A 54,750-nucleotide genomic window follows, 5' to 3' on the forward strand; every position below is an offset into this window, starting at 1 on the left:
TTGTCGAGACGCTGGAGCTGGAAAACCTGATGGCCAACGCCATCACCACCGTCCACGGCGCGGCGGCGCGCAAGGAGAGCCGCGGCGCGCATGCGCGGGAAGACTTCTCGGCTCGCGACGACGCCAACTGGCGCAAGCACACGCTGGCCCGCGTCAGCGAGGACGGCAAGGTGACGCTCACTTACCGGCCGGTGCATACCGAGACGCTGCTGGCCGAAAAGGACGGCGGCATCAGCCTCGCCAAGATCGCGCCGAAGGCCAGGGTGTATTGACGCGGCAATGATAAAGCGGTCGAAATTACCCGACGGAACTTCAGTGTACGACTACACTGGTGTGAGAACGGAGTTTCGAGGTCCGAGAGATGTCGCCGTCTACTTGGTGGAAATCGAAGGATATCTGGAAGAGTTCCTGGGCGTCCAAGCAGGTGTTTTTCACGAAATCATCTCTGATAAAGTGCATCTTGATATACTAGTGTTTCCGCCAAACGAGGTGAGGAATAACTGGACTCTTGTAACGAGCGGGATGAGCGATCTCCCGATGAATGTTCCGGACAATCTCCACCCTCGTGAGGATTTTGAACGGGCCGAACTGGTTTTCACGCTGCCGGCGTCATGGTTTGCTGCTGGGGAAAACGGAATGATCCCCGAAAGCCAACTCGCTGATCCGAATAAATACTGGCCCATCCGCTTGATGAAGTCGCTCGCCCGGATGCCTCACGATTATGGAAGCTGGATCTGGAGTTCGCATACCGTTGCATCACAAGGCAGTCCGCCGGAGCCTTACGCCCAGAACACCAAAATGTCCGGCATAATTCTTCTCCGTCCACCGAGTTGGCCCGACAAGAAAGATATCCTCCGTGCAGCCGACGGCACTAAGGTTAACTTCTTCACCGTCGTCCCGTTACACGCGGATGAGATGACGTTGAAGCTGAATAAGGGTGTGGAGGCTCTGATTATCGCACTCGACACCGCGGGTGTTTCCGATGTGTTGGATGCAGGCAGACCAAGCGTCGTCAAGAAGAAGCGTTACCTAGGGCTTTTCTGATGACGATTGCGCTAATCTCTATGAGCAACCTTGTCGACGTCAAGGTCGCCGCCGTCAACGAAATCTGGTCCGGGCTGAAGCTCGTCATCCGAAAGGACCGCAGATAATGGTCGAACTCACGCTTCCCAAGAATTCCAAGGTCAAGCAGGGCAAGACCTGGCCGAAGCCGGAGGGTGCCACGAACCTGCGCGAGTACCGCATCTACCGCTGGTCGCCGGACGACGGCGGCAACCCGCGCATGGACACCTATTTCGTCGACATGGACGATTGCGGGCCGATGGTGCTCGACGCGCTGCTGTGGATCAAGAACAAGATCGACCCGACGCTGACGCTGCGCCGCTCCTGCCGCGAAGGCATCTGCGGCTCCTGCGCCATGAACATCGACGGCTCGAACACGCTGGCCTGCACCAAGGGCGCCGAGGACATTTCGGGCGCGGTGAAGATCTACCCGCTGCCGCATATGCCGGTGATCAAGGACCTGGTGCCCGACCTCACCAATTTCTATGCCCAGCACGCCTCGATCGAGCCGTGGCTGAAGACGGTCTCGCCGACGCCGGCCAAGGAATGGCTGCAGAGCCATGAGGACCGCGAGAAGCTCGACGGGCTTTACGAATGCATCCTGTGCGCCTGCTGCTCGACGTCGTGCCCGAGCTACTGGTGGAACGGCGATCGCTATCTCGGCCCGGCGACGCTGCTGCAGGCCTATCGCTGGCTAATCGACAGCCGCGACGAGGCGACAGGCGAGCGGCTCGACAATCTGGAAGACCCGTTCAGGCTCTATCGCTGCCACACCATCATGAACTGCGCGCAGACTTGTCCCAAGGGGCTCAACCCCGCGAAGGCGATCGCCGAGATCAAGAAGATGATGGTGGAACGCCGCGTCTAGGACTTGGCGGCTCAACTTCGTACGTAGCGATCCTTCGCGCGCCCCCCTCTGTCCTACCGGGCATCTCCCCCTCTAGGGGGGAGATTGGCTGTCATCGCGGCTTTCGCCAATCTCCAACGTTGAAGGACCAGTGCCGCCGGCGAAACTGCCGATCTCCTCCCTAGGGGGAGATGGCCGGCAGGCCAGAGGGGGGCGCTGTCCCGCCGACTTGTCTAAGGTTCTGCCTTGTCGCAGCGGTCCGATGTCTGTCAAAATCGATACCCAGAGAACCGACTTTATCGAAAAGCCAAGCCAATGACCGATCTCCCCATCCTCTCTCCCGCCGAAGCGCGCGTGCTCGGTTCCCTGATCGAGAAGAAGGAGCTGACGCCGGACGTCTATCCGCTGACGCTGAACGGCGCGCACCAGGCTGCCAACCAGAAGACGGCGCGCGAGCCGGTGATGGCGCTGGAGCTGACCGAGATCAGGCGGGCGCTGAGCTCGCTCGAGCAGAAAGGGCTGGTGCGCCAGGCCTTCGCTTCGCGCGTCGAGCGCTATGAGCATCTGATGGCGCAGCGCTTTTCGCTGACCACGCCGCAGATCGCCGTCATCGGTCTCCTGCTTCTGCGCGGCGCGCAGACCGCACATGAACTGCTTGCCCGTTCGGAGCGCATGGCGCGCTTTGCCTCGATCGAGGAGCTTCGCGACAATCTCGACCTGATGATCGGCCGCAGGCCGCCACTGATCCAACTGCTCGAGCGCGCGCCCGGGCAGCGCGAGGAGCGCTATGTCCATCTGCTGAGCGGGCCGGTCGAGGCGAGTGCGGTGGCGGCAACGCCTTGGCAGCCTGCGGCGTCGGAGGCCTCCGATCTCGAAGCGCGCGTCACGGCGCTGGAGGAAGAGGTTGCGGCGTTGCGAGCGAAGATCGAGGCGCTGGGCGGGTAGTTCCGTTGATGAGAAACGTTGGCGTGAGGCCCCCCTCTCTGTCCTGCCGGACATCTCCCCCTCAAGGGGGGAGATCAGATGTCACGCCGGCTTTCGCCAATTGCTAACGTCGCAGGATGGGCGAGGCGCGGAGGCTGCCAATCTCCCCCCTTGAGGGGGAGATGGCCGGCAGGCCAGAGGGGGGCGCGAAGGATCGCGACCCCGGCAAATGGAACGCCGCTCACCCCAGCTTTGCGTCGAGCGAAACCTTTATAGCCCCGAGCGCTTTCGAGACTGGGCATTCCGCCTTGGCCTTCTCGGCCAGTTCCTTGAACTTTGCGGCGTCGATGCCAGGCACCTTGCCGACCAGCGTGATGGCGCTGCCGGTAATGCCGGTGCCGGGGACCAGCGTCACCACCGCCTTGGCGTCCAGCTCGGCGGCGGGGGTGCCGTTCTCGGCCAGGAAGTGGGACAGCTGCATGGCGTAGCAGCCGGCATGGGCGGCCGCGATCAGCTCTTCCGGATTGGTGCCGGATTTGCCGCTCTCATCCTCGAAGCGAGCCTTGAAGGAATAGGGCGTGCCCTTCAACGTTCCGCTCTGCGTGTCCAGCGTGCCCTTGCCTTCCTTCAGATTGCCTGTCCAGACGGCGTTTGCGGTGCGGTCCATGAAGTCCTCCTGCCTTGTCGAGGTTTCTCGCCGGCGGGCGCCGACGTTCCACTGAACTATAGCGCGGGCGCAGCGGAAGGCTATCCATGCTCCGCCGCATCCGCCACGGCGGCTTTGAAAAATATTCTCAAAAATGCGGATGCAAAAATGTCGACCTCGCCGCGGCTCGTGCGTCCTGCGGGCGGCCAAGGATTTTCACGGCCGGATGGAGGTTCACATGGACAATCTGTTTTTCGCTTTTTGGGAGCGTCCGGGACGAACAGCCCGGCAGCGGCAGGATTTCTGGCTTGATCAGCCGGCATCCGGATTCGGCCGGCTGCTCGCGGCCGTCGCCGTCATCGGCATAGGCGCATGCATTCTCGACCGCGCCGCGAACCCGGCTGACACGCCCGTCATCGCCTCTTATGGTTCATCGCATGAAGGGAGCTCGAAATGAAATATGTGCTGCTGGTCTATGGCGAGGAGAAAGACCTCCTCGCGCTCACTCCCGAACGCGCGGCCAGGCTCGATGCCGATTCGCTCGCTTATGACCGGGAGCTCGACCGACAAGGCAAGCTGATCGTCGCGCAGGCGCTGCAGTCGGTGAAGACGTCGAAGTCGCTCAGGCGGCGCAAGGGCAAGGCGATGGTGACCGACGGGCCGTTCGCCGAGACCAAGGAGCAGTTGCTCGGCTTCGTCATGGTCGAGGCGGCGGACCTTGCCGAGGCGCTCGACATTGCCGCCAGGATCCCGCTTGCGGAGCTCGGCACGGTAGAGGTCAGGGCGATCTACGACGTACCTAGGTCATAACCGCCCCTCAGGGTGAATCGGAGCGGTCGACGTTTTCTCTGCAAAAATCTTCAGCGTTTCTCAGTCATGGCAACCGTCGCGCGTTGAAGCGGTGCGGCACTTCTCCTATCGTCGCCCGGATTTTCGGGGGAATTCGACATGCCTTTCCTGATTGCTATCCTCGGCGTGCTGGGAGCGGCGGCCATCTGGTGGTACCGGATGAAGGCGATGAACGAGGCCGCGCGTGACGTTGCCGATGTCATCGGTCGGGTCCAGGGTTCCGTGCGCCGCAAGAGGCTGCGCAAACAGGCGGCGCTTTCGCCGCTGACCGCGATCGACGACCCGGTTGTGGCGGCCGCGACGCTGATCACCGCGATCGTTTCGGAGCATGGTCCCGTGCTGCCGCAGCGCGAAGCGGTCATCCGCGATGTGATCTCGCAGATCGCGGAGAGCCCAAAGAAGGCCGACGAGGCCGTGGTCTACGCCAAATGGGCGGCCGCGCAGGTCGACGACACGACGATCGTCATCGACAAGCTGGCGCCGTTCCTGCGCGAGCGCCTCGATCCCCATGAGCGGGACGATCTGCTCAGGATGCTGAACCGTGTCGCGCAAGGCGGCGAGCAGAGCCTCAGGATCGCCGACCAGCGGATGCTGAGGCTTCGGCAGAAGCTGGGGTTTGAGGTGAATTAGAATTCAGGTGAGGCCGGCCTGACCTGAATTTTCGGCGCCACTGCAAATACAGTCTAGATCGCCTCGCCCTTCAACAGCCTTGGCGTGTCGCCGGACAGGCCCGAGGCCTGGCGGATGAAGAACTCTTTCAGCCTGGGCATGCGCTCGACGAGGCCGAGGCCGAGGTCGCGCGCGGCGCGCAGCGGACCGATGTCGTTGGAGAACAGCCGGTTCAGCACGTCGGTGGTGACGCCCATCTGCAGCGTGTCGAAACGGCGCCACTGCTGGTAGCGTTCGAGCACGTCGAGGGCGCCGATATCCTGGCCGAGCCGGTCGGCCTCGACCACGACTTCGGCCAATGCCGCGACATCCTTGAAGCCGAGATTGAGGCCCTGGCCGGCGATCGGGTGGATGCCGTGCGCGGCGTCGCCGGCGAGCGCGATGCGGGGCGCGACGAAGGCGCGCGCCAACGTCAGGCCAAGCGGCCAGGCACGTGGTTTGTCGGCCACGCGGATCTCGCCGAGTTTCAGGCCGAAGCGCTGCTCCAGATCGTGCTCGAAGACGAAATCGTCGCCCTCGACCAGCGCCTTGGCGTCTTCCGTGCGCTCCACCCAGACGATCGACGAGCGGTTGGTTCCATCCTTGTCCGGCTTCAGCGGCAGCGTCGCGAACGGGCCGGCCGGCAGGAAATGCTCCTCGGCGCGGCCGTTGTGCGGGCGCTCATGCGCCACCGTGCAGACGATGCCGGACTGGCCGTATTCCCATTTGACGGTCTTGATGCCGGCCATGTCGCGCAGCCTGGAGTTGACGCCGTCGGCGGCGACGAGCAGCCGCGACTTCAGCGTCGCGCCGTCGGCCAGGTGCACCGTGATGCCGGCGCCGTTCACGTCGAAGGCGCTGACCGCCATGCCTTCGATGATGTCGATGCCGAGCTTCGCCGCGCGCCGGCGCAGCGCGCCGTTGAGGTCGCGGTTGGCGACCATGTGGGCGAAAGGCTCGCCAGGCGCCACCTCGCCGTCGAAGGTCAAGAACACCGGGCGCACCGGGTCGGCGGCGCGCGAGTCGGTGATGATCATTTCGGTGATCGCCTGCGCTTCCGGCACGATCTCTTTCCAGACGCCGAGCTGTTCCAGCATGCGGCTGGCGGCCGCCGCGATGGCCGAGGCGCGGCCGTCGCGCTGCCAGACGCCGGCAGGAGCGGCATCGACGACGGCGACGGCGAGGCCCGGACGCGCCTGCTTCAGCGACACCGCGGCGGTGAGGCCGACATAGCCGGCGCCGGCGATGAGCACGTCGAGCGGCGCCTCGCGGTTTCCATTGGTCCCTGCTCTATCCGGCTTGCGGTCGACCATGGCATCATCCTTTCGCGGTTTCGGCCGGCTGCCGTTTGCGGCCTTGACTGCCTGCACGTCCTGTCCGAAACCGGCCATGGCACATCTTTGAAGGATTTCAAACATGACGGCGGCCATGGACGAGCTTCTCGACATTCTCGACCTCGAGCAGATCGAACACAATCTGTATCGTGGTCGCAGCCCCAAGGTCGACTGGCAGCGTGTCTTCGGCGGCCAGACCATCGCCCAGGCGCTGGTGGCTGCGCAGCGTACGGTCGAGCCGGAGCGGCACGTGCATTCGCTGCACGGCTATTTCATGCGGCCGGGCGACACCCAGCTGCCGATCGTCTACGAGGTCGACCGCATCCGCGACGGCGGCTCGTTCACCACGCGCCGGGTGGTGGCGATCCAGCATGGCCAGGCGATCTTCTCGCTGGAGGCTTCCTTCCAGCAGGACGAAGTGGGCCTCGAGCATCAGCTGCCGATGCCACGCGATGTGCCGGCGCCCGATACTTTGCTTTCGCAGCGCGAGCTTCTGGGAAAATTCGGCGAGGCGGTGCCGGAAGGCATCAGGCGCTACTGGGAGCGCGACCGGCCGATCGAGATGAAGCCGGTGATGCTGAAGCACTATACGAGCCGCGAGAAGCTGGAGCCGCAGCAGAACATCTGGATCCGCACCACCGGCCCGGTGCCGGAAAACCGCGCCATTCAGGCGGCCGTGCTCGCCTATCTCTCGGACATGACGCTTCTCGACACCTCGACCTTCGCGCATGGCCGCGCCATCTTCGACCGCGACATCCAGGCGGCCAGCCTCGACCACGCCATGTGGTTCCACCGCAGCCACTCGCTGGACGACTGGATCCTCTACAATCAGGACAGTCCCTCGACGCAAGGCTCGCGCGGCTTCACCCGTGGCTCGCTGTTCGCGCGCGACGGCATGCTCATCGCCTCGGTCGCCCAGGAAGGGCTTATCCGGCTGAAACGCTGAGCCGGCTTTCGGCTAGAGCCTGTTAAGTAGGCATTTCTGGAATTTTGCCTATTTTTTAAGCTGCTAGAGCGACGCGCCTGCGCACAAAGAATGTGCGCGGGCCGCCTGTTCCCTTTGTTTACAAGAGGTTAACACCCTGCCTCGGCAATTGGCACGGAGCTTGAATCCTGTCGGGCACTCTCCGGCTCTCCTCGGGATCGGTGAAGGTGTGCAAACGCGGGGGACCGCAACAGCAAAGGGTGAAACCTTATGAAAATCGTGATGGCAATCATCAAGCCGTTCAAGCTCGACGAGGTGCGCGAAGCGCTCACCGCCGTCGGCATCCAGGGCCTGACCGTCACCGAAGTCAAAGGCTACGGGCGTCAGAAAGGGCACACGGAAATCTATCGCGGCGCGGAATACGCGGTCAGCTTCCTGCCCAAGATCAAGATCGAGGTCGCGGTCGGTGCCGACATGGTCGACAAGGCCGTCGAAGCCATCACTTCGGCCGCCAAGACCGGCCAGATCGGCGACGGCAAGATCTTCGTCTTCGGCATCGACCAGGCGGTTCGCATCCGTACCGGCGAAACAGACACCGACGCGCTCTGAGCCGCGATCAGCCATTCCAACGGAGAGTTAAATGAATATTCCTTCCACCTTGAAGACCACGGGACGCGCGGCCGCTTCGCTCGCGCTCGTGGCGATGAGCACCGTCGCCGCTTTCGCGCAGGAAGCTGCCCCGGCAGCCACCGCCGCGGCGCCGGCGCCCGCGCTCGACACCGGCAACACCGCCTGGATGCTGACCTCGACGGCGTTGGTGCTGATGATGACCATTCCGGGCCTGGCGCTGTTCTATGGCGGCATGGTGCGCAAGAAGAACGTGCTCGCCACCATCATGCAGAGCTTCGCCATAACCTGCCTGGTGACGGTGCTGTGGTTCATGTTCGGCTATTCGCTCGCCTTCACCACCAATGAATCGGCGTCGATGAATGCCTATATCGGCGGCTTCTCGAGGTTCTTCCACCACGGCATCACCGTCTCGACGCTGTGGTTGCCGGGCGTGGCGAACATTCCCGAATTCGTCTTCTCGATGTTCCAGATGACCTTCGCCATCATCACGCCGGCGCTGATCGCCGGCGCCTTCGCCGAACGCATGAAATTCTCGGCGCTGCTCATCTTCATGGGCCTGTGGCTGGTCTTCGTCTACGCGCCGATCGCGCATTGGGTGTGGGGCGGCGGTTTCCTCGGCACGGCCGGCGTGCTCGACTTCGCCGGTGGCACGGTCGTCCATATCAATGCCGGTGTCGCGGGCCTGGTCTGCGCGCTCGTTCTCGGCAAGCGTGAGGGCTACGGCACCACCAACATGGCGCCGCACAACCTCGTCTATTCGGTCATCGGCGCTTCGCTGCTGTGGGTCGGCTGGTTCGGCTTCAACGCCGGCTCGGAACTGGCCGCCGACGGCCTTGCGGGCGCGGCGATGATGAACACCCAGGTCGCCACCGCCGCGGCGGCGCTGGCCTGGATGTTCGCCGAATGGATCGTCGCCAAGAAGCCTTCGGTTCTCGGCATCATCTCGGGCGCCGTCGCCGGCCTCGTCGCGGTGACGCCGGCTTCCGGCTTCGTCAATCCGACCGGCGCCTTCATTATCGGCATTCTTGCCGGCGTCATCTGCTACCTGTCGGCGGTCAAGCTCAAGCATGCTTTCGGCTATGACGACTCGCTCGATGCCTTCGGCGTTCATGGCGTCGGCGGCATCGTCGGCGCGCTGCTCACCGGCGCGCTCGCCGATCCGGCGATCAACGCGCTCGGCAAGGACGCTTCGGTGGCCAAGCAGCTCTACGGCATCGCCTTCACCATCCTGTGGACGGCGATCGCCACCTTCGTGATCCTCTACATCGTCAAGGCGCTGGTCGGCCTGCGTCCGTCCACCCAGGAAGAGGTCGAAGGTCTCGACGTCACCCAACACGGCGAAGTCGTGCCGTAAGGCCTGCCAATGCATGTCGCTCAGAAGTGCGCAGCGGTTCTGGGACAACGACATGCATCAAAACAAAGACTTAAAGCGCGTCGCCTGAATCCATTTCAGCGCGACGCGCTTTAAGCCAAGGGCCGGCGGATCCTCCTCCCGCCGGCCCGAATTCCTCCCAAGATCCCGTGGTGACGCTCTCGAAAAGGAGCTCACGCCTTGAGGCCCGGAACAACCTTCCGGGCCTCTTTTTTGTCAGTCTGCGGCCCATTCGGCCCTTCGATCACATTCACTTGATCGCGCCAGCGTGAAACGTTGGCATCCCTGGTTTCGTACCTGTGTTGCGACCGTCAATCTGGCGCTCGCCAAACAAGAGGGAAGGAACCACCTGATGAACTTCAAGAACATCTTTCTGGGAGCAATGGCTCTTTCGATGGTCAGCGGCGTCGCACTTGCCGGTGCCCTCGATGAGCCGACCAACATGGCCCCGTTCTTCACCGATTCCAGCATGAAGACCATGAAGCCGGAAGCCGATTTCAAGGCGGCCTGGGCTTCGATGCCGAAGGATAAGCAGGACATGATGATGAAGGAATGCCAGGACGCGGCGATGAGCAAGCCTCACGCCGAATTCTGCGCCAACCTGATGGCTTATGGCGGCGCCAACAAGTGATGCTCAAGGTCGGGTCCGGACGGGCCTGATCTTATTGGCGTTTCAAGACAAGAGGTGGCGGGCTGCGAAGCCTGCCATCTTTGTTCGAGCGCAAACTCGGTAAAGGCCCATGGTTAATGCGGCCTTAACCTTCCCCCCGATAGTCTGGCGTCCGAATCTGCCGAGGTGCGCCACGCGCCCGGCCAGGCAACGATTAACGGGGAAGAGGCATGCGTTCAGGCGCTTCAGCACCGCTCGCGCTGACCGATACGGGGCACGGCATTCAGGCATTCGCGTGGCGTCAGGTCGGGCGGCTGGTCGGCGCCGGCCTGTTCCTGTTCACCGCCTTCGGCGTCGCTGCTTTAGCCACATGGAATGTCGCCGACCCGAGTTTCTCGCACGCCACCAGCAACGTCGTCACCAACGCCATGGGCTATACCGGCGCGGTGTTCTCCGACCTCGCCATGCAGTTCTTCGGCCTTGCCGCGGTCGCGGGCCTGGTGCCGGCGGTGATTTGGGGCTTCCTTTTGTTTTCGGCGCGCGGCGTCGACAAATTGCCGAAGCGCGGCTTCGCCTGGTTCGGTTTTGCGCTCACTGCCGCGGCCATCGCCGGCTGCGTGACGCCGCCCCACACCTGGCCGCTGCCCACCGGCCTCGGCGGCGTCTTTGGTGACATGGTGCTGAAAATCCCCGGCATCGCGGTCGGCGGTTACCCGAAAGGCCTTTTCGCGACGATCATAGCGGTCATCCTCGCCGCTCCAGCCTTGTGGCTGTTCGGCTATGGCTCGGCGCTGATCGCGCGCAAGAACGGCTTTGCCGTCATGGAGCGCACCGCCCGGCCCGATCCGCGCGAGCAGGACGAGATGCTGTTCGACGAAGATGAGGACGAAGGCGACGAGGGAATCCTCGCGCTCGGCGCCATCACCCATTGGTGGCTGTCGTTCCGCGCCTGGATGCACCGCCGCGCCGCGCGCCGCAGGCAGGAGCGCGACGAGTTCGAACCGCCGATGGAACCACGGCCAAGCGCCTGGCGGCGCGCCGCCGAGCGGGTCGAATCGGCCGAGTTCGCCGAGGCCCGCATGAGCCCCGGCGGCCGCGCTCGCGTCGAGCCGGAATTCTTCGCCGCCATGGTCAACGACCGCAGCGTCTCGGTCGATCCAGCCAACCAGGATATCTTCGACGACGAGCAGGACGAAGACGTCGGCCTTGACGACTTCGACGACGAGGCGCCTGTCCAGCGCCGCGGCGCGCCGACCGCCAGGGTGCAGAATTTCCGCTCCGATGCCGCAACCCGCGTCGCGGCGCCGGCTGCGCGCCCCGTGCCGGGCGCCCGCGTCCAGCGCGAAGCGCAGACCTCGCTGATCGGTTCCGACACGTTCGAGATGCCGTCGCTGCATTTCCTGTCCGAGCCGAAGAACGTCGCCAAGGATCCAAGCCTGTCGAAGGACGCGCTGGAGCAGAACGCGCGCCTGCTCGAAGGCGTGCTGGATGATTTCGGAGTCAAGGGCGAGATCATCCATGTCCGCCCCGGCCCGGTCGTCACGCTTTACGAACTGGAGCCGGCGCCGGGCATCAAATCCTCGCGCGTCATCGGCCTCTCGGACGACATCGCGCGTTCGATGAGCGCCATTGCCTGCCGCGTCGCCGTCGTGCCCGGCCGCAACGCCATCGGCATCGAGCTGCCCAACGCCAAGCGCGAGACGGTCTATCTGCGCGAGATCATGGCCAGCCGCGACTTCGAGACGACCAAGGCCAGGCTGGCGCTGGCGCTTGGCAAGACCATCAACGGCGAGGCCGTCATCGTCGACATCGCCAAAATGCCGCACGTGCTCGTCGCCGGCACCACCGGCTCGGGCAAGTCGGTCGCCATCAACACCATGATCCTGTCGCTGCTCTACCGGCTGACGCCGCAGGAATGCCGGCTGATCATGATCGACCCGAAAATGCTCGAACTCTCGGTCTATGACGGCATCCCGCATCTTTTGACGCCGGTCGTCACCGATCCGAAGAAGGCGGTCGTCGCGCTGAAGTGGACGGTGCGCGAGATGGAGGACCGCTACCGCAAGATGTCCAAGGTCGGCGTGCGCAACATCGACGGCTTCAACGCGCGCGTCCAACAGGCCGAGAAGAAGGGCGAAAGGATTTCCCGTACGGTGCAGACCGGCTTCGACCGCCAGACCGGCGAGGCGATCTACGAGACGGAAAACCTCGATCTCGAGCCGATGCCCTATATCGTGGTCATCATCGACGAGATGGCCGACCTGATGATGGTGGCCGGCAAGGACATCGAGGGCGCGGTGCAGCGCCTGGCGCAGATGGCGCGCGCGGCGGGCATCCATGTCATCATGGCGACGCAGCGCCCCTCGGTCGATGTCATCACCGGCACCATCAAGGCCAATTTCCCCACCCGCATCTCCTTCCAGGTGACGTCGAAGATCGACAGCCGCACGATCCTTGGCGAACAGGGCGCCGAGCAGCTGCTCGGCATGGGCGATATGCTCTACATGGCCGGCGGCGGTCGCATCCAGCGCGTCCACGGTCCGTTCGTCTCGGACGACGAGGTCGAGAGGATCGTCGCGCATCTGAAGCTGCAGGGCGTGCCGGAATATCTCGACGCCATCACCGAGGACGACGACGACGACGAGGAAGAAGGCTCGGGCGGCCGTGGCGGCTCCGGCGGTGGCGGCGGCAATTTCGAGGATTCCGACGATCCCTACGACCAGGCAGTGGCGGTGGTGCTGCGCGACGGCAAGGCTTCGACCAGCTACATCCAGCGCCGGCTGGGCATCGGCTACAACCGCGCCGCCTCGATCATCGAGAAGATGGAGAAGGAAGGCATTGTCGGCCCGGCCAATCATGCCGGCAAACGCGAGATCCTGGTGCCGACGGAAGAGGACAAGTTCTAGGGTTTATCGATATTCAGGTGAGGCCGGCCTGACCTGAACCTCAACAAACCCTTGGCCTGGTGAAATGCCCAACCGGGGTCGGCTAGCAACCGGAAATCCTCTGGCGCGTTTGTGCGACGGGCCTGTCGCCCGCGCATATCCGAGGGGCCGTCGCGCAGCCGCCAAACTTAGGCCCCAGTGGGAGTCCAAATACTGCCACCATACGAATCACAGGAAGTGACCGGCATGAAGACCCAGACCGAATTCGCCCTTACCCGCCGCCAGCTCCTCGGCCTCGGCCTGATGCTCGGCGGAGCTGCCGCTCTCAACCTCGTGCCGGGCTACCAGCTCGTGGCCGCGGCGCAGGCCGCCGTGCCGCCGGCGGCGCAGAAGATCGCCGACCATTTCTCCTCGGTGAAGTCGATGAGCGGCGAGTTCGTCCAGTTCGGCCCGAAAGGCGAGCAGACCGGCGGCAAGTTCTTCCTCGAGCGCCCGGGCAAGATCCGCTTCAATTATGACGGCTCCTCGAACTTCCGCGTGATTTCCGACGGCAAGTCGGTGGTGATCCTCAACAAGAGGCTCAACACCTCCGACCTCTACCCATTGTCGAAGACACCGTTGAAATTGCTGCTCGACGAGCGGATCGACCTCTCCGGCGGACGCGTCAAGGCCATCAAGGAAGAGGACGACCTCACCACCATCAAGCTTTCCGACAAGTCGGTCTTCGGCAATGCGATGATCACCATGATGTTCGATCCGAAGACCTACGAACTGCGCCAGTGGACGATCACCGACGCGCAAGGCAAAGACACGACGGTGATGATCTTCAACGTCAAGGAAGGCGGCAGCTTCCCGGCCGACACTTTTGCGATCGACTACACGGCGAACCGCGAGATCAACACCAAGACGCGGTAGGTCTCCCACCGCTTCCGGAGCTCTGTCGGGCGGCGCTGACCTACGCCATTATCCATAGCTTGTGTTTCCGCTGCGCGGCTGGCACTAGTTCGGCGACCTTAGCCGTCCCGGACCCCGCCGCATGCCCTTCACCATTGCCACCTGGAACATCAACTCCGTGCGCCTGCGCATGCCGATCGTCGAGCGGCTGTTGAAAGAGCACGCGCCCGACGTGCTCTGCCTGCAGGAGACCAAGGTTCCCGACGAGCTCTTCCCGGAAAGGGCCTTCCGCAAGGCGGGCTACGAGCACATCCTGTTCCACGGCCAGAAGGGTTATCATGGCGTCGCCACCGTCGCCCGCCGACCGATCGAGCTGGTCGAAAAGCGGCGGTTCTGCGAGATCGATGACAGCCGGCATCTGTCGGTCAGGGTGCAGGCGGGCGGCAAATCGGTGCTGGTGCACAATTTCTATGTGCCGGCCGGCGGCGACGAGCCGGATCCGGAAATCAACCGCAAATTCAGGCACAAGCTCGACTTCGTCCAAGAAATGAACGGCATGCCGGCGAGCCAGGACGAGCTATCCGCGTCGATCCTGGTCGGGGACTTGAACATCGCGCCGCGGGAGCATGACGTCTGGTCGCACAAGCAATTGCTCAACGTCGTCAGCCACACGCCGGTCGAGACGGAAAACTTCGAGGCGATGCGCAATGCCGGCGGCTGGGTCGACCTGATGCGGCTCAACGTGCCGGCCGAGCAAAAACTCTACACCTGGTGGAGTTATCGCGCGAAGGACTGGGAAGCTTCTAACCGCGGCCGTCGCCTCGATCATGTCTGGTCGTCCGCCAACCTGGTGCCGAATTTCGCCGGCTACGAGATCCTGCAGGCGGCGCGCGGCTGGGAGAAGCCCTCCGACCATGTGCCGGTGATTGCGAAGTTCAACCTCGATTAACCCGTAAACCGCGGCGCCAGCGCCTCGATGCGGGCGATCATCTGCTGGAATTCTTCCAGGATGCGATCGTGCAACAGCACAGCGATCTCCGGGTATTCTTCCAGGATGCGGTGGAACATCTTGCGGCTCAAGCGGATCACTTCCGAATCGACCGCGGCCGAGGCGCTGGTCAGCCGGTTGGTATCGGCGATCAGCGCCAGCTCGCTCAGCATGGTGCCCGGGCCTGCCGTACCGATCGGGACGCGTTCGCCGCCTTGTTCCCGATAGAGCGCGATCAAGCCGCTGACCACGATATAGGCGGAGTCGGCAACGTCGTCCTCGCGGTAGAGCTTATGGTCGGCCTGCAGGAACGTGGTCTCGGCGCCGAAGGCGAGCAGGCGCAGCTGTTCCTGCGTGAAGCCCTGGAAAAGCTTCACGCCGGACAGGATGCGGATGTCGTCATCCAGCGCCATCCTAGCTGTGTCCCCGAGCGGTCAGTCCAGTCCCTCCTTTGGAGCGGCGCGTTCTTAAAGGACGCGCAAGAAACGCTCCAACACTAGCAGCCTGCACACCGTGCGAGGCATTCATCGAGCCCGATCCATCGCCCTCCAGCACCAGGATCGTACCCGAAACGGTCCCGCCCGACCGCTCTATCTCTTTTGGCTCAATTCCGGACGGAAGGCTACGGCGAAGCCGCCGAGCCCAACCGTTTCGCACTTTTCCTGGAATTCTCTAGATCATGAAATGTTTAAGGAACCAGCTTGTAGCCGCCGCTTTCTGTCACAAGAATTTCGGCATTGGAAGGATCGCGCTCGATCTTCTGGCGCAACCGGTAGACATGGGTCTCCAGCGTGTGCGTGGTGACGCCGGAATTGTAGCCCCACACCTCCTCCAGAAGCACGTCTCGCGTCACCACTTTCTGGTCGGCGCGGTAGAGATACTTGATGATCGAGGCCTCTTTTTCGGTCAGCCGCACCTTGGCGCCGCGCGGATCGATCAGCAGCTTCTGGCTGGGCTTGAACGTATAGTGACCGACCGAGAAGGTCGCGTCCTCGCTCTGCTCATGCTGGCGAAGCTGGGCGCGGATGCGCGCCAGCAGCACGGCGAAGCGGAAGGGCTTGGTCACATAGTCGTTGGCGCCGGCCTCGAGGCCCAGGATCGTGTCGGAATCGGTGTCGTGGCCGGTCAGCATGATGATCGGCGCCTTGTAGCCGCCCTTGCGCAGGATCTTCACTGCCTCGCGGCCGTCCATGTCGGGCAGGCCCACGTCCATGATCAGCAGATCGACAACGCCACCGCGCGCCGCGGCGACGCCTTTTGCGGCGGTCGATTCCTGCTGGACGTCGAATTCTTCGTAAAGCGCCAGCTGCTCAACCAGGGTAGCGCGCAGGTCGTCGTCGTCGTCGACGATCAGAATGGTGCGTGATGTCATGGATCAATCCGTTGTTTTAAAAAGAATATTTAGTTGACCTCCCCCCATTTATGCGGAAGCTCACCGGCGCAACAGCCGATCACAGTGATTTGTTCCGTGACACAATCATACAAGAAAAAACGCGCGCGCAATGAGGCGGGCGCATTTTTGCCGAAAGCCTTGGGTGTTTTGGTCGTGCGCGCACGACCCGGCAACCCCGCGCAGGGGTTCCTGCAGGCCGGCAAAACGGTGTTTCCCTGCGCGCTGGGGCGCGGTGGTATCTCCGCCAACAAGCATGAGGGAGATGGCGCGACGCCGCTGGCGTCGATGCGCATCCTGTCGGGTTATTTCCGCAACGATCAATTTGCCGGTGGGCGCAGGACAAGGGTGCCGATGGCGCCGATCGGTCCGCATCTCGGCTGGTGCGAGGTGCCGGACGACCGCAATTACAATCGGCCGGTGAAAATCCCCTACGGCGCGAGCCATGAGCGGATGCGGCGCGACGACCGGCTCTACGATGTCTGCCTGGTGCTCGACTGGAACATCGCGCCGCGCCGGCGCGGGCGCGGCAGCGCGATCTTCTTCCATCTGGCACGGCCTAGCTTCACGCCGACCCAGGGCTGCGTGGCGGTGACGGCGCGTACCATGGCAAGGCTGCTTCCGTTGTTGTCCGACAGGACGGTGGTGAAGGTGGTCAGGTAGGCAGTAGGCAGTAGGTGTCTCCTCCCCTATTGCCTACTGCCTAATCCCTACTGCCTCTTTCCCGGCTCCTGCCAACCCGTGCCGAGCAGCCCTGTCTCCCGAAGCTCCCGGTCCATCGCCTTTGAGATGTCCCGGCGCGCGGCGCCGATGTCACGCAACTGGCTGTCGGAGAGGTCTTCGACCGACTCGTGGCGAAGCCGGGCGGCGACCCGGGCTTGGCGCAGCCAATCGCGTGCTGAACGCAGCCAAAGGGTGAGGCCGGAAGGGGATTCCGGGGTGGTGCAGGACTTCAGAACGATCTCAGACATGGCTCTATCCGTGTTCCCCGGATATCAAATCCGGTTTGATGGTGTTTCGATGAAGCCATCATGAAGGATTGAAAAACAAACGGGAAACGAGTAGTTTTTTTCTGATTATCAAGTTTTATTTGGAGATCATATGCCCAAGCTGCTGCCCGGGACGCGCGCGCTGCGGACGTTCGAAGCGGCTGCCAGGCACCTCAACTTCACCCGCGCCGCCGACGAGCTCGGCCTGACGCCGGCGGCGGTCAGCCACCAGATCAAGGAAATCGAGGATCAGCTCGGCCTGGTGCTGTTCACGCGAACCAGCCGCACCATCCGGCTGACCGAGGCAGGCAACGTGCTGTTGGAGGCCTCGGTCGATGCGCTCGACCTGCTCAACCGTGCCGTTACCCGCGCGCGCAAGATGACGCGCGGCACGTCGCTTCTGAAAGTCACGCTCGACGCGCAGTTCGCTACCAAATGGCTTATGCGGCGCGTCGACGATTTTCGTAAGCAGCGGCCGGGTATCGAACTTCGCTTCGACATCACCTCAAAGCTGCGCGAGTTCGATCGCGAAGATGTCGATGTCGGCATCCGTTTCGGCGCCGGCAAATATCCGGGACTATGCGCGGATCGGCTGTTCGAGAACGTCATCATTCCCGTTTGCAGCCCTGCTTTGCTGCGGGCCGGACCGCCGCTGAAGGAGCCGCGCGACCTCTTCCATCACACGCTCGCCCATATCGAATGGTCCCGCCTGGGCATCACATGGCCGAACTGGCGCATGTGGATGGCGGCGGCCGGCGTCGACGATTTCGACGACAGCCGGACCATCGTGTTCGATACTTCGACGGATGTCGTCCAGGCGGCGCTCGACGGCATTGCCGTTGCCCTCGCCGATTTCGCCATGGTCGCCAACGATCTATCCGAGGGCAGGCTCATCCGGCCGTTCGAGCTTGGCATCAAGGTCGCACCGGAATTCGCCTATTTCCTGGTGTATCCCGAAGCTGTGAAGGACGACGAGCGCGTCATCGCCTTCCGTGAATGGCTTCTCGACGAGGTGGCGAAAGACGTGGACGCGAGGTAGCGCTGTCTAGAGCGTTTCACCGTTTCACGGAAACGGCGAACCGCTCTATCTCTTTGTTTTGACGCAATTTCAGACGGAAAACCGCTCACACTTTTCCTGGAATTGCTCTAGCGCTTCAGCCTGCCGGTGCCGCCGGCGCGCCGAACCAGCCGATCACGGCGCCGATGATCAGCATCACGCCCAGCCAATGGCCGGCATCGATCAGCGTCAGGGCCCAGCCGAAGCCTTCGTAGCGATGGTTGACGGCAAGCGTGGTGGCGATGAAGCCCAGCCAGAGCACGAAGCCGAACAGCAAGCCCGCGATCGGGTTCGGCTCGCCGCCGGTTATCGCGCCCACCACCAGCGTCAGGACCAGCGCCATGATCAGCTCGGCGATGAAGCTGACGATGAACGGAGCGGCCGAGCGCTTCATGGTGGCCGGGTCGAGCTTGGCCGCCTTCAGCCAGGGCTTGCTCAAGCCCATGTACCAGGCGGCGCCGAACAACCACGCGACGACGGCGGCGACGATCACCGCCAGCCAGTTCACGACCGAAAAATCCATGCTTTTCCCCTCCAAATCGAAATGCGATGGAACGCTTGTTCGGCCATCCCGTCAAGCAAGGCGCCAGACAGTCGTGCGCTTGATTTCGGCATCCTCCAGCACGCGCGTCACCGGAACCTGGTAGACGGCAAGCGATCGCAGTCCGGTCTTGGGCAGGTAGGCGCGGCCGGGATCGCCGACGAAGATTTCGGCGCCGCGCGCCCGCAAGCCCGCGAACCACGGCAGCAGCCTGTCGGCGAAGGCCTTGTCGTAGAAGACGTCGCCGGCAAGCACGACATCCCAGTCATCGTCGGAGCCGATACAATCCGTGCCGAGGAATTGCGCGTCAACGGTGTTGGCTTTGAGGTTCAGCGCAATGACCGTCCCGCAAAACGGGTCGATGTCGGCGGCGATCACCGCCGCCGCGCCGGCTTTCGCCGCCGCGATGGCGACGAGACCGGAGCCGGAGGCGAAGTCGAGCACCCGCTTGCCGCGCACCGTTCCGGGATGGTCGAGGACATAGCGGGCGAGGCCCTGGCCGCCGGCCCAGGCAAAGGCCCAGAAAGGCGGCGGCAGGCCGATCTCGGCCAGTTCCTCCTCGGTGCGCAGCCATAGATCATGCGCCTCGTCGGCAAGATGCAGCAGCACTTCCGGCACATGCGGCGGCGCCATCAGCGCCGTGTTGTCGAGGATGAATGTCTTAGCGCTCTTCGGCGTAAGCCTGGTCACGGCGCCGGGCTGAGCTCGGCCATGCGGCAAACCTCTTTCCATTCGGCCGGCGTCACCGGCTGCACGGAAAGCCGGCCGAGCCGGACCAGCGCCATCTCGGCGAGCTTGGGATTGGCCTTGACCTGTTCCAGCGTCACCGGCTTCGGCACGTCCTTGAACGCGCGGATGTCGACGCATTCCCAGCGCGGATCGTCGGTGGTGGTGTCGGGATGCGCCAGCGCGCAGACCTCGGCGATACCGACAATGTCGAGCCCCTCGTTGGAATGATAGAAGAAGCCGAGATCGCCGATCTGCATCGCCTTCATGTTATTGCGCGCCGCGTAGTTGCGCACGCCGTCCCACTGCGTGCCGGCCTTGCCTTTGGCCTTCAGCGCCTCGAAGGAAAAGACCGAGGGTTCGGACTTGAACAGCCAATAGTTCATCTCAGTTGTCCCATCGCCATTATCGGATCGCCACGCACGGCGTCCCAATCGACTCTACCCTTACCCTCTCCCCGTTCCTACGGCGAGAGCACTGAATCATGCGCCGGCGGGCTTCTGGAAGACCCAGTTCCATGCGCGGATTTCGACGCTTTCGAACAGTCCGGCCTTGGCATAGGGATCGGCGGCAGCCAGGGCTTGCGCACCGGCCATGTCCGGCGCCTCGATCATCACCAGGCTGCCGTCCGGCTTGCCGTCGGCGCCGAGGAAGGGACCTGCAAAGGCAAGCCTGCCTTCGCCGATCAGGCCTTCCAGGAACGCCGCATGCGCGGGCCGCGTGTCGATCCGCAGCTGCAGGCTGCCCGGCTTGTCCTTGCAAATCAACGCAAACAGCATCTTTCAAACTCCGGTGGTTCAGATGTCGGTTTCGGTTTTGAGAGGCCTTGTCATCAGCGCTGTCACCGCCTGGCCGATGGTCACCTTGCCGTCGAGGATGGCGGCGACGGCCGAAATGATCGGCGCCTCGATGCCGCGCTCGTCGGCGATGCGGGCCGCGATGCCCGCCGTCGGCACGCCTTCGGCGAGCGGCAGGCCGGCAAGCCGCTTGCCCTGGCCGAGCGCCAGGCCATAGGCGAAGTTGCGTGACTGCGCCGAGGAACAGGTGAGCAAGAGGTCGCCGAGGCCGGAAAGCCCCATCAGCGTCTCCGGCCTGGCGCCGAAAGCGGCGCCGATGCGACGCAGCTCGACGAAGCCGCGCGTCACCATGGCGGCCTGGGCGCTGGCGCCGAGCCCGGCGCCGGTGACGGCGCCGGCGGCGATGGCGAAGACGTTCTTCAGCGCGCCGCCGATCTCGACGCCGATCAGGTCGTCGCTGGAATAGCAGCGCAGGTTTTGCGCCGAGAAGCGGGCGGCAAGCTCGGCCGCCAATTCGGCCTCGCGAGCGGCAACCACCACGGCGGTCGGCAGGCCGCGCGCGACATCGCTGGCGAAGCTCGGGCCGGACAGCGCGGCCACAGGATTGCCCGGCAGGCATTCCGCGACGATCGCCGACAGCAAAGCGCCGGTGTCGCGCTCGATGCCCTTGGCGCAAAGCACCAGCGGCACGCCCTTCGGCACGTGGCTGGAGGCGGAAGCCAGCATGGCCCGCAACGACTGCGCCGGCGTCACCGCCAGCACGCAATCGGCGCCGTCGAGCGCGGCCTCTACATCGCTCGTTGCCACAATGCCGGCCTGCAGCGCGATGCCCGGCAGGTAGCGCGGGTTTTCGCCGCGGTCGATCGCGGCGACGGTCTCCGGATCGCGCGCATAGAGGCGGACAAAATGGCCGGCGCGGAGCATGGCGAGCGCCAGCGCCGTGCCCCAGGCACCGCCGCCCAGCACTGCGACGCGCCAGCCGCTTGGCGTTTTGACCTGTCCACCGCTCGTGACCGCCTCGCTCATGCCTTGGCACCGCGCCGGCCCGAGCCGACCATGGGCGTGGAAACACTGTCGAGCGGCCAGCGTGAACGCGGCACGAAGTCGGCGGCGTTTTCGTTTGCGATGCCGGCACGCAGGCGCTCGATGCCGGCCCAGGCGATCATCGCCGCGTTGTCGGTGCAAAGTTTTAGCGGCGGCGCGACAAAGGCGAAGCTGGCATCGGAACAAAGCGCTTCAAGCGTTGCCTTGATCGTGCGGTTGGCGGCAACGCCGCCGGCGACGACCAGCGCAGGCTTTGCCTGGTCGGGGAATTCCAGGCGGAAGCGGGCAAGCGCTCGCGCCACGCGATCGCCCAGCGCGTCGGCCACCGCCGCTTGAAAGGAAGCGCAGATGTCGGCGACGTCCTGGTCGCTCAGCGGCGCAATTGCGGTTGCCGCCTGGCGCACCGCCGTCTTCAGCCCGGAGAAGGAAAAATCCGGCTGCGCCGAACCCTTCATCGGGCGCGGGAAGGCAAAGCGGCTGGCGTCGCCGCCGGCAGCGGCCTCCTCGACATTCGGGCCGCCGGGATAGGGCAGGCCAAGCATCTTGGCGGTCTTGTCGAAGGCTTCGCCGAGCGCATCGTCGATGGTGGTCGCCCAGCGCTGGTAGTCGCCGACGCCGCGCACCGCGACGATCTGGGTGTGGCCGCCGGAGACGAGCAGGAGAAGGTAGGGGAAGTCGAGACCGTCGGTCAGCCGCGCTGTCAGCGCGTGGCCTTCGAGGTGATTGATGGCGATCAGCGGCTTGTTGGCGGCGGCGGCGATTGCCTTGGCCGTCATCAGTCCAACGATCAGCCCGCCGACCAGGCCCGGCCCCGCCGTCGCGGCGATGGCGTCGATCTCATCGAGCGACACGGCCGAGTCCGCCAGCGCGGCCTCGACGATGCCGTCCAGCGCCTCGACATGGGCCCGCGCGGCAATCTCGGGCACGACGCCGCCAAAGGCGGCATGTTCCTCGATCTGGCTCAGCACCACGTTCGACAGGATTTCGGGCGCACGGCCGCCGTCCAGCGCCACCACGCTGGCCGCCGTCTCGTCGCAGCTCGTCTCAATGCCCAGAACGCGGATCAATTGGTCGCTGTCCTCGAAGATTGTATCGCCGGCTATTCCCCATTAGGAAAAGGCCGACAAGACCTCGAAACTATCCGGGGGTTATCACGGACCGCGCGCCATGCAAACTTTGAAAATCGGAACACGCGGCAGCCCGCTGGCACTCGCCCAGGCGCATGAGACGCGTGCGCGGCTGATGCAGGCGCATGGCTTGCCTGAGCAGGCGTTTGAAGTGGTGCCCATCTCGACCAGCGGCGACCGCATCCAGGACCGGCCGCTGTCGGAAGCCGGTGGCAAGGGCCTGTTCACCAAGGAAATCGAGGAAGCGCTGATCGACGGCCGCATCGACATCGCCGTACATTCGTCGAAGGACATGCCGACGGTGCTGCCAGGCGGATTGGAGCTTGCCACCTTCCTGCCGCGCGAGGACGCGCGCGACGCCTTCATCGGCAAGAGGGTGAAGCGGCTCGCCGACCTGCCGCATGGCGCGACGATCGGATCGTCATCGCTGCGCCGCCAGGCGCTGATCCGCCGCATGCGGCCGGATTTCCGGGTGGTGATGTTCCGGGGCAATGTGCAGACCAGGCTGCGCAAGCTGGACGAAGGCATCGCCGAGGGCACCATCCTTGCCTATGCCGGGCTGAGGCGGCTGGGGCTCGAAAATGTCGTCACCGACCTGATGCCGCTGGACGCTTTCCCGCCGGCGCCGGGGCAAGGCGCGATTGGCGTCGAATCGCGCATCGGCGACCGTCATGTCGAGAACATGCTTGCCGCGATCCATCACGTGCCGACGGGCCAGGCCCTGGCCTGCGAGCGCGCCTTCCTCGCCGCGCTCGACGGCTCGTGCCGCACGCCGATCGCCGGCCATGCGACGGTATCGGGCGAAAAACTGTCCTTTGCCGGGCTGATCATATCGCCTGACGGCACGGAATCGCATGAGGTCCGGCTGGAGGGCGCGGCCGCTGACGCAGCGGAAATCGGCACGAATGCCGCGCGGACGGTCCGCGCCAGGGCCGGCGCGAAATTCTTCGACGGCTGGGCCTAACATGGTCCGGGTTCTGGTGACGAGGCCGGAGCCTGGCGCATCGCGCACGGCACGACGCCTCGAAATCCAGGGATTTCAGCCTGTCCTGCTGCCGCTGACCGAGACGAGCGCATTGCCGGTCGAAGCGGCCATCGACGCCGGTAGCGCCGCGGTCGCCGTCACCAGCGCCAATGCGGTGCGGCACGCATCGAAGGAATTGGCCGCAGCGCTTGCGGGCCTGCCCTGCCATGCGGTTGGGAAAAGGACGGCCGAGGCCTGCCGCGCGGCAGGGTTTCTCTCGGTCAGGGAAGGTCCCGGCGATGCCGAAGCGCTGGCTGACGCCATCGCCGGCAGCCTTGCCGGCAAAGCGATCGTCTATTTGTGCGGCCGCGTTCGCTTCCCGCTGTTCGAGCAGCGGCTGGCGGCGGCGGGCGTGCATGTCCAGGCGATCGAGACTTACGACACGATAAATGTCGACTATGGCGATGCCGATGTGCTCGCCCGGCTGTCGGGCCGGCCGGTCGAGGCCGTGCTGCTTTATTCGGCCAGGGCCAGCGCCGCGCTGGTCGGCCTGATAGCGCGGCCAGCCCTGCGGCATCTCTTTGAAAAGACCGAATTCCTGGCGCTTTCGGCCCGCGTCGCCATGCCGCTGGACGGGGTTGCCGGTCAAACGATCCGCATCGCGCTGCGGCCCGAGGAAGATGCGTTGCTGGCGCTTTTGTCGCTGCCCGGCTGAGCCGCGTCATCACACCGCCCCTTTTCACCGCTTGGTGATGTGCTAGAGCATCCCCTGGACCCTTTGAACCATCCTCAAGCCAGTTCGCGGAGCCCAAGCATGGTCAAGACGCCGAAGATGCGACATTCGAAGACCCGGCGCGAGCCGGTGACCATCGAACTCGAGCCCGGCGCCGTCTCGCGAATCAAGGACGAGGATGCCGCCAAGGCCGGGGCCAAGGCCGAGCAGACCGACGAGGCAAAGGCGGAGGAAGCCGCCGCCGCTTCGCAGCCGGAAGCTCCCGAAGAGCCGATCCATGCCGAGCAGGCCGACATCGAGCCGTGGGAGCATAGCGACGCCGCACAGGCAGCGGCGGACAAATCCGAGGCTGGCAAGGACGAGCCGGAGGCGCCGTATCCCGGCGGATCCGATGCCCCGAAAAGCCAGCACAAGGGCTTCGAATATAATTTCGAGGACGCATCCGCGGCCAGCGCGAGCGCCGCGACATCGAAGTCAAGCGAGACGAGGAGCGAGGATCGCGTGCCGCAGCCACCGCGCAAAACCGGCGTCAACGCCGTCGCCGCCGGCCTCGTTGGCGGTGTGATCGCGCTTGCCGGCGCCGGCCTGCTGCAGGCGGTCGGCCTGCTTGGCGCGCCGGGGTCGAGCGGCGGATCGCTCGACGGCGTCAATGTCGAGATCGCCGCCCTGAAGAGCGAGATCGCGGGATTGAAGGAAAGCGGCGACACCGGCACCAAGGTCGATGGTCTTTCGTCGGCGCTCGCGCAGGTCAAGACCGATGTCGCCGCGCTTAAGTCGTTTGCCGGGCAAGGCGGCGACGGCACCGAGATCAAGGCGCTCAGCGACAAGGTCGGCCAGATCGAGACAAACGTCGCCGAGCTGCAGAAGAATGGAAGCGCGGCGCCCGTCGATCTCGGTCCGCTCAACGACAAGCTCGCCGGGCTCGACGCGCTGGTGAAGTCGACCGCCGACGCGGCCAAGGCCGAGGACGGCCGGGTCGCGGCGCTGGAGCAATCCGTGTCGCAGCTCTCCTCCAAGGTCGAGGCGCAGGCCTCGCAACCCAAGATCGCGCTGGCGATCGCCGCTTCGGCGCTGAAGGCCGCGCTCGATCGCGGCGCGCCTTTCGCCACCGAGCTCGACACGTTCGCCGCGATCGCGCCGGATGCGCCCGAGCTTGCGGTGCTGCGGTCTTACGCCGAGAAGGGGGTGCCGACCCGCGCCACCATCGCTTCCGAGATCGATGCCGCCGCCAATGCGATGGTCGAGGCGGCGACGCCTGTCGACCAGAATGCCGGCTTCTTCCAGAGCCTGGTGTCGAGCGCGGAATCGCTGGTCAAGGTGCGGCCGGTCGGCGCCATCGAGGGCAAAGGCGCGTCGGAAACCGTGGCCCGCTTGGAAGTGGCGGTTAACCAGGGCGACTACGCCAAGGCGCTCAGCGAATATGACACGCTGTCCGACGCCGCGAAGGCGGCCGGCGCTGATTTTGCCGGCAAACTGAAGGCGCGGCTGGAGGTCGAAAAGCAGCTCGAAGCGCTGATTGCCGGCGCGATGAAGGCATGAGGACCGCTCTATGATCCGCATCCTCGTCTTCCTCGCCGTCGTCTTCGCGCTGGGGCTGGGCTTTGCCTGGCTGGCCGATCGCCCGGGCGAGATGCTCGTCACCTTCAACGGCTACCAGTACCAGGTCACGCTGATGGTGGCGGCGGTGGCGATCGTCGCCGTGGTCGCCGCGGTGATGATCGTCTGGTGGCTGATCAAGTCGCTGTGGAACAGCCCCTATACGATCTCGCGCTATTTCCGGGTACGCCGCCGCGACCGCGGCTATCAGGCGCTGTCGACCGGCATGATCGCCGCAGGCGCCGGCGATGGCGCGCTGGCGCGCAAGAAGACCAAGGAAGCAGCGAAGCTGATCAACTCCGACCAGGAGCCGCTGATCAACCTGCTCGACGCGCAGGCCTCGCTGCTCGAAGGCGACCATGAAGGCGCGCGCGAGAAATTCGAGCGGATGCTCGACGATCCCGAGATGCGGCTGCTCGGCTTGCGCGGGCTCTATCTCGAGGCCGAGCGCCTCGGCGACCGCAATGCCGCGCGCCACTATGCCGGCCGCGCGGCGGCGGTTGCGCCGCAGCTTGCCTGGGCGGCGGAATCGACGCTCGAGGAACTGACCGAACGCGGCGACTGGGACGGCGCGCTGAAGCTGGTCGAGGCGCAGAAATCGACGAGGCAGATCGAGCGCGACGCGGCCAACCGCCGCCGCGCCGTATTGCTCACAGCCAAGGCGCAGGCGCTGGTCGACAGCGACCTGAACGCGGCTCGCACCGCGGCGCTCGAAGCCAACAAGCTGGCGCCCGATTTCGCGCCGGCGGCGGTTGTCGCCGCCGATATGGTTTTCCGGCAAAACGACGTGCGCAAGGGCTCGAAGATCCTGGAGGCCGCGTGGAAGGCCGAGCCGCATCCCGACATCGCCCAGCTCTACACCCATGCAAGGCCGGGCGACGCCGTGCTCGATCGCCTCAGCCGGGCGAAGAAGCTGCAGGAATTGAAGAAGAACCACGCCGAGTCGTCCATGGCCGTGGCGCGCGCCGCGCTCGACGCGCAGGACTTCGCCACCGCCCGGCACGAGGCCGAGGCCGCGATCCGCATGGATCGCCGCGAGGGCGCCTACCTTCTGCTCGCCGATGTCGAGGAAGCGGAGACCGGCGACCAGGGCAAGGTGCGGCAGTTGCTGTCGAAGGCGGTACGCGCGCCGCGCGATCCGGCCTGGGTGGCGGATGGCGTGATCTCCGAGCGCTGGGCGCCGGTATCGCCGGTCACCGGCAAGCTGGACGCCTTCACCTGGCGCGCGCCGATGGAGCGGCTTGGCCATCTGATCGAGAGTGACTCCGACGTCGCGGCGGTGCCGGCGATCGCAGCCGCGCCCGCGGTCGAGGAAAAGGCCATCGACATATCCGATGTCCCGGCCGAGAAGCCGGCGCCGGCTGGCTCGAATGGCGGCGAAAAGGACATGCCGGCTGCCGAAGCAGCCGGCGAAGCGGAAACCGTCGGTCAGGGTGCGGAGCTGCCGCGCCTGCCCGACGATCCGGGCGTCGCCCCGGACGAGGAAGCGGATAAATCGCCGCGCCGGTTTCGTTTGTTCTAAAACTGTGTTCGGGAGCCGGATTTGGCGGGCAGGGAAAAAACATCGATGTTCGAGCGCGTATTGTCCTTCCTAAGGGATCTGCCGGCTGGCGGCGAGACCAAGCCGAGCGCCGACGATCCGCGCGTCGCGGCTTCCGCGCTGCTCTACCATGTGATGAACGCCGACGGCGTGCGCCAGGATGTCGAATGGGAGCGGTTCAAGCAGATCCTGGCCGAGACCTATTCGGTGAGCGGCGAGGCGCTCGACGCGCTGGCCGCGGCCGGCGAGCGCGCCGACAATGAGGCGATCGACCTCTATGCCTTCACCAGCGTGCTCAAGCGCGAACTCGACGCCGATGCGCGCAAGGCCTTCATTGGCCTGATGTGGGAAATCGTCTATGCCGACGGCGAGTTGGACGAGCTTGAGGACAACACCGTCTGGCGGGTCGCCGAACTGATCGGCGTCGAGCGCCGGGACCGTATCGAGGCCCGCCGCAAGGCCGCGGCCGAGGCGCCCGGCGCGCGCGGAACGTCGAGCGACGAATAACGGGACCCATCGCCTGCCATGCCACCCAGACCGAGGCCGAGACCTAAAATCCTGATCGTGCTGCATCAGGAGACTTCTAGCCCCGGCCGCGTCGGCCATATGCTTCTGGAAGAAGGTTTCGATCTCGACATCCGCCGGCCGCCGCTTGGCGAAGAGCTGCCCTGCACGCTGGACGACCATGCCGGCGCGGTTATCTTCGGCGGCCCGATGAGCGCCAATGACGAGGACGATTTCGTCCGCCGCGAGACCGACTGGCTGGAAATCCCGCTCAAGGAGAACCGCCCTGTTCTCGGCATCTGCCTCGGCGCCCAGATGCTCGCCAACCATCTCGGCGGCAAGGTCGAGGGCCATGGCGAGGGCCTGGTCGAGATCGGCTGGTATCCGCTCAAGGCAACCGATGCCGGCAAGAAGCTGCTGCATTGGCCGGAGATGGTCTACCAGTTCCACCGCGAGGGCTTTTCGCTGCCGAAGGAAGCGACGCTGCTGGCGACGGCCGAGACCTATCCCAACCAGGCGTTCCGCTACGGCGACAATGCCTGGGGCATCCAGTTCCATGGCGAGCTGACCCGGGTGATGATGCAGCGCTGGGTGGTGCGCGGTGCGCATCGCTTCGAATTGCCCGGCGCGCAGCCCGGCCGCGACCACCTCGGCGGCCGGCTGATCTGGGACATGCACCTCAAGCGCTGGCTGGGCGAGTTTTTGGGACTGATTTTTGGCAGGCCGGCTGAGGGGTAGGGCAAAAACGATTGCACGGCTTCCTGGGAGCAGAGAGCTTGTTTCTCCCCGTGAAATACCGGAAGAGTGATGGTCGACTGAGGATTGATTCGGAGCTTGTCCATGCGCGGCATGCGAGCAGCTTTGGCTGCGCTTATCCTGACCTGTTCAGGTACTTCCGCCCTCGCCAATAGCAATTCTCCCTTCATCTATTTTGCCACCGAAGATCCTTTCACTGCCGGTCAACCGACGAAGAACGACATCTATGTTTTTGGTGGAGTCTTCGCGACAGGGTCCTTCGGGAAAACCATCAGCGTCTTCGGGGCCGACTATACCAACAATTACATGATTGGAGCTGCTTACGGCCGTGACTTCGCCGATGTTGGCGCCGGTTTTGTTCTTGGCGGTGTGGCTGGGGCCGCCATAAGGTTTGGCGAGGACGACGATACATCCGGAGAACTTTGGGCCGGGGTGCGGCTTCGCCACCAAGGCCTTGTCATCGGCGATCTGGCGATTGCGCCGGCAGTGACGGCCGGACTGAGCGCCGTCACAGGCGTCACTGGGATCGAGCGCGCCCGCGAAATCTATTACGACGGCGATGCATCGTTCCTTGGTTTTATCGGCGCGGAACTTTCTTTCAGGCTGAGGCAGGCCCCCGATTTTGAGCTTGTCTATCAGCTCCACCACAGGTCCGGTGCCGGTGGTACGTTTGGAAACATGGGAGAGGGTTCCAACGCGAATACTGTTGGAGTGCGTTATCGCTTCTAGTGGTAAAACCCAAGGTCCCGCAGAAACAAGATAGCGTCCTGCCGCACATGACCGCCGTCCGATCAATGGCGGCTGTTCGGGTGCCACCTGGCCGTGGCGCCGGGAACAGATAGGTTCACAGCCCGCGACGGCGCCGATGCCGCCGATCACCGCCGTGTGGTACCGATCAGCGGCGCTGTGCGCGGGCAGCCTCGGCGGTATCGGCGGAGCCGCGAATCTGTGCTAAGCCGCCGCCCGATCAACCAAAGGAAGACACCTGTGAACGAACCGACCGTCGCCGAGGCGACCGAGAATATCTACGCCTCGTTGCGAGCGGACAATGCCGACATCGACGCCCATATCGCGACACTCAAGGCAGCGCTGGCACGGGAGGGGAAGAAGCAGGCGGTGTTCGATCCGACCAGGTTGGTGCAGAACAACCGCGCGGGCCGCAAGTTGATGCAGGCTTATTTCCGGCAGCGCGGCGTTAGCGTGACGTTTTCGGAGTAGTAGCGCCCCGGGCCTGTCTCATCGGTCGACGGAGCAGCCTGTCGCGCGAGGTCGGATCAAGCGGCTTAGATCCGGCGCCCAATTAATTCCGGCTGTTCAGATGCCGCACTTGCCGCAGCGCCGGAAACAGATAGGCCCACAGGCCGGCGACCGCTACGGCGCCGATGCCGCCAACCACCACCGCCGGAACCGTGCCTATCAGCGCCGCCATGGTGCCGGCGCGGAATTCGCCGACTTCGTTCGAGGCGCCGACGAAGACCTGGTTGACGGCGTTGACGCGGCCGCGCACCTCGTCCGGCGTCCACAGCTGGATCAGCGTCTCGCGGATATAGACGCTGAACATGTCGGTGGCGCCAAGCAGGGCGAGCGCCACGATCGACAGCCAGGTGATGGTCGAAATGCCGAAAAGCACCGTGAAGGCGCCGAACAGGGCGACGAAGCTGAGCATGATCTTGCCGGCATGGTTGCGGATCGGGTGGCCGGCGAGCCAGACGGCGACGCAGATGGCGCCGATGCCCGGCGCCGAGCGCAGCAGGCCGAGGCCCCAGGGGCCGAGTTGCAGGATATCGCGGGCATAGACCGGCAGCAGCGCCGAGGCGCCCGACAGGAGCACGGCGAACAGGTCGAGCGAGATCGCGCCGAGCACGATCTTCTCGCCCCAGATATAGCCAAAGCCGGCAAACAGCGTCTGCATCGTCGGCTTGTCGGTGGCCGTCTGCTGGGCCGGCTTCGGAATGGTGAAGATGAGCACTGCCGCGGCGAGCATCAGCATGGCGGCGGTGGCGTAAGCCACTTCAGCCGAAACGCCGTAGAGCAGGCCGCCGGCGACCGGGCCGACGATGGTCGCCGTCTGCCAGGCCGACGAATTCCAGGCGATCGCGTTGGCGAAATCCTCCTGCGGCACCAGATTGGCGAACAGCGAGGACGAGGCCGGACCGTAGAAGGCGCGGGCGATGCCGAACATCACCAGCACGACGAAGATCGGCAGTGGGCTGGTCAGGCCGCGCAGGGTCAGAAGCAGCAGACCCAACGCACAGCCGGCCTCGACCAGCGTCGCCAGCGTCATGATCAGGCGGCGGCCAAAGCGGTCGGCGACGACGCCGGTGACCAGCACCAGGAGCAGCGAAGGCAGGAACTGGACGATGCCGACAATGCCGAGGTCGAACGGATCGCGGGTCAGGTCATAGACCTGCCAGCCGACGGCCACCGACACGATCATGGTCGCGAAAGTCGTGAGGAAGCGCGCCGTCCAGTAGCTGAGGAACGGGCGGTGCCGGAACGCGGCGTAACGCTGGTCTGGTGAAGTTGCTTCGACGATCATGATCTGAGGCCCCGTTGCGACGATGGCCGGCGGGGCACTTCCACGGGTGGGCGCTGGTCCGGCCGCAACCCTTTAGCCCAGTTCGTTTGGCCATGCGCGCAAAAAATCCGCGCTGGATCAAGGAAAATCGGAATTCTCTGCTCCGATAAGGGGGTCAGCCCCTCAAAGCGGCCGAGATGGCCGCCAGCCCACCGCGCAACTCTGCTTCCGTCGGCCAGCCGTAGCCGAGACGGAAGAAACGTTTCGGCATCTCGAACCAGTGGCCCGGACCGACATAGGCGCCGTGCTTCTCCAGCAGCCTGGCGTAGAAGTTGTCGAGGTCGAAGCCGGCATCGACATTGAGCCGCGGGAAGCCGACGACGCCGCCTTGCGGCCGCACCCAGTCGACCAGCTTCTCGCCGCCGATCCAGGCCTGGACGATGTCGCGCCGCCGGGTCATTTCCGGCAGCAGCGACGCCAGGAAGCTGCTGCGGCGCTCAAGCACGGTGCGGGCGATCGCCTCGTCGATGACACTGCCGCAGATGCCGATCTGTTCCTTGGCGGCGAGGAAGGTTTCCTGCAATTCCGGATCCCGGGTGACCAGCCAGCCGATGCGGATGCCCGGAATGCCGAAGGCCTTGGACAGCGAGCAGACGCTGATGGCGCTGGGGCTCAGCGATCCCGCCGCGGGCAGGCGCTCGCCATAGGAAAGGTCGCGATAAGTCTCGTCGACCAGCAGGCGGCATTGATGATTTTCGGCAAGCGCGATCAGCGCGTCGAGGTCGGCGCGCGTCATCATCGTGCCGGTCGGGTTGTGCGGGCAGGTGACGCTGATCAGCTTGGTGTTCGGCCGCATCTCGGCTTTCACGCGTCCGAGGTCGACGGCAAAGCCTTCGTCGAAATCAAGATCGACATAGGAGATGGCGCAGCCGATCGCCCTGGGCGTCTCGATATTGGTGGCGTAGTTCGGCCGCACGACCACGAGATGGTCACTGGGCGACAGCAGCGCAGTGGCGATGATGAACAGCGCGCCGGCCGCCCCCGCTGTCACCAGCACGTCGTCAGGGGAAAGGTCCTTATCCTGCCCGGCGATCAGCGCGCGCAGTTCCTTGTCGCCGCGATGCTCGCCATAGAACAAGGTGAGGTCGGGCAGCGATAAGCCGATATCGGAGAGTTTCTGGTCGGCGATCGAGCTTTCGGAAAGGTTGTAGCGGATGCGGTCGTAGCCGTATTCCTCCGGCGCTTCCTTCTCGATCACCATCCTGGCGTAGTTCATGGCCATGCTCCCCAGATGCCTGGTGGTATCCAAGCCATAAAAGCAGGAAGCCTGCCAAGGCGGATTCGCCGGCAGGCTTCGCGAAATGATTGGTGCAGGCGGATGCCCGTCTCAGACGGTAGCCTTGGCCTTCCTGCCCCTGGCGGGTTTCACCGGCTCGGGTTCCGCCTTGCGGCCAAGGCCGATCGACTTGGCGAGTTGCGAGCGCGACGCCGCATAGTTGGGAGCAACCATCGGGTAGTCCACGGGGAGGCCCCATTTGGTCCGGTAAGCCTCCGGGGTCAGGCCGAAATGCACGCCGATATGGCGCTTCAGCGATTTGAACTTCTTCCCGTCCTCGAGACAGATGATGTAGTCCGGCGTCACGGAGCGCCTGGGATTGACGGCGGGGGTCGGCGGGGGTGCCGCGGGCTCCGCCGGCTGGCTTATCCCGCTGATCGACGAGGCGACGCTGGCGATCAGCTCGCCCAGGCCAGAGGCGGGCAAGCGGTTTTTCGCCACATAGGCCGATACGATGTGAGCGGTGATCTCGAGCAGGTCGATTTCCTTGGCTGTGCTGGTGTCCTCGTCCACGTAGTCCCTCCATTTCTGCCGCAAGGTCGCGAAAACGATCCGGTTTTCGCAGTGTGTAATGTCAAAGCGCCGCGAGCGTTGTTTTGCGAATTCGCAAAGGCGAATGGCGCCGCGGGCCGGCGAATTCCTAGTCGGCAAATCTGTGCGGCGCAATGATCTTCGGCGTCATTACACGCTGTTTTGAACAATTATACTGAAATGTAACAATATCAGACGATCAGCGCCTTGTCGCGCCATAGACGAAATCCACCCGCGAAAGCGCGAGTGTTGTCGCCGCGTCGGGATTTTTCAGGCAATTCATCGAGCTTGTCGACATTGCCGCCGCCGATCACGACATAGTCCGGTTGCAAGGCGGCGCGAAGCCTGTCGACCACATCGAAAACGTATTTGCGCCACTTCTTCTTCCCGTGTTTTACCAGGCCGCGCTCGCCGACATAATCCTCGAAACTCGCCCCCTTTTTGTAGGGAAGATGGGCAAGCTCCATCGGCTGGCCGACATTCTTGATGATCATGGCGGCGCCCAGGCCGGTGCCCAGGCCGAGGAACAGCATGCGGCCGCCGTCATAGCTGCCGATCGCCTGCATCAGCGCGTCGTTGACGAGCTTCACCGGCTTGCCGAAGGCGGCGCTGAAATCGTAGCCGTTCCAGCCCTTGCCGAGATTGAAGGGATCGAGCGAGGGCTTGTTGTCCTCCACGGGGCCGGGATAACCCATCGAGATGACGTCATAGTCCAGGTCCTCGGCAAGCTTCCTCACCGAAGCGACGACCTGGTCCGGGGTCAGGTTCGGCCCGGACGCGACGCGGCGCATCTCGCCGCCGGCGCTGGTGAGGATCTTCACATGCGAGCCGCCGACATCGATGGCAAGCACGATCGGATCGCTACCCGCGATCGGATCGCTGCCCGCCGCGGCCGTCTTTGCTGCCTTGGCCATCTTGTCCTCCCGAAGCTACTTCGTCGGATTGATCCAGCCGTCGGGCGGGCCGAAGCCTTTCATGGCATCCGCCGGCCCCCAGGTCTTGGGCGCATAGATTGCCGGCGCCGTGGTGTCGCCGAGCACCGGGCCGACGATGCGCCAGGCAAGCTCGGCCGCATCCTGGCGCGTGAACAGCTGGCCGTTGCCGTTCATCGCGTCGCCGATCAGCCGCTCATAGGGCGGCATGTCGCCCTTGGAGTCGTCGAGCGCGGTCAGTTCCACCTGCTCGCCGACCATGTCGTCGCCGGCTCTCTTGCGCTGCGCACCGATAGAGATCGCCACCTGCGGATCGATGCGGAAGCGCACGTAATTGGCGTCGGCCGGCTTGATCGGATCGAAGACGTCGAGCGGCGGCCGCTTCAGCCGCACGATCACCTCGGTGGCATGCACCGGCATGTTCTTGCCGGCGCGGATGAAGAAAGGCACGTCCTGCCAGCGCCAGGTGTCGACGAAGAAGCGCACCGCGGCGAAAGTCTCGACCGGCGAGTTCGGCCTGACGCCCGGCTCGGCGAGGTAGCCGTCGAACTGGCCGCGCACGACATCGTCCCTGGTCAGCGTGCGGATGGCGCGCAGCACCTGCACCTTCTCGTCTATCAGGTCGTCGGCCGAGCGCCCGACCGGCGGCTCCATGGCTAAAAGCAGCAGGATGTTGAGCAGGTGGTTCTCGATCACGTCGCGAATGCAGCCGACCTCGTCATAGAAGCGGCCGCGGCCCTCGACACCGAAATCCTCGGCCATGGTGATCTGGACGCTTTCAACGAAGTTGCGGTTCCAGATCGGCTCGAGGAAGGAATTGGCGAAGCGGAAATAGAGCAGGTTCTGGATCGCTTCCTTGCCGAGATAGTGGTCGATGCGGAAGATCGACTTTTCGTCGAACACCAGATGCAGCACACGGTTCAGCCAGCGCGCCGACTGCAGGTCGTGGCCGAAGGGTTTTTCGACCATCAGCCGCGCGCCATGCGCGGTGCCGGATTGTTCCAACCCTTGCACGACCGTCTCGAACATGTTCGGGGGAACGGCCATGTAGTGCAGCGGCCGCTGCGCCGAGCCCAGCGCCGTCTTCAGCTTCTCGAAGGTGGCGCCGTCACGGTAGTCGCCGCTGACATAGCGCAGCAGCGAGGCGAACTTGCCGAAAACCTTGTCGTCGATGCTGCCCAGCGCGCTGACGATGCCGTCGCGGGCGCGGTCCACCAATTTCGAGAGATCCCAAGGGTCGAAGGCGACGCCGATCACCGGCTCGGTCAGCGTCTCCTTGGCGACCATCTGGTAGAGCGCCGGGAAAATCTTCTTATGCGCAAGGTCGCCGGTCGCTCCGAAAAGCACCAGCGTGTCGGACCTCTCCTGGCTCATGCCGTCTCTCCCCTCACGCCTTCGGCTTCTCGACATGGCCGCCGAAGGCATAGCGCATGGCGGACAAGAGCTTGTCGGCGAATTGGGATTCGCCCTGCGAGGAGAAGCGGTCGAACAGCGCCGAGGACAGGACGGGCGCCGGGACGCCGGTGTCGATCGCCGCCTTCAGCGTCCAGCGTCCCTCGCCGGAATCGGAGACACGGCCGCCGAACTGGGCGAGCGCCGGATCGCTCTTCAACGCGCCGGCGGTGAGATCGAGCAGCCATGAGCCGATGACGCTGCCATGCCGCCAGACTTCGGCGACCTGAGGCAGGTCGATATCGAACTGGTAGTATTGCGGGTTTTCCAGCGGACTGGTTTCCGCGTCCGCCGTGCGACCGCGTTTGCCGGCATTGGCCGATTTCAGGATGTTCATGCCCTCGGCGTAAGCGGCCATGACACCATATTCGATGCCGTTATGCACCATCTTGACGAAGTGGCCGGCGCCGCTCGGACCGCAATGCAGATAGCCGAAGGGTGCTGTTCCGGCGCTCTTGTCGGGAGCCGGCGCGCCCGCATCGGCGCCCGGCGCCAGCGTGGCGAAGACCCTATCGAGATGCTGCACCGCCTCGTCGGGGCCACCGATCATCAGGCAGTAGCCGCGCTCCAGGCCCCAGACGCCGCCGCTGGTGCCGACATCAACAAAATTGATGCCCTTGACCGCAAGCTTCGCCGCCTGGTCGACGGCATCGTGGTAATAGGAATTGCCGCCGTCGATGATGATGTCGCCCGGCTCCATCAGCGCCGCCACCTGGTCGACGATCCTGCCGGTGATCGCCGCCGGCAGCATCAGCCAGGCGCAGCGCGGCTTGGCGAGCTTGCCGACGAATTCCTCCAGCGAGGCAGCGCCGACGGCGCCGTCCTTGACCATGCCGGCGACGCTTGCCGAATTGATGTCGTAGACGACGCATTCATGGCCGTCGCGAATCAGGCGCCGCACCATATTCGCGCCCATCCTGCCCAGTCCCATCATTCCGATCTGCATGGTGTCATCCCGATTGCTTGAGGAAGGAAGAATCTACTGGCCGTTCGGTTGGTCGATCCCGACGCTGAAGTCGACATTCTCCCAACGCATCGCTTCCGGCCAGAAAAAAGTGAAGACGATGGTGGCTCCCGGATGCAGGCGGCTAACGGGCAAATCCACCAGATGAACGCCGAACGCATTTTCGACAGTCTTGCTATCCTGCACCGTCAGCCATTTGTCGCTGCTCCAATGGACGACGCCGCGCGCCGACAGCTCGACGCGCAGCGCCTTGCCGGCGGGGATGGAGCGGATCTTGTTGTTGAAGCGCCATATCCGGAAGGGCGAGACCGTCTTTCGTTTGATGTAGCGCTCGACACCCTGCGGCGGCAGGTCGAAAACCGCGCCGTCGCGCAGCGAGCGCAGCAGCTTGATGTGCTCGGCATGCGCCCAGACCAGTGGCATGGCGCTGCCGGAAGGAGCGCCCAGACGCAATTCACGGTCGGGCAGGTCGGGGCGATCCCAGACCTGCTCCGGCAGCAGGCCGCCCACGCCCGCCGAGCGTTCCAGGGTTTCCAGCAGTTGCGCCGCCTTGTCCCTGCGGCCGGCGGCCAGCTCGTAATGGGCGCGCTCGCCGGCGAGCAGCGGCCACGGCCGTCCACGGCCGGTGCCGTCGAAAGGCGCGCCGTCCTCGTGCTCGCCATAGCCGTCGCCGGTGTAGCGGTACCAGAGCGGGCCTTGTGGCAGCTCGCTGCGCAAAAGCGCGTCGATGGCCTTGACCGTGTTGACGATGCGAGGATCGTCCGCCGCTCTCAGGCCGAAACGGACCAGCGCCAGCGCATCGGGACTGATGATCGCCTCGGCCGGCTTGTCGCTGTCGGCCGGCGGCCGGTTCTTGATCGGCACGAAGCCGTCCTTCGGCGAAGCGGCGCCGCCATCGTCGGGCGGGGCGATGCGGACATAATAGCCGGCAACGCCTTCGCCTGCATAGAGCCCGGCGCCGGTGACATAGGTCCAGCGCTCGACCTGGTCGTTCCAGCAATCGGCGATCTCGCGCAAATAGTTTGCCGGCTCATGTTTGCCGCAAACATCGAGCATGTCGGCAGCAGCGAGCAGCGCGGCTATTTCTACGGCCAGCGTGAACGGGCTGTAGCCGGCATCCTCTTCCCAGCGATCCTCGCCGGTGACCGGACCGTTGCGCACGACATAGGCGGCAGCGCTTTCGATCATGGCCAGGAAATCGCCGAGACTGGCGCGCGGCAGATGACCGGCGCGGCGCAGGGCATCGGCAAGCAGCAGCGGAAAGGCGCATTCGTCCATCTGGATGCCGGGCCAATAGGGGGTGCCGTCGGACCAGCAGTTTTGCGGCCAGTGGCCGTCCGGCTGCTGGATCGAACGCAGATAGGCGAGGATCTGCAGCGCCTGCCTGACGTCGCCGGCGGCCAGGAAGCCGCCCGCCGTCTCGACCAGGTCGCGCGGCCAGACGAGGTGATAGCCACCGAGATCGTCGTCGCCCTTGTTGAAGCCCCAGGGGATCGACAGGCTGGCGACGGCGGCGCCGGGTCTGGCGACCGACAGATGCGAAGCCAGCACAGCGGTGCTGGCGCGGTAGGTGTTCAAACCGGAGGCGGCATGGCGGTCGAGCCTTTCCAGCCCTGCCTGGAATTTCCGCCAGTTTTCGACATAGGCTTTCGCCGCCGGCTCGAAACCCTGCTGCAAGCTCGCCAGGGCGAGGTCGGCTGCTTCTTCCGGCGAAGCGCCGAAGCCGAGCGCGAGCAAGGCAATTGTCTTGCCCGCCGAAAAGCCGATCTCGCCGGTCAACGCGACATTGCCGTCTTCCGCCCGCTGGCAGGAAGGATCGAGCGCGCCGTAGTCGTGCAATTGCTGCCAGCCATCGGAAAAGCCGACATAGCCGGCCGAGCAAGCGCCCCAGGGCAGAGAAGAGGCGAGCGCGAGCGAGACGCCGCGTCCGGTGGCGAAGAGAATGCGCCGCCCCTTGCGCTCGCCGATCCAGGCGGTGTTGCCCATGCCGGCATTGACCAGATGCGGCGCCAACAGCGCGTAGACGCGATAGTCGGCCGCCGGACCGTTCAGCGCAATGAAGCTCGTTTCCTGCAGCAGGACAGGTCGTTTCGAATCCGTAACGATGCGCTTTTCAATCCGGTAAGCGCCGTCGGACGCGGTGTTGGTCAGCCTGTAGCCGGGTACCCCGTCCTCGAACGGTTCGATGGCATGGACTGCATCGCGCTTTTCCTCGGAAAAAGAGCCGCCAGGGCCGGTCACAACCAGCCCCATGTCTCGCGTGCAGGCGCTGTCGAGGCGGGGATAGTAGATTTCGTTCAAAATGCCGTGACTGATGGTGAACCAGAGCGGGCTTTCTGCCGAAAGCGCGGTGCCGACGCCGCTCTTGGCGCTCGACGTCCAGCGCGCTTCTATTCCCGGGGCGCCCCGAGCAACGGTCGGCGTCACTGCCATCAAATTCACTCTCCTGCCGCGTTCCTAGACCATCAGCCGGAGGCTTTTCAATCGCTGCACCGCAAGTTGATCGGGCAGTGCCAATGCTTTGCAGTTGACAAGCTTGCGGTTCCTCTGAATTTGTCTGACAATAGATAAAAAACAAGGAATTCGCGTTACCACCATCCGTTAAGACAGCCACCTCGGGAGGAACCGATATGAAGAAACTGCTCGTACTGACTGCATTTGCGGCGATGCTCGCCTCGGGCACCGCGCTTGCCGACACCAGCGGCAAGAAGATCGCCTTCTCCAACAATTATGCCGGCAATTCCTGGCGCCAGGCTATGCTCGACAGCTACGGCATCGTCACCAAGAAGGCGGTCGACGACAAGATCGTCGGCGCCGCCGACGTCTTCACCACCGCAGACAAGGAAGTGCCGACCCAGGCCGCCCAGGTTCAGAACCTGATCCTGCAGGGCTATGACGCCATCGTCATCAACGCCGCTTCGCCCGATGCGCTCAACGGCGCCATCAAGCAGGCCTGCGACGCCGGCATCGTCGTCGTCTCCTTCGACGGCACCGTCACCGAGCCCTGCGCCTACCGCGTCGTCGTCGACTTCAAGGACATGGGCAAGCAGGAAGTCGAGCAGATGGCCAAGTTCCAGCCCAAGGGCGGCAATCTGCTGGAAATCCGCGGTCTCGCCGGCACCTCGATCGACGATGCCATCCATGCCGGCATTCTCGAAGGCGTCGCCGCTCATCCCGAATTCAAGATCGTCGGCTCGGTAACCGGCGACTGGGACCAGACCACGGCGCAGAAGGCGGTGGCGACCATCCTGCCGTCGCTGCCGGATGTCATCGGCATCGTCGACCAGGGCGGCGACGGCTATGGCGCCGCGCAAGCCTTCGCGGCCGCCGGCAAGCCGCGCCCGACCATCATCATGGGCAATCGCCAGGACGAGCTGAAGTGGTGGAAGGAGCAGAAGGAAAAGGACGGCTACAAGACCTGGTCGGCCTCGATCGCGCCCGGCGTGTCGACGCTGGCCTTCTGGGTAGCGCAGCAGGTGCTCGACGGCCGCAAGGACATCCCGCACGACCTACTGGTGCCCTATCTCGCTTTCACCCAGGACGATTTCGAGGCCGCGCTGCCGAAGATCAAGGAAGGCGGCGTCGCCACCCACGAATACACGCAGGAAGACGCCATCGCGGCCATCAAGGCCAACATCAAGCAATAGCGGTGGGCAGGTTGCCGCCCGCATCGCCAACCGGATAAAAGTTGAGGATGCTCCAGGCTATTGCAGACATCGTCAGGCTGAACGGCGCCGAAAAACATTTCGGCGCCGTTCGCGCGCTCAATGGCGTCGACTTCCATGTCGGTGCCGGCGAGTGCGTCGGGCTGGTCGGCCACAACGGCGCCGGCAAGTCGACGCTCATGCATATGGTCGCCGGCACGCTGCGGCCGGATGGCGGCCAGATCGCGGTGCGCGGCAATGCGGAGGCGAGCTATTCGGTGGCGCGCGCGCTCGAGCTTGGCATACGCTGCGTCTTCCAGGAGCTGTCGCTCTGCCCCAATCTCAGCGTCGCCGAGAACACCCGTATCAACCATCCCGCGCTCACCGGTTTCGGCTGGCGGCGCAGGGCCGCCGGCCTCATCCGCGCCAAGCTCGACGAGATCTTCCCGGATCACGGCATTTCGGCGGACGACATTGCAGGCGACCTCTCGATCGGAAGGCGGCAGATGGTCGAGGTGGCGCGCGCCTTCACGTTGACCAGCCAGCCGCTGCATCTGGTCATCCTCGACGAGCCGACCTCCTCGCTCGATGCGCACACTGCGGGCCAGTTGCTTTCGTTCGTCCGCCGCTTCGTCGCCGCGGGCGGCAGCTGCATCCTGATCTCGCACGTGTTGGGCGAGGTGCTGCAGAACACCGACCGCATCGTGGTGATGCGCGACGGCAAGGTGGTCACGGCCGACGCCGCTAATGTCTTCGACCGCGACAGGCTAGTCGCCGCCATGGGCGGGGCCGAAGGAGATCAGAAGGCCGTGACCGAAGCCCGAACGACCGAAGGCGGCGTGCTCAGGGTTCGCGCCCGTCCGGCGCGGCAGCAGGACGGCAAGGAGCTTGTCGCCCGCGCGGGTGAGATCATCGGCCTTGCCGGGCTTGCCGGCCATGGCCAGACCGACCTTTTGCTGGCGATCTTCTCGGCCGCCTCCCGCGCCAGGGCCGGCATCGAGGTGACGGCGCCGGTGGCGCTGGTCGCGGGCGACCGCCAGTCGGACGGTATCTTTTCGCAATGGTCGATCGCGCAGAACATCGGCATCCGCTCGCTGGCGCGGCTGCGCAACGGCTTGCTGATCTCGCCGCAGCGCGAGGCGGAACTGGCCGAATTCTGGAAGCAGAAGATCGGCATCCGCACGCCGGACATGAACAACAACATCTTTTCGCTGTCGGGCGGCAACCAGCAGAAGGCGCTGTTTGCCCGCGCGCTCGGCTCGGACGCACAGATCGTGCTGATGGACGACCCGATGCGTGGCGTCGATATCGGCACCAAGCTCGAAGTCTACGATCTCCTGCGCGAGGAGGCCGCCAAGGGCCGCACCTTCCTCTGGTACACCACCGAGACCGAGGAACTCGACAATTGCGACCATGTCTATGTGTTCAAGAACGGCCGCATCGTCGCCAATCTGCGGCGCGACGAGCTGACGGAGGAAAAGATCATCCAGTCCTCGTTCGGCGATGCGGCCTGACATGACCGCGATCGCTCCCGGCACCGTCCCGAAAGCCTCGCCGCGCGGTGGCGCGGCCAGGGCGCGTATGCTGCGCGGCCTTCTGCCGGCTTTGTCGCTGACGCTGGTGCTGATGGCGATTGCCTGGCTCAACCCGCGCGCCATCAGCTATTTCGGCTTCAACCTGATGCTCAACCTGGCGATCCCGATCGCGCTGGCGACGATCGCGCAGATGTTCGTCATCGCCGGCAACGAGCTCGATCTGTCGATCGGCACGTTCGTCGGCTTCGTCGGCTGCGTCACCGCGACCTGGCTCAGGGATGCGCCGCTACTCGGCATTGTCGTGCTGCTCGGCTCGATCGGCGTCTATGCGCTGCTCGGGGCGCTGATCCATCTGCGCAACCTGCCGTCGATCGTGGTGACGCTCGGCATGAGCTTCGTCTGGCAGGGGCTTGCCATCCTCGTCCTGCCCAAGCCAGGCGGCAAGGCGCCGGATTGGCTGCTTTCGATCATGTCCTTCAAGCCGCCCTACATCCCGTTCCCGATCCTTGCCGCGCTGTTGATCGCCGCTGTCGTCCATTTCGGCCTGATGCGCACCTCCTATGGCGTCATCCTGCGCGGCTCTGGCGGCAACGCCGCGGCGCTGCGACGCGCCGGCTGGTCGCTGCTCCGCACCAAGGTGGTGCTTTTCGCGCTGACCGGGCTGTTCGGCGTGCTTTCCGGCATGGCGCTGATCGGCATCACCACCTCGGCCGATGCCAATATCGGCAATGGCTACACGCTCTTGTCGATAGCCGGCGTCATTCTCGGCGGCGGCGAGTTCGTCGGCGGGCGCGTGTCGCCGATCGGCGCGGTGCTCGGCGCGCTGACGCTGGCCTTGGCCGCTTCGCCACTGCTGACCTTCATGCACATTCCGCCCGACTGGCAGGTCGCCGCCAATGGCGCGATCCTGATCATCGTGCTGGCCGCGCGGGTGCTGATCAGCCGCAAGGAGAGATGAGCATGGCCTCGCTGCGGATATTGCTTGAGAAGCCCTGGCTCTGGTCCTTCGTCGGCGCCCTCGTCGTCTGGCTGGCGACAATCGCCTTCACCGGCGGCTATGGCGGCGGCGGCATGGTCACGGCGGCGCTTTCGCTTGCCGTCTTCACCGTCATCGTCGGCGTCGGCCAGATGTTCGTCATCACGCTCGGGCCGGGCAATGTCGATCTGTCGCTGCCGGCCAATATCGGGCTGGCCAGCGCAGTTGCCATGAAGGTCATGGGCGGCAGCGATGCCATGATCGCCGTCGGGCTGCTTGCCGCGCTCGCTTGCGGCGCCGCGATCGGCGTTGTCAACTATCTGCTGATCTGGGCGCTGCGCATCCCGCCGATCATCGCGACGCTGTCGGCGAGCTTCATCATCCAGTCGGTCGATATCAGCTACGGCCGCGGCCTGCAGATCAAGCCGCCGCCGGGCTTCGCCGATTTCACCAACTGGCAGGTGCTGGGCATACCGGTGCTGGCGATGCTGACGGTGGTCTTCACCATCGGCGCGGCGCTTGCGCTGCAGCGCATGATCTATGGCCGTTCGGTGCTGGCGATCGGCCAGAACATCCGCGCTGCCTGGCTGGCCGGCGTCAATGTCGGCCGCACCCGCTTCCTCACCTACACGCTATGCGGTGCGCTGGGCGGCATCGACGGCGCATTGCTGGCAGGCTATTTCCGCGGCGCCAATGTCGACATCGGCAACGAATACCTGCTCGCCTCGATCGCGGTCGTGGTCATCGGCGGAACCTCGGTCGCCGGCGGCAAGGCCAACGTGCCCGGCGTCTGGGGCGCCGGTCTGTTCCTGGTGCTGCTGCTCACCATGCTCAACACCTTCGGCGTCAGCGCCGGCGTGCGACTGGTGCTGACGGGGCTGATCATCGTTGGGGTGATCACGGCGGCCGGCGGCGAGAAGGCGGTGCGGTGAGGGCTTCCGCGCGCTATTTAGCCGTCTTGGCCCGTGCAATCGCGTCGACGATCATCTTCTTGGCGTATTTGGAATCGTGCCAGCCCTCGATCTTGACCCATTTTCCGGGCTCGAGATCCTTGTAGTGCTCGAAGAAGTGCTGCACCTGCTGGCGGGTGATGTCGGGCAGTTGGGTGTATTCGGTGACGTTTTCGTAGCGCAGCGTCAGCTTCGGTGACGGCACGGCGATGATCTTTTCGTCCTGGCCGGCATTGTCTTCCATGATCAGCACGCCGATCGGCCGCACATTGATGACGCAACCCGGCACCAGGGCGCGGGTGTTGCAGACCAGCACGTCGATCGGGTCGCCGTCGCCCGACAGCGTGTGCGGCACGAAGCCGTAATTGCCGGGATAGCGCATCGAGGTGTGCAGGAAGCGGTCGACGAACAGCGTGCCGGCCTCCTTGTCCATCTCGTACTTGATCGGCTCGCCGCCGATCGGCACCTCGATGATGACGTTGACGTCGTCGGGCGGGTTCTTTCCGGTGGCTATCGCTTCGATACGCATGGCGTGATCCCTCTCTCGATTTTGGAAACCGATAGCGGGCGGCGCGTCATGGTGCAATGCGGCGAATAGCACTGAGCGCTAACGGAAGCGCACAGTTTGTGATGGGTTGTAACCTGATGGATATCGCCCGGGCGATCCGATCATTCCCAGACGAAGGCAACCTTCTTCAGCGCTCTCTGCTCGAAGACCTCGACGCCTTCGGCGATATCGCGGCCGCCATTGCCGGCATAGAAGGCCAAAGCGTTGTGGTTGTCTTCAAGGGCCCATACCACCATACCACGCAGGCCATGGTCGGCGAGCCGGGCCTTCGCCGCCTTGAACAGGCGGCTGCCGAGCCCGATGCCCTGATATTCGGGACGCAGATAGAGCTCGTAGATCTCGCCCTGCTGCCTGAGCTCGCGGGCTCGGTTCTTGCCGATCGTCGCATAGCCGGCGATGGTGCCGCCGATCTCGACCACCAGCACGGTGGCCGCTTTGCGGATAGCGTTGGCCCACCAGTCGGGACCGCGACGGTTGATCATCGAGGTCAGCGTGCGGTGCGGGATGATACCCGAATAGGCGCCACGCCACGCTTCCTGATGCACTTCGGCGATGGCGCTCGCGTCGCGCGGTTCGGCTTTGCGGATATCGATGGTCAGCGTGTTCATGATTGGTTAACCATAAACCCACGTCGTGCGCTTGCAAAGAGTCCGGTATGGGCGGGCGGCGATTTCGCACAGGCGAAACTTGCGCGGTTCAGATTTCGACGAGGTGATCGTCCAGCTCGTTGGTATCGCCGGCGGTGACCGGGAAATGCTCGGCAAGCACCGCGCCGACGGTGCCGATCGCCTTGACGAAGCCGTCGGCCAGCCGGTCGTCGCCGGCATGTTTGGTCAGGTCGCCCACAACGCCGTCCCAGACCTGCTGGCCGACCTTGGTATTGATGCCTGCGTCGGCGACAACCTCGGCATAGCGCTCGGCAATGGAGACGAAGACGAGCACGCCGGTGCGCGCCTGGGTGCGATGGACATTGCGCGCCAGGAACTGCTTCATCGCATTGGCGTGCGCCGCCTGGTAGCGCAGCCGTCTCGGCACGAAATGGATGCGCAAGCCCGGCCACAGCCGGAGCAGGACGAACACCGAGGCCAGCGCCAGCAACTGCGCCAGCACGAAATGCGGCAGCCGGATGGCCAGCCACCAGGCCTCCAGCCCATAGGCGACGGCGAGGCTGGCGATGAACAGGCCGATCGTCGCGGTGAACGCGGCCGGAAAGAAGTAGCCGTCGCTCGAATGGGCGACGACGCAGTAGATTTCGCCGTCGGTCTTCAACTCGGCCGCACGGATCGCCTCGGCGATGCGGTCATGATCCTCGGCGCTGATCGATCGCGTTGCCATGATGCCTTACCAGCCTCCCGAAGAGCCGCCGCCGCCCGACGATCCGCCGCCGCCGGAAAACCCGCCACCGCCGCCTCCCGAGGACCAGCCTCCACCGCCTGACGACCAGCCGCCACCCGACGACGAGGATCGCCGTCCGGGCTCGAAGGTCATGCCGAGCCAGCGATAGCGGCCGGGTCCGAGCTTCTGGCCGAAGATCGGCGGCAGCACCGTCATCGCGATGCCGCCGAAGAAGATCAGCGCCCAGATGGTGATGAAGATGGCGAAGAAAAGATCGTCGGAATTGAACGGCGCCTGCTCGTTGCGCTTGCCGCGCGCCTCAAGCTCCTCCGGATTGCCCTCCAGCACCATGATCATGTCGTCGACGGCCTTGGTGATGCCGCCGGAGAAATCGCCGGCGCGGAAGGCCGGCACCATGTCGTTCTCGATGATCAGCTTGGTGTGCAGGTCGGTCAGCGTGCCTTCCAGCCCGTAGCCGACCTCGATGCGCATCTTGCGGTCGTTGGGCGCGACCAGGAGCAGCGCGCCGTTGTTTTCCTTGGCCTGGCCGAGCTTCCAGAAGCGGAACAGCCGGTTGGCGTAGGGCTCGATCTCCTCGCCGCCGAGGCTGGGAATGGTGGCGACGACGATCTGGTCCGAGCCCTTGGTCTCGAAGTCCGCGAGTTTGCGGGTCAGCGCGGCTCTGGTGCTTGCGTCGATGATGCCGGCATTGTCGACGACGCGGCCGGTGAGGGCGGGCAGATCGGCCGCGAGCGCGGCGAGGGGGAGGAGGAGGGCGGCAAGAAGGCCAAGCAATGAGAGGTAGGCGTTCTGTCGCCCCCCTCTCTGTCCTGCCGGACATCTCCCCCTCAAGGGGGGAGATTGGACGTCACACCGGCCTTCGCCAATCTTCAGCGTCGAAGAGAGGGCGAGGTTGTCGAAACTGCTAATCTCCCCCCTTGAGGGGGAGATGTTCGGCAGGACAGAGAGGGGGGCGACGGAACTCAAGGCTGGCTCGATAAGCTAAGTCGCTCTTAACCGCCCTGCTTCGTGCTCGTGCCGAAATCGACCTTCGGCACCTGCAGCTTGTCCTCTTCGACGGTGAAGTTGGCGAACGGCTCGTTGCCGCGGAACCAGAAGGTGGCCCACAGCACCGAGGGGAAGGTCTTCAGCGTCAGATTGTAGTCCCTGACCGCCTGGATGTAGTCGCGGCGGGAGACGGCGATACGGTTCTCGGTGCCTTCGAGCTGCGCTTGCAGCGCCAGGAAGTTCTGGTTCGCCTTGAGGTCGGGATAGGCTTCCGACACCGCGATCAGCCGCGACAGCGCGCTGGTCAGCCCGGCCTGGGCATCCTGGAACTTCTTCAGCGCCTCCGGGTCCTTCAGCGTATCGGGCGTCACCGTGATCTGCGTCGCCTTGGCGCGCGCCTGGACGACCGCATCGAGCGTATCCTTTTCATGCGAGGCATAGCCCTTGACCGTCTCGACCAGGTTCGGAATCAGGTCGGCGCGGCGCTGATACTGGTTGAGCACCTCGCTCCAGGCCGCCCTGGCGTTCTCCTCCGCCGTCGGAATGGTGTTGTAGCCGCAACCGGCAAGCAGCGGCAGCACGAAAGCCATCATCAGGAAGGCGGGCAGGGTGCGGAAGGAGGAGCGTAGGCGCTCGGCAATCATGATTGGTCCCTCGACAGTAGGTTGCACGCGAAGCATTACCACAATCCGCGTGTAAGAAAATGTCCGGCTCATGACGTTGTTCTGGTTCAGCCGTGAGCCACTGTGAATAGCAGTCCGGACAGGATTCCATCTTTTTGTTTGACGCAATTCCGATCGGAAGGTTACGGCGAAGACGCCGAACTTAACCGCTTCGCACTTTTCCTGGAATTGCTCTAAGGTCCGGGCCGGAAAGGGCAATTGCCATGGCAGAGCGCCGCGACGACGAGACCGAATCGCGCCGTATCCTCGAACGCGTGGAGCGCGAGACGGCGCCGGGCGGCGCGTCGTTCATCGCCCGCACGGCGAAGGACGCACACGACCATGTAACCGCCGCCGACGCCGACCGCGCCGATCCTATCGAATATTGGGGAACCCGCATTGGCCGAACGCTCGGCTTCTTCATCGCCATTGGGCTATTGGTCTGGCTGGTGTATGCCGTCACGCGTGGCGGCTAGGATTCGAATCTCATGAGCGCAGAAAAACCCGACGCGCCGGGCGCGGTCATCGTCATCTCCAGCCATGTCGCCCGTGGCTCGGTCGGCAACCGCGCCGCTGTCTTCGCGCTGGAGACGCTGGGCTTCCCGGTCTGGGCGGTGCCGACCGTCATCCTGCCCTGGCATCCGGGCCACAGCCGGGCCACGCGCATCGTGCCGCCGCTCGATCAGTTCAAGGCGCTGATGGCCGATCTCGAGCGCGCGCCGTGGCTGGGAGAGGTGCGGGCCGTACTTTCGGGTTATCTCGGCGAGGCGGGCCAGGCGGAGGCGGTCGCCTCGCTGGTCGCCGCCGTCAAGGAAAAGACGCCGAACGCGCTTTACGTCTGCGATCCGGTGATGGGCGATTCCGGCGGACTTTACGTGCCGGAGCCGACAGCCGCCGCCATGCGCGACAAATTGATGCCGATCGCCGATATCGCGACGCCCAACCGCTATGAGCTGGAATGGATGGCGGGCGCGCCGTTGCCCGACATCAAGTCGGTGATGGCGGCGGCGCTTCATGCCGGCCCGTCCACTATGCTGGTGACTTCGGCGCCCGCGATGATGGCGGGCGGCACCGGCAATTTCCTGCTCGACGGCAGTCAGGCGCTGCTCGCCGAGCATCGCGTGATCGAGAAGCCGCCGAACGGGCTCGGCGACCTGACGGCCGCCGTCTATCTGGCGCGCGTGCTTGCCGGCCAGCCGCCGGTCAAGGCGCTGCAATCGACCACGGCCGCTGTCTACGAGATCCTCGCCCGTACCGCCAAGCGTGGCGGCGACGAGCTGCAGCTCGAGACCGACGCGCAGAGCCTGTCGCATCCGATGGCGATGGTACAGCTGCGCCATCTGCTGCATCCCGGGCGGGACAAGCGGGCGTGACGCCAGGCGGCGCGCCAGAGCATTTTGCAGCCGAGTGGAACCCTTGGCGTCGCAGAAAATGCGTCTGAACAAACAGACAGAGCGGGATGCCGACTTCTACTAATCTGCATGCCGCTCTGGCCGGCGTCGACGGCTGCAAGGCCGGTTGGATCGCCGTCCATCGCGCCTTGGATACGCCGCCATCGGTCTCGGTCTTTCCGAGTTTCGAGACGCTGCTCGACGCCCTGCCGGATGCCACAGTCGCCGTCGACATGCCGATCGGCCTGCCGGATTTTTCGCAAAGAGGCGGCCGCGGACCGGAAGCGCTGGTACGGCCGCTGCTCGGGGCGCGGCAATCGAGCGTTTTCGCCATTCCTTCACGGGCGGCGCTCTACGCCGACACCAGGGACTTCACCACCATCGAGGCCTGGTACGCGGCGCATCGGCTGGCAAGCGCGGTAGCGATGGAGACCTCCGACCCACCGCGCGGCGTTTCCATTCAGGCCTTCGGCATTTTCTCGAAGATCCGCGAGATCGATTCCTTGCTGATCGCGCGGCCGGAATTGCGTCGCCGCATCTTCGAATCGCATCCGGAAGTGGCGTTCTGCCGGCTGAATGGCGGCACGGCGATGGCGCTGCCTAAGAAGATCAAGGGTTCGGTCAATCCGGCCGGCATGGAGGAGCGCAAGGCGCTGCTTTGCCGGCATGGCTACGAGAAGCGCTTTCTCGATCAGGCGCCGCCACGAGGTGCGGCGAGCGACGACTTCCTCGACGCGGCGGCAATGATGCTGATTGCCGGACGTATCGCCGGCGGCGAGGCGCGGCCTTCGCCCGATCCGCCGCTGACCGACCGCTTCGGCATTCCAATCGCTATCTGGGCATAGTCGAGCGCGCATCGCGATTGCGACCGGGCGGTCCGCAATTCGGCATTGCTCGCAACCGGCTTTTGCCGTTAGAGCCTTTCCGAACGCAACGAGCTGCCGCCTCCAACCCTCGGAAAGGCTTTAGCCGCCCATGCCCCACCTCCCCGAACATCTGCTGAACGGCTATCGCAACTTCATGAACGGCCGCTATCTCTCCGAAAGCGGCCGCTACCGGTCGTTGGCGCGGGAGGGGCAAGCGCCGGAAACGATGATCGTCGCCTGCTGCGACTCCCGTTCGGCCCCGGAAGCGATCTTCGACGCCGGACCGGGCGAGCTCTTCGTGCTGCGTAATGTCGGCAATCTGGTGCCGCCCTATGCGCCGGACGGCGAGTACCATTCGACCTCCGCCGCGCTGGAATTCGCGGTGCAGAGCTTGAAGGTCAAGAACATCGTGGTGATGGGCCACGGCCGCTGCGGCGGCATCCGCGCCGCGCTCGACACCAATTTCGCGCCGCTGTCGCCCGGCGACTTCATCGGCAAATGGATGAGCTTGATCGCGCCCGCCGCCGAGACCGTGTCGTCCAGCACCTTCATGACGGCGACCGAGCGCCAGACGGCGCTGGAGCGAATTTCCGTCCGCTACTCGATCGCCAATCTGAGGACCTTCCCTTGTGTCTCCATCCTCGAAGGCAAGGGACGGCTCTCGCTCCACGGCGCCTGGTTCGACATCTCGACCGGCGAGCTTTGGGTGATGAACAAGGAGACCGGCGATTTCGAGCGGCCGGAGCTGTAATGGAGGGGTCATGAACCGGAACTGGTGGAGGTTCATCCTCGCGGCGACGCTGCTATTGTCCTCGATCGTCCGCGCCAGCGCCGATGACGGCGCCGTCATCGACCGCTGGTATTCGGCGCTGCTGGTCGCCGACCGCACCGAACTGTCCGAACTGCTTTCCGACGATGTGCGCTTGAAGCTCGACGACATCGGCGTCGTCCAGACCAAGCAGGACTTCATGGCCTCGATCGACGAATGGCAGGGCGCGGTCGCCGGCGCCGCGATCCGGCATCGCATCGAAAAGAGCGAGGCCGGCCAGACCACCGTGCTCGCCTGCTACGACTTCCCCAACAACGACACGCTGATGCGCGAAACCTTCACCATCGCCGGCGGGCGCATCACGGCCAGCACCCAGACCGCCGTCGCGCAGGACTGCAGCGGCTACTAGTGTTTGCGTGGTAGAGCAGGTCGCATGGCGATTGGCCGAAACGCCCATCCCTTCGTCATCCACGGGCGGAGCAAGGAGCGAAGCGACGCGGCGCAGACCCGAGGATCCATTCCGTGACATACGAGCATCGCAACGGTGCAGAATTCTGCTCCGCTGCACCCTTCGGCTAAGGTAACGGCATGGATTCCAGGGTCTTCGCGACGGAGCTTCGCTCCTGCTTCGCCCTGGAATGACGAAGAGACGGGCGTTTCAGCCAATCTCCAGCGTCTGCGATGAACCAGCGCGTTTCGCCGTTTCACGGTAAATGGCGAACCGCCCTGTCCCTCGAATGCTTTAAGGCGAAACCCGAGTTGCGCGGTGCCCAGCATCGCCCTACATCCGAGGCAACCCGCCTCCAAATCAGCCCACCGGAAGAGCCCATGCCATCCTCGAAAATCGTCGACCTCGCCGCCCATCCGCTGACGTTCTGGCAAGGGCCGCTCGGCCTGCCGGATTTCTCGCGCATCGGCGACAATGATTTCGGCCCTGTCTTCGACGCGGCGCTCGCCGCGCACCAGGCCGAGATCGACGCGATCGCCGGCAATAGCGAGGCGCCGACCGTCGAGAACACCCTGGCGGCGCTCGAGCTTGCCGGCGATGCGCTCGATCATGTCTCGTCGATCTTCTGGTGCCGCGCCGGAGCCCACACCAACGACACGATCCAGGCAATGGAGCGCGAGGTCTCGCCAAAGATGTCGCGGCATTTCTCGGCGATCTCGATGAACGAGAAGTTGTTTGCCCGCCTCGACGACCTCTACCAGCGCCGCGACAGCCTGAAGCTCGATTCCGAGACGCTGCGCGTGCTGGAAAAGACCTGGAAAGGCTTTGTTCGGTCGGGCGCGAAACTGGACGCCGAAGGTAAGAAGCGGCTGGCCACCATCAATGAGGAGCTTTCCTCGCTCGGCACCAAATTCGGCCAGAACGTGCTGGCCGACGAGCGCGACTGGGCGCTGTTCCTCGACGCGGCCGATCTCGTCGGCCTGCCGGACTTTCTGAAGAGCGCCATGGCCGAGGCGGCAGAGATGCGCGGCCAGAAGGGCCGCTATGCCGTGACGCTGTCGCGCTCGATCTACGAGCCGTTCTCGACCTTTTCCGAGCGCCGCGACCTGCGCGAGACCGCTTTCCGCGCCTTCACCATGCGCGGCCAGAATGGCGGCGCCAGCGACAACACGGATGTGGTGCGCGACATGCTGAAGCTGCGCGCCGAGAAGGCCAAGCTGCTCGGCTACGGCTCCTTCGCGGCGCTGAAGCTCGACGACACGATGGCGAAGACGCCGAAGGCGGTGCACGACCTGCTCGATCCGGTCTGGGAAAAGGCGCTGGAAAAGGCCGCAGCCGACCAGAAGCAGCTGGAACGGCTGGCCGCGGAAGCCGGCAGCAACGAGAAATTCGCCGCCTGGGACTGGCGCTTCTACCAGGAGAAGCTACGCGCCGAGAAATTCGCCTTCGACGAGGCCGAGCTGAAGCCATACCTGCAGCTCGAGCGCGTCATCGAGGCCTGCTTCGATGTCGCCACGCGCCTGTTCGGCATCGGCTTCGAGGAGAAGAAGGGGGTCACGGTTTGGCATCCTGATGCCCGCGCGTTCGTGGTCAAGAATGCCGACGGCAGCGAGCGCGGCCTGTTCCTGGCCGATTATTTCGCGCGGCCGTCAAAACGCTCCGGCGCCTGGATGAGCGCGCTGCGGTCTGGCTACAAGTTGGGCAACGGCGCCAAGCCGGTCATCTACAACATCATGAACTTGGCCAAGCCACCGGCCGGCGAGGCAGCGCTTCTGTCGGTCGACGAGGCGAAGACGCTGTTCCACGAGTTCGGCCATGCGCTGCACGGCATGCTGACCGACGTCACCTGGCCGTCGGTCTCGGGCACCTCGGTCAGTCGCGATTTCGTCGAACTGCCGTCACAGCTCTACGAGCACTGGCTGACGGTGCCGGCGGTGCTGGAAAAGCACGCGCTGCACGTCAAGACCGGCAAGCCGATGCCGAAAGCGCTGCTCGACAAGATGCTCGCCGCCCGCACCTTCGGCGCCGGCTTCGCCACGGTCGAGTTCACCGCCTCGGCGCTGATCGACATGGCCTATCACGCAAGGCCGGATGCACCGGTGGAGCCGCTTCGTTTCGAAGCCGAAACGCTCGAAAAGCTGCATATGCCGGATACGATCGCGATGCGCCACCGCACCCCGCATTTCGGCCATGTCTTCGCCGGTGACGGTTATTCAGCCGGCTATTATTCCTACATGTGGTCGGAAGTTCTCGACGCCGACGCCTTCGCGGCTTTCGAGGAAACGGGCGATGCCTTCAATCCGGAATTGGCCGAGCGGCTGCGGAAGAACATCTACGCCGCCGGCGGCTCGAAGGACCCGGAAGAGCTTTACACTGCCTTCCGCGGCAAGATGCCTTCGCCCGAGGCGATGATGGTGAAGAGAGGCCTGGTGTAGCGCTCTCCTTTCCCTTCTCCCCTTGGGGGAGAAGGTGGATCGGCGCGTAGCGCCGAGACGGTTGAGGGGTGCTCCAGTGGAGTGAGGCGTTGGTGACCCTCGTGGCTGGACAAGCGGTGTTGCCAAGCTGGAACACCCCTCATCCGGCCGCTTCGCGGCCACCTTCTCCCACAAGGGGAGAAGGGGAAGCGCTCCACGGATCCTTCACCCTCGGCCACACCGGCCGCGTCAGCTTCCTGTAATCCGTCACCGCCGGATTGCTCGGATAGGAACTCGGCGCCGCGACATAGATGATCTCGGCGGCGATCGGCGCGAAGCCGGCGTAGAAATGGTTGGTCGACTTGATCAGCAATATGTCTTTCGACATCGGATCGATGCCGATGTTGGAGAAGATATCCGGCTCGAAGGTCTGGGTGCGGTTGGTGTTCAAGATGACGTCGACCTCGGTGCCCTCGATGCGCACCACCGCCGACGGCCCCAGCGTCACCCGGCTCGGCCCGAAGCTCTGCCAGCCTTCGCTGACCGCCTTCAGCACCGTGACGCGCGCGTCGATCGGCTCGCCGGCCTGCGGCCCGGCCTTGCCGCCGAAGCGCAGGTCGATGACAGCACCTTCGCCGGCGGCGTGACAGAAGGTCACCGCGATCGGATCCCAGATCGTCGCCACGCCGACACTCCTGACGCCGCGCGCCAAAAGCTCGCGCAGCACGATGGTGCCGTCGCCCGGCACGCCGCCGCCCGGGTTGTCCCAGATGTCGGCGATCACCGCCGGCTTGTCCTTGCGCTCGGCGCGCACGGCGAGCGCCTGCTCTATGCCTGCCGAGGTGGACAGCATCGTCATCGCCGTCTTTTCGCGCAGCGCATAAAGCTCGCGTCCCAGCGCCTCTGCAAGCTTGTCGCCTTTCGTCTTGTCGTTGTCGGTGACGACCAGGATGCGCGTGCCCATCTCCGGCACGTCGGCGGCCATGAAGCCGTGGATGACCGAGACCGACAGCACACCGTCCTTGCCATGCAGCGCCTTGATCTTGTCGACGAAGGAACGCATCGGCTCGCGGCTCGTTGGCAGCACCTGGATCATGCGGCAGTCGAAGGTGGAAATGACGGGCTTGATCTCGCCGCGCGCCGCGGCGAGGCCGAGGTCGACGACGTGTTCGCCGCGCTCGTAGAAATCGGTGTGCGGGAATTCGAGGAAATAGGCCATGATATCGCAGGCCGCGACGCGCTTCGGCGTCAGGTGGCTGTGCGGATCGAATTCAGAGGCGATCACCACTTTTGGGCCGACGATGGCGCGCACACGCTCCAGCAGATCGCCTTCGCAATCGTCATAGCCTTGCGCCACCATGGCGCCGTGCAGGCCTAGGATCACCGCGTCGACCGGCAAGGCGGCCTTGAGCTGGTCGAGGATCTCGTCGCGCAGCGCCTCGAAGGTCTGCCGCTGCACCAGGCCGCCAGGCTCCGCCCAGGTAGCGGTGCCCTCGATGACGGTCAGGCCCTCGCCTGCCGCGCGCTTGCGCAGCGCCACGATCGGCGAGGAGCAGAGCGTCGGCGTCTCCGGATGTTTTCCCGGACCGGCATAGAAAGCCATCTCGAACGAGGCCCGGTCGGTCGGCACCGGCGAGAAGGTGTTGGTTTCCGTCGCCAGCGAGGCGGTGAAGATGCGCATGAACGCTCCGTAGTGGACTTTTGTTTCGCAATTCCGGACGGCAAACCGCTGCACACTTTGCCTGGAATTGCTGGGGATTGCTATTTGACGGCCCCGAGCGCAAGGCCCCTGACAAGGTAGCGTTGCAGCCAGATGAACAGGATCGCCACCGGCAGGGTCGCCAGCAGCGTGGCCGCCATGACATGGTGCCATTCGATCGTATAGCGGCCGGCGACCAGCGAGAAAACCTGGATCGGCAGTGTGTAGCTTTCCTGGCTGCGCAGCATGGTCAGCGCCACGACGAACTCGTTCCAGGCGTTGATGAAGGTGAAGATCGCCGTCACCGAAATCGCCGGCAGGCAGAGCGGCAGGAACACTTTGCGCAAAGTCAGCCAGCGGCCGGCGCCTTCCAT

59 protein-coding genes and 1 pseudogene (2 of these 60 cut by a window edge) are annotated in these 54,750 nt (G+C 64.6%); 35 read left to right on the forward strand and 25 right to left on the reverse strand.

Annotated features, from left to right (window positions below):
* The 5 genes and pseudogenes from sdhA to AC0L2L_RS10410 form a co-directional block, all read left to right on the forward strand.
* Positions 1 to 272: the end of a succinate dehydrogenase flavoprotein subunit gene (gene sdhA, locus AC0L2L_RS10390; protein ID WP_473578075.1), read on the forward strand. It extends 1,564 nt beyond the left edge of the window; the window shows 272 of its 1,836 coding nt (coding positions 1,565-1,836); its start codon lies beyond the left edge, outside the window; it ends in the stop codon at positions 270 to 272.
* Between the two features lie 43 nt (positions 273 to 315).
* A complete protein-coding gene (locus AC0L2L_RS10395; RefSeq protein WP_473578077.1) occupies positions 316 to 1,044 on the forward strand; it encodes a suppressor of fused domain protein in 729 nt (242 codons plus the stop codon).
* Positions 1,045 to 1,067: 23 nt separating this feature from the next.
* Positions 1,068 to 1,151, forward strand: a pseudogene (locus AC0L2L_RS10400) (DUF3052 domain-containing protein); the annotation flags it as partial.
* On the forward strand, positions 1,151 to 1,930 hold the full coding sequence (locus AC0L2L_RS10405) for a succinate dehydrogenase iron-sulfur subunit (protein WP_473578078.1): 780 nt from the start codon (positions 1,151 to 1,153) through the stop codon (positions 1,928 to 1,930). The pseudogene AC0L2L_RS10400 and the gene AC0L2L_RS10405, both read left to right, overlap by 1 nt.
* A 294-nt stretch (positions 1,931 to 2,224) precedes the next feature.
* A complete protein-coding gene (locus AC0L2L_RS10410; RefSeq protein ID WP_473578080.1) occupies positions 2,225 to 2,854 on the forward strand; it encodes a YceH family protein in 630 nt (209 codons plus the stop codon).
* Positions 2,855 to 3,074: 220 nt separating this feature from the next.
* On the opposite strand, the gene AC0L2L_RS10415 is transcribed toward AC0L2L_RS10410, so the two are convergent.
* The gene (locus AC0L2L_RS10415; RefSeq protein ID WP_027169076.1) at positions 3,075 to 3,500 is read right to left on the reverse strand and encodes an OsmC family protein; all 426 of its coding nucleotides are present in this window, start codon (positions 3,498 to 3,500) and stop codon (positions 3,075 to 3,077) included.
* A gap of 217 nt (positions 3,501 to 3,717) precedes the next feature.
* Between AC0L2L_RS10415 and AC0L2L_RS10420 the strand changes: the two genes are divergently transcribed.
* From AC0L2L_RS10420 to AC0L2L_RS10430, 3 genes are all read left to right on the forward strand, one after another.
* Positions 3,718 to 3,936, forward strand: a complete 219-nt coding sequence (locus AC0L2L_RS10420) for a hypothetical protein (protein WP_473578081.1) — start codon at positions 3,718 to 3,720, stop codon at positions 3,934 to 3,936.
* The gene (locus AC0L2L_RS10425; RefSeq protein WP_473578083.1) at positions 3,933 to 4,289 is read left to right on the forward strand and encodes a YciI family protein; all 357 of its coding nucleotides are present in this window, start codon (positions 3,933 to 3,935) and stop codon (positions 4,287 to 4,289) included. Before AC0L2L_RS10420 ends, AC0L2L_RS10425 begins: the two co-directional genes overlap by 4 nt.
* A gap of 138 nt (positions 4,290 to 4,427) precedes the next feature.
* Complete coding sequence (locus AC0L2L_RS10430; protein WP_473578085.1) at positions 4,428 to 4,958, forward strand: hypothetical protein; 531 nt, start codon at positions 4,428 to 4,430, stop codon at positions 4,956 to 4,958.
* Between the two features lie 53 nt (positions 4,959 to 5,011).
* On the opposite strand, the gene AC0L2L_RS10435 is transcribed toward AC0L2L_RS10430, so the two are convergent.
* Positions 5,012 to 6,289: a ubiquinone biosynthesis hydroxylase gene (locus tag AC0L2L_RS10435; protein WP_473578459.1), complete on the reverse strand. Its 1,278-nt coding sequence runs from the start codon at positions 6,287 to 6,289 to the stop codon at positions 5,012 to 5,014.
* A 103-nt stretch (positions 6,290 to 6,392) separates the two neighbouring features.
* Between AC0L2L_RS10435 and tesB the strand changes: the two genes are divergently transcribed.
* From tesB to xth, 7 genes are all read left to right on the forward strand, one after another.
* The gene (gene tesB, locus AC0L2L_RS10440) at positions 6,393 to 7,256 is read left to right on the forward strand and encodes an acyl-CoA thioesterase II (RefSeq protein WP_473578087.1); all 864 of its coding nucleotides are present in this window, start codon (positions 6,393 to 6,395) and stop codon (positions 7,254 to 7,256) included.
* 249 nt (positions 7,257 to 7,505) lie between these two features.
* Complete coding sequence (locus AC0L2L_RS10445) at positions 7,506 to 7,844, forward strand: P-II family nitrogen regulator (protein ID WP_027169082.1); 339 nt, start codon at positions 7,506 to 7,508, stop codon at positions 7,842 to 7,844.
* 49 nt (positions 7,845 to 7,893) lie between these two features.
* Positions 7,894 to 9,219 carry an ammonium transporter gene (locus tag AC0L2L_RS10450; protein ID WP_198021723.1) on the forward strand — a complete coding sequence of 442 codons (1,326 nt, stop codon included), beginning with the start codon at positions 7,894 to 7,896 and terminating at the stop codon, positions 9,217 to 9,219.
* A 370-nt stretch (positions 9,220 to 9,589) separates the two neighbouring features.
* On the forward strand, positions 9,590 to 9,868 hold the full coding sequence (locus AC0L2L_RS10455; RefSeq protein ID WP_473578089.1) for a hypothetical protein: 279 nt from the start codon (positions 9,590 to 9,592) through the stop codon (positions 9,866 to 9,868).
* 209 nt (positions 9,869 to 10,077) lie between these two features.
* Positions 10,078 to 12,753: a DNA translocase FtsK gene (locus AC0L2L_RS10460; protein WP_473578090.1), complete on the forward strand. Its 2,676-nt coding sequence runs from the start codon at positions 10,078 to 10,080 to the stop codon at positions 12,751 to 12,753.
* Between the two features lie 225 nt (positions 12,754 to 12,978).
* Positions 12,979 to 13,647, forward strand: a complete 669-nt coding sequence (locus tag AC0L2L_RS10465; RefSeq protein WP_473578091.1) for an outer-membrane lipoprotein carrier protein LolA — start codon at positions 12,979 to 12,981, stop codon at positions 13,645 to 13,647.
* Positions 13,648 to 13,768: 121 nt separating this feature from the next.
* A complete protein-coding gene (gene xth / locus AC0L2L_RS10470) occupies positions 13,769 to 14,575 on the forward strand; it encodes an exodeoxyribonuclease III (RefSeq protein WP_473578093.1) in 807 nt (268 codons plus the stop codon).
* Here xth and AC0L2L_RS10475 read toward each other — a convergent pair.
* Entirely contained in the window at positions 14,572 to 15,027 is a 456-nt protein-coding gene (locus tag AC0L2L_RS10475) for a cyclic nucleotide-binding domain-containing protein (protein ID WP_473578094.1), read from the reverse strand. The two genes, xth and AC0L2L_RS10475, sit on opposite strands and share 4 nt — an antisense overlap.
* A 275-nt stretch (positions 15,028 to 15,302) precedes the next feature.
* Positions 15,303 to 15,986 carry a response regulator transcription factor gene (locus tag AC0L2L_RS10480; RefSeq protein ID WP_027169089.1) on the reverse strand — a complete coding sequence of 228 codons (684 nt, stop codon included), beginning with the start codon at positions 15,984 to 15,986 and terminating at the stop codon, positions 15,303 to 15,305.
* A gap of 174 nt (positions 15,987 to 16,160) precedes the next feature.
* Here AC0L2L_RS10480 and AC0L2L_RS10485 point away from each other — a divergent pair, with 174 nt between their 5' ends.
* On the forward strand, positions 16,161 to 16,667 hold the full coding sequence (locus AC0L2L_RS10485; RefSeq protein WP_473578096.1) for a L,D-transpeptidase family protein: 507 nt from the start codon (positions 16,161 to 16,163) through the stop codon (positions 16,665 to 16,667).
* A gap of 47 nt (positions 16,668 to 16,714) precedes the next feature.
* Here the strand turns inward: AC0L2L_RS10485 and AC0L2L_RS10490 are convergent, their stop codons facing one another.
* Positions 16,715 to 16,975: a DUF1127 domain-containing protein gene (locus AC0L2L_RS10490; protein WP_473578098.1), complete on the reverse strand. Its 261-nt coding sequence runs from the start codon at positions 16,973 to 16,975 to the stop codon at positions 16,715 to 16,717.
* A gap of 130 nt (positions 16,976 to 17,105) precedes the next feature.
* On the opposite strand from AC0L2L_RS10490, the gene gcvA reads away from it, so the two are divergent.
* Positions 17,106 to 18,032, forward strand: coding sequence for a transcriptional regulator GcvA (gene gcvA / locus AC0L2L_RS10495; protein WP_473578100.1), 927 nt, complete (start codon positions 17,106 to 17,108; stop codon positions 18,030 to 18,032).
* Between the two features lie 115 nt (positions 18,033 to 18,147).
* Here gcvA and AC0L2L_RS10500 read toward each other — a convergent pair whose 3' ends face one another.
* The 6 genes from AC0L2L_RS10500 to tsaD all read right to left on the reverse strand — a co-directional run bounded on the left by AC0L2L_RS10500 (position 18,148) and on the right by tsaD (position 22,222).
* Positions 18,148 to 18,573, reverse strand: a complete 426-nt coding sequence (locus AC0L2L_RS10500; protein WP_473578102.1) for a DUF1761 domain-containing protein — start codon at positions 18,571 to 18,573, stop codon at positions 18,148 to 18,150.
* Between the two features lie 51 nt (positions 18,574 to 18,624).
* Entirely contained in the window at positions 18,625 to 19,323 is a 699-nt protein-coding gene (locus AC0L2L_RS10505; protein ID WP_473578104.1) for a class I SAM-dependent methyltransferase, read from the reverse strand.
* On the reverse strand, positions 19,278 to 19,703 hold the full coding sequence (locus tag AC0L2L_RS10510; RefSeq protein ID WP_473578106.1) for an EVE domain-containing protein: 426 nt from the start codon (positions 19,701 to 19,703) through the stop codon (positions 19,278 to 19,280). The genes AC0L2L_RS10505 and AC0L2L_RS10510 overlap by 46 nt, the downstream gene beginning before the upstream one ends.
* Positions 19,704 to 19,799: 96 nt before the next feature.
* Positions 19,800 to 20,096, reverse strand: a complete 297-nt coding sequence (locus tag AC0L2L_RS10515; protein ID WP_473578107.1) for a YciI-like protein — start codon at positions 20,094 to 20,096, stop codon at positions 19,800 to 19,802.
* 18 nt (positions 20,097 to 20,114) lie between these two features.
* Positions 20,115 to 21,140 (reverse strand): NAD(P)H-dependent glycerol-3-phosphate dehydrogenase, encoded by a 1,026-nt coding sequence (locus AC0L2L_RS10520; protein WP_473578109.1) that lies wholly within the window; start codon positions 21,138 to 21,140, stop codon positions 20,115 to 20,117.
* Complete coding sequence (tsaD, locus tag AC0L2L_RS10525; protein WP_473578461.1) at positions 21,137 to 22,222, reverse strand: tRNA (adenosine(37)-N6)-threonylcarbamoyltransferase complex transferase subunit TsaD; 1,086 nt, start codon at positions 22,220 to 22,222, stop codon at positions 21,137 to 21,139. Before tsaD ends, AC0L2L_RS10520 begins: the two co-directional genes overlap by 4 nt.
* Before the next feature lie 103 nt (positions 22,223 to 22,325).
* Here tsaD and hemC point away from each other — a divergent pair, with 103 nt between their 5' ends.
* The 8 genes from hemC to AC0L2L_RS10565 all read left to right on the forward strand — a co-directional run bounded on the left by hemC (position 22,326) and on the right by AC0L2L_RS10565 (position 29,596).
* Positions 22,326 to 23,249 carry a hydroxymethylbilane synthase gene (gene hemC, locus AC0L2L_RS10530; RefSeq protein ID WP_473578111.1) on the forward strand — a complete coding sequence of 308 codons (924 nt, stop codon included), beginning with the start codon at positions 22,326 to 22,328 and terminating at the stop codon, positions 23,247 to 23,249.
* Between the two features lies 1 nt (position 23,250).
* Entirely contained in the window at positions 23,251 to 23,964 is a 714-nt protein-coding gene (locus AC0L2L_RS10535) for a uroporphyrinogen-III synthase (RefSeq protein WP_473578113.1), read from the forward strand.
* A gap of 99 nt (positions 23,965 to 24,063) precedes the next feature.
* Entirely contained in the window at positions 24,064 to 25,521 is a 1,458-nt protein-coding gene (locus AC0L2L_RS10540; protein ID WP_473578115.1) for a COG4223 family protein, read from the forward strand.
* Between the two features lie 10 nt (positions 25,522 to 25,531).
* Positions 25,532 to 27,100: a heme biosynthesis HemY N-terminal domain-containing protein gene (locus AC0L2L_RS10545; RefSeq protein WP_473578117.1), complete on the forward strand. Its 1,569-nt coding sequence runs from the start codon at positions 25,532 to 25,534 to the stop codon at positions 27,098 to 27,100.
* Between the two features lie 45 nt (positions 27,101 to 27,145).
* The gene (locus AC0L2L_RS10550) at positions 27,146 to 27,625 is read left to right on the forward strand and encodes a tellurite resistance TerB family protein (protein WP_473578119.1); all 480 of its coding nucleotides are present in this window, start codon (positions 27,146 to 27,148) and stop codon (positions 27,623 to 27,625) included.
* A gap of 18 nt (positions 27,626 to 27,643) precedes the next feature.
* Positions 27,644 to 28,360 carry a glutamine amidotransferase gene (locus tag AC0L2L_RS10555; protein ID WP_473578121.1) on the forward strand — a complete coding sequence of 239 codons (717 nt, stop codon included), beginning with the start codon at positions 27,644 to 27,646 and terminating at the stop codon, positions 28,358 to 28,360.
* Positions 28,361 to 28,462: 102 nt separating this feature from the next.
* On the forward strand, positions 28,463 to 29,107 hold the full coding sequence (locus tag AC0L2L_RS10560; protein ID WP_473578122.1) for a hypothetical protein: 645 nt from the start codon (positions 28,463 to 28,465) through the stop codon (positions 29,105 to 29,107).
* A gap of 258 nt (positions 29,108 to 29,365) precedes the next feature.
* Entirely contained in the window at positions 29,366 to 29,596 is a 231-nt protein-coding gene (locus AC0L2L_RS10565) for a hypothetical protein (RefSeq protein ID WP_473578124.1), read from the forward strand.
* A gap of 82 nt (positions 29,597 to 29,678) precedes the next feature.
* Here AC0L2L_RS10565 and AC0L2L_RS10570 read toward each other — a convergent pair whose 3' ends face one another.
* The 7 genes from AC0L2L_RS10570 to AC0L2L_RS10600 form a co-directional block, all read right to left on the reverse strand.
* Positions 29,679 to 30,917, reverse strand: a complete 1,239-nt coding sequence (locus AC0L2L_RS10570; protein ID WP_473578126.1) for an MFS transporter — start codon at positions 30,915 to 30,917, stop codon at positions 29,679 to 29,681.
* 154 nt (positions 30,918 to 31,071) lie between these two features.
* Entirely contained in the window at positions 31,072 to 32,172 is a 1,101-nt protein-coding gene (locus AC0L2L_RS10575) for an aminotransferase class I/II-fold pyridoxal phosphate-dependent enzyme (RefSeq protein WP_473578127.1), read from the reverse strand.
* A 111-nt stretch (positions 32,173 to 32,283) separates the two neighbouring features.
* On the reverse strand, positions 32,284 to 32,745 hold the full coding sequence (locus AC0L2L_RS10580; protein ID WP_473578129.1) for a Ros/MucR family transcriptional regulator: 462 nt from the start codon (positions 32,743 to 32,745) through the stop codon (positions 32,284 to 32,286).
* 209 nt (positions 32,746 to 32,954) lie between these two features.
* Positions 32,955 to 33,677 carry an ROK family protein gene (locus AC0L2L_RS10585; RefSeq protein ID WP_027169110.1) on the reverse strand — a complete coding sequence of 241 codons (723 nt, stop codon included), beginning with the start codon at positions 33,675 to 33,677 and terminating at the stop codon, positions 32,955 to 32,957.
* A 15-nt stretch (positions 33,678 to 33,692) separates the two neighbouring features.
* Complete coding sequence (gene zwf / locus AC0L2L_RS10590; RefSeq protein ID WP_473578130.1) at positions 33,693 to 35,069, reverse strand: glucose-6-phosphate dehydrogenase; 1,377 nt, start codon at positions 35,067 to 35,069, stop codon at positions 33,693 to 33,695.
* Between the two features lie 13 nt (positions 35,070 to 35,082).
* A complete protein-coding gene (gnd, locus tag AC0L2L_RS10595) occupies positions 35,083 to 36,093 on the reverse strand; it encodes a phosphogluconate dehydrogenase (NAD(+)-dependent, decarboxylating) (RefSeq protein ID WP_473578132.1) in 1,011 nt (336 codons plus the stop codon).
* A gap of 33 nt (positions 36,094 to 36,126) precedes the next feature.
* On the reverse strand, positions 36,127 to 38,544 hold the full coding sequence (locus AC0L2L_RS10600; protein WP_473578133.1) for a glucan 1,4-alpha-glucosidase: 2,418 nt from the start codon (positions 38,542 to 38,544) through the stop codon (positions 36,127 to 36,129).
* A gap of 197 nt (positions 38,545 to 38,741) precedes the next feature.
* On the opposite strand from AC0L2L_RS10600, the gene AC0L2L_RS10605 reads away from it, so the two are divergent.
* Genes AC0L2L_RS10605 through AC0L2L_RS10620 form a run of 4 tightly spaced genes read left to right on the forward strand, consistent with a single transcriptional unit; the run spans position 38,742 to position 43,198 of the window.
* Positions 38,742 to 39,758 carry a substrate-binding domain-containing protein gene (locus AC0L2L_RS10605; RefSeq protein WP_473578135.1) on the forward strand — a complete coding sequence of 339 codons (1,017 nt, stop codon included), beginning with the start codon at positions 38,742 to 38,744 and terminating at the stop codon, positions 39,756 to 39,758.
* Between the two features lie 47 nt (positions 39,759 to 39,805).
* Complete coding sequence (locus AC0L2L_RS10610) at positions 39,806 to 41,269, forward strand: sugar ABC transporter ATP-binding protein (protein ID WP_473578136.1); 1,464 nt, start codon at positions 39,806 to 39,808, stop codon at positions 41,267 to 41,269.
* Position 41,270: 1 nt separating this feature from the next.
* Positions 41,271 to 42,248, forward strand: coding sequence for an ABC transporter permease (locus AC0L2L_RS10615; RefSeq protein ID WP_473578137.1), 978 nt, complete (start codon positions 41,271 to 41,273; stop codon positions 42,246 to 42,248).
* Between the two features lie 2 nt (positions 42,249 to 42,250).
* On the forward strand, positions 42,251 to 43,198 hold the full coding sequence (locus AC0L2L_RS10620; RefSeq protein WP_473578139.1) for an ABC transporter permease: 948 nt from the start codon (positions 42,251 to 42,253) through the stop codon (positions 43,196 to 43,198).
* 13 nt (positions 43,199 to 43,211) lie between these two features.
* Here the strand turns inward: AC0L2L_RS10620 and ppa are convergent, their stop codons facing one another.
* The 5 genes from ppa to AC0L2L_RS10645 form a co-directional block, all read right to left on the reverse strand.
* Positions 43,212 to 43,745, reverse strand: coding sequence for an inorganic diphosphatase (gene ppa, locus AC0L2L_RS10625; RefSeq protein ID WP_473578141.1), 534 nt, complete (start codon positions 43,743 to 43,745; stop codon positions 43,212 to 43,214).
* Between the two features lie 140 nt (positions 43,746 to 43,885).
* Positions 43,886 to 44,392, reverse strand: coding sequence for a GNAT family N-acetyltransferase (locus tag AC0L2L_RS10630; protein ID WP_473578143.1), 507 nt, complete (start codon positions 44,390 to 44,392; stop codon positions 43,886 to 43,888).
* Positions 44,393 to 44,480: 88 nt separating this feature from the next.
* Positions 44,481 to 45,119, reverse strand: a complete 639-nt coding sequence (locus tag AC0L2L_RS10635; protein ID WP_473578145.1) for a TPM domain-containing protein — start codon at positions 45,117 to 45,119, stop codon at positions 44,481 to 44,483.
* Positions 45,120 to 45,125: 6 nt separating this feature from the next.
* On the reverse strand, positions 45,126 to 45,971 hold the full coding sequence (locus AC0L2L_RS10640) for a TPM domain-containing protein (protein WP_473578147.1): 846 nt from the start codon (positions 45,969 to 45,971) through the stop codon (positions 45,126 to 45,128).
* Between the two features lie 161 nt (positions 45,972 to 46,132).
* Positions 46,133 to 46,771, reverse strand: a complete 639-nt coding sequence (locus AC0L2L_RS10645) for a LemA family protein (RefSeq protein ID WP_473578149.1) — start codon at positions 46,769 to 46,771, stop codon at positions 46,133 to 46,135.
* A gap of 242 nt (positions 46,772 to 47,013) precedes the next feature.
* Here AC0L2L_RS10645 and AC0L2L_RS10650 point away from each other — a divergent pair, with 242 nt between their 5' ends.
* The 6 genes from AC0L2L_RS10650 (at position 47,014) to AC0L2L_RS10675 (ending at position 52,698) form a co-directional block, all read left to right on the forward strand.
* Complete coding sequence (locus tag AC0L2L_RS10650; RefSeq protein WP_473578151.1) at positions 47,014 to 47,265, forward strand: hypothetical protein; 252 nt, start codon at positions 47,014 to 47,016, stop codon at positions 47,263 to 47,265.
* A gap of 12 nt (positions 47,266 to 47,277) precedes the next feature.
* A complete protein-coding gene (gene pdxY, locus AC0L2L_RS10655) occupies positions 47,278 to 48,162 on the forward strand; it encodes a pyridoxal kinase PdxY (RefSeq protein WP_473578152.1) in 885 nt (294 codons plus the stop codon).
* A gap of 86 nt (positions 48,163 to 48,248) precedes the next feature.
* Positions 48,249 to 49,025 (forward strand): DUF429 domain-containing protein, encoded by a 777-nt coding sequence (locus tag AC0L2L_RS10660; RefSeq protein ID WP_473578153.1) that lies wholly within the window; start codon positions 48,249 to 48,251, stop codon positions 49,023 to 49,025.
* A 130-nt stretch (positions 49,026 to 49,155) separates the two neighbouring features.
* Complete coding sequence (locus AC0L2L_RS10665; protein ID WP_027169126.1) at positions 49,156 to 49,797, forward strand: carbonic anhydrase; 642 nt, start codon at positions 49,156 to 49,158, stop codon at positions 49,795 to 49,797.
* A 10-nt stretch (positions 49,798 to 49,807) separates the two neighbouring features.
* Positions 49,808 to 50,224, forward strand: a complete 417-nt coding sequence (locus AC0L2L_RS10670) for a nuclear transport factor 2 family protein (protein WP_473578155.1) — start codon at positions 49,808 to 49,810, stop codon at positions 50,222 to 50,224.
* Between the two features lie 419 nt (positions 50,225 to 50,643).
* A complete protein-coding gene (locus AC0L2L_RS10675; protein ID WP_473578156.1) occupies positions 50,644 to 52,698 on the forward strand; it encodes a M3 family metallopeptidase in 2,055 nt (684 codons plus the stop codon).
* Positions 52,699 to 52,837: 139 nt separating this feature from the next.
* On the opposite strand, the gene AC0L2L_RS10680 is transcribed toward AC0L2L_RS10675, so the two are convergent.
* Positions 52,838 to 54,358: a M81 family metallopeptidase gene (locus AC0L2L_RS10680; protein ID WP_473578158.1), complete on the reverse strand. Its 1,521-nt coding sequence runs from the start codon at positions 54,356 to 54,358 to the stop codon at positions 52,838 to 52,840.
* A gap of 80 nt (positions 54,359 to 54,438) precedes the next feature.
* Positions 54,439 to 54,750, reverse strand: the 3' end of a protein-coding gene (locus tag AC0L2L_RS10685; protein ID WP_473578159.1) for a carbohydrate ABC transporter permease. Its footprint extends 513 nt past the window's final position; 312 of the gene's 825 nt are visible here — the last part of the coding sequence; the start codon falls outside the window, past its right edge; its stop codon occupies positions 54,439 to 54,441.

The organism is Mesorhizobium sp. WSM4832 (assembly GCF_055811115.1).

Bases quoted from the DNA above. Each gene is read 5' to 3' on its own strand.
- AC0L2L_RS10670 (WP_473578155.1), top strand. From the start codon at position 49,808: ATGAACCGGAACTGGTGGAGGTTCATCCTCGCGGCGACGCTGCTATTG.
- AC0L2L_RS10435 (WP_473578459.1), bottom strand. From the start codon at position 6,289: ATGGTCGACCGCAAGCCGGATAGAGCAGGGACCAATGGAAACCGCGAG.
- AC0L2L_RS10460 (WP_473578090.1), top strand. From the start codon at position 10,078: ATGCGTTCAGGCGCTTCAGCACCGCTCGCGCTGACCGATACGGGGCAC.
- AC0L2L_RS10445 (WP_027169082.1), top strand. From the start codon at position 7,506: ATGAAAATCGTGATGGCAATCATCAAGCCGTTCAAGCTCGACGAGGTG.
- hemC (WP_473578111.1), top strand. From the start codon at position 22,326: ATGCAAACTTTGAAAATCGGAACACGCGGCAGCCCGCTGGCACTCGCC.
- AC0L2L_RS10515 (WP_473578107.1), bottom strand. From the start codon at position 20,096: ATGCTGTTTGCGTTGATTTGCAAGGACAAGCCGGGCAGCCTGCAGCTG.
- AC0L2L_RS10560 (WP_473578122.1), top strand. From the start codon at position 28,463: ATGCGCGGCATGCGAGCAGCTTTGGCTGCGCTTATCCTGACCTGTTCA.
- AC0L2L_RS10650 (WP_473578151.1), top strand. From the start codon at position 47,014: ATGGCAGAGCGCCGCGACGACGAGACCGAATCGCGCCGTATCCTCGAA.
- AC0L2L_RS10630 (WP_473578143.1), bottom strand. From the start codon at position 44,392: ATGAACACGCTGACCATCGATATCCGCAAAGCCGAACCGCGCGACGCG.
- AC0L2L_RS10520 (WP_473578109.1), bottom strand. From the start codon at position 21,140: ATGAGCGAGGCGGTCACGAGCGGTGGACAGGTCAAAACGCCAAGCGGC.
- AC0L2L_RS10610 (WP_473578136.1), top strand. From the start codon at position 39,806: ATGCTCCAGGCTATTGCAGACATCGTCAGGCTGAACGGCGCCGAAAAA.
- AC0L2L_RS10430 (WP_473578085.1), top strand. From the start codon at position 4,428: ATGCCTTTCCTGATTGCTATCCTCGGCGTGCTGGGAGCGGCGGCCATC.
- AC0L2L_RS10605 (WP_473578135.1), top strand. From the start codon at position 38,742: ATGAAGAAACTGCTCGTACTGACTGCATTTGCGGCGATGCTCGCCTCG.
- pdxY (WP_473578152.1), top strand. From the start codon at position 47,278: ATGAGCGCAGAAAAACCCGACGCGCCGGGCGCGGTCATCGTCATCTCC.
- AC0L2L_RS10635 (WP_473578145.1), bottom strand. From the start codon at position 45,119: ATGGCAACGCGATCGATCAGCGCCGAGGATCATGACCGCATCGCCGAG.
- AC0L2L_RS10490 (WP_473578098.1), bottom strand. From the start codon at position 16,975: ATGTCTGAGATCGTTCTGAAGTCCTGCACCACCCCGGAATCCCCTTCC.
- AC0L2L_RS10600 (WP_473578133.1), bottom strand. From the start codon at position 38,544: ATGGCAGTGACGCCGACCGTTGCTCGGGGCGCCCCGGGAATAGAAGCG.
- ppa (WP_473578141.1), bottom strand. From the start codon at position 43,745: ATGCGTATCGAAGCGATAGCCACCGGAAAGAACCCGCCCGACGACGTC.
- AC0L2L_RS10550 (WP_473578119.1), top strand. From the start codon at position 27,146: ATGTTCGAGCGCGTATTGTCCTTCCTAAGGGATCTGCCGGCTGGCGGC.
- AC0L2L_RS10405 (WP_473578078.1), top strand. From the start codon at position 1,151: ATGGTCGAACTCACGCTTCCCAAGAATTCCAAGGTCAAGCAGGGCAAG.
- AC0L2L_RS10660 (WP_473578153.1), top strand. From the start codon at position 48,249: ATGCCGACTTCTACTAATCTGCATGCCGCTCTGGCCGGCGTCGACGGC.
- AC0L2L_RS10675 (WP_473578156.1), top strand. From the start codon at position 50,644: ATGCCATCCTCGAAAATCGTCGACCTCGCCGCCCATCCGCTGACGTTC.
- AC0L2L_RS10415 (WP_027169076.1), bottom strand. From the start codon at position 3,500: ATGGACCGCACCGCAAACGCCGTCTGGACAGGCAATCTGAAGGAAGGC.
- AC0L2L_RS10585 (WP_027169110.1), bottom strand. From the start codon at position 33,677: ATGGCCAAGGCAGCAAAGACGGCCGCGGCGGGCAGCGATCCGATCGCG.
- AC0L2L_RS10410 (WP_473578080.1), top strand. From the start codon at position 2,225: ATGACCGATCTCCCCATCCTCTCTCCCGCCGAAGCGCGCGTGCTCGGT.
- AC0L2L_RS10645 (WP_473578149.1), bottom strand. From the start codon at position 46,771: ATGATTGCCGAGCGCCTACGCTCCTCCTTCCGCACCCTGCCCGCCTTC.
- AC0L2L_RS10535 (WP_473578113.1), top strand. From the start codon at position 23,251: ATGGTCCGGGTTCTGGTGACGAGGCCGGAGCCTGGCGCATCGCGCACG.
- AC0L2L_RS10680 (WP_473578158.1), bottom strand. From the start codon at position 54,358: ATGCGCATCTTCACCGCCTCGCTGGCGACGGAAACCAACACCTTCTCG.
- AC0L2L_RS10420 (WP_473578081.1), top strand. From the start codon at position 3,718: ATGGACAATCTGTTTTTCGCTTTTTGGGAGCGTCCGGGACGAACAGCC.
- AC0L2L_RS10500 (WP_473578102.1), bottom strand. From the start codon at position 18,573: ATGGATTTTTCGGTCGTGAACTGGCTGGCGGTGATCGTCGCCGCCGTC.
- AC0L2L_RS10545 (WP_473578117.1), top strand. From the start codon at position 25,532: ATGATCCGCATCCTCGTCTTCCTCGCCGTCGTCTTCGCGCTGGGGCTG.
- AC0L2L_RS10425 (WP_473578083.1), top strand. From the start codon at position 3,933: ATGAAATATGTGCTGCTGGTCTATGGCGAGGAGAAAGACCTCCTCGCG.
- AC0L2L_RS10475 (WP_473578094.1), bottom strand. From the start codon at position 15,027: ATGGCGCTGGATGACGACATCCGCATCCTGTCCGGCGTGAAGCTTTTC.
- zwf (WP_473578130.1), bottom strand. From the start codon at position 35,069: ATGAGCCAGGAGAGGTCCGACACGCTGGTGCTTTTCGGAGCGACCGGC.
- gcvA (WP_473578100.1), top strand. From the start codon at position 17,106: ATGCCCAAGCTGCTGCCCGGGACGCGCGCGCTGCGGACGTTCGAAGCG.
- gnd (WP_473578132.1), bottom strand. From the start codon at position 36,093: ATGCAGATCGGAATGATGGGACTGGGCAGGATGGGCGCGAATATGGTG.
- AC0L2L_RS10505 (WP_473578104.1), bottom strand. From the start codon at position 19,323: ATGGAAAGAGGTTTGCCGCATGGCCGAGCTCAGCCCGGCGCCGTGACC.
- AC0L2L_RS10455 (WP_473578089.1), top strand. From the start codon at position 9,590: ATGAACTTCAAGAACATCTTTCTGGGAGCAATGGCTCTTTCGATGGTC.
- tesB (WP_473578087.1), top strand. From the start codon at position 6,393: ATGACGGCGGCCATGGACGAGCTTCTCGACATTCTCGACCTCGAGCAG.
- AC0L2L_RS10575 (WP_473578127.1), bottom strand. From the start codon at position 32,172: ATGAACTACGCCAGGATGGTGATCGAGAAGGAAGCGCCGGAGGAATAC.
- AC0L2L_RS10570 (WP_473578126.1), bottom strand. From the start codon at position 30,917: ATGATCGTCGAAGCAACTTCACCAGACCAGCGTTACGCCGCGTTCCGG.
- AC0L2L_RS10465 (WP_473578091.1), top strand. From the start codon at position 12,979: ATGAAGACCCAGACCGAATTCGCCCTTACCCGCCGCCAGCTCCTCGGC.
- xth (WP_473578093.1), top strand. From the start codon at position 13,769: ATGCCCTTCACCATTGCCACCTGGAACATCAACTCCGTGCGCCTGCGC.
- AC0L2L_RS10555 (WP_473578121.1), top strand. From the start codon at position 27,644: ATGCCACCCAGACCGAGGCCGAGACCTAAAATCCTGATCGTGCTGCAT.
- AC0L2L_RS10665 (WP_027169126.1), top strand. From the start codon at position 49,156: ATGCCCCACCTCCCCGAACATCTGCTGAACGGCTATCGCAACTTCATG.
- AC0L2L_RS10510 (WP_473578106.1), bottom strand. From the start codon at position 19,703: ATGAACTATTGGCTGTTCAAGTCCGAACCCTCGGTCTTTTCCTTCGAG.
- AC0L2L_RS10480 (WP_027169089.1), bottom strand. From the start codon at position 15,986: ATGACATCACGCACCATTCTGATCGTCGACGACGACGACGACCTGCGC.
- AC0L2L_RS10620 (WP_473578139.1), top strand. From the start codon at position 42,251: ATGGCCTCGCTGCGGATATTGCTTGAGAAGCCCTGGCTCTGGTCCTTC.
- AC0L2L_RS10615 (WP_473578137.1), top strand. From the start codon at position 41,271: ATGACCGCGATCGCTCCCGGCACCGTCCCGAAAGCCTCGCCGCGCGGT.
- AC0L2L_RS10540 (WP_473578115.1), top strand. From the start codon at position 24,064: ATGGTCAAGACGCCGAAGATGCGACATTCGAAGACCCGGCGCGAGCCG.